At 67.7% G+C, this 57,528-nt stretch carries 49 protein-coding genes and 2 tRNA genes (1 of these 51 only partly in view); 29 read left to right on the top strand and 22 right to left on the bottom strand.

The genetic code is table 11. The features are described from left to right. The 6 genes from AHIS1636_RS14540 to AHIS1636_RS14515 form a co-directional block, all read left to right on the top strand. Positions 1–635 carry the 3' portion of a sensor histidine kinase gene (locus AHIS1636_RS14540; protein ID WP_264796560.1) on the top strand. Its footprint begins 574 nt before the window's first position, so only the last 635 of its 1,209 coding nucleotides appear in the window; its start codon lies off the left edge, out of view; it ends in the stop codon at positions 633–635. Position 636: 1 nt separating this feature from the next. Next, a complete protein-coding gene (locus tag AHIS1636_RS14535; RefSeq protein WP_264796558.1) occupies positions 637–1,377 on the top strand; it encodes a response regulator in 741 nt (246 codons plus the stop codon). A gap of 124 nt (positions 1,378–1,501) precedes the next feature. After that, positions 1,502–2,281: an ABC transporter ATP-binding protein gene (locus tag AHIS1636_RS14530; protein ID WP_264796557.1), complete on the top strand. Its 780-nt coding sequence runs from the start codon at positions 1,502–1,504 to the stop codon at positions 2,279–2,281. A gap of 4 nt (positions 2,282–2,285) precedes the next feature. Further along, the gene (locus tag AHIS1636_RS14525) at positions 2,286–4,799 is read left to right on the top strand and encodes an ABC transporter permease (protein WP_264796555.1); all 2,514 of its coding nucleotides are present in this window, start codon (positions 2,286–2,288) and stop codon (positions 4,797–4,799) included. Between the two features lie 221 nt (positions 4,800–5,020). Beyond that, positions 5,021–6,427 carry an APC family permease gene (locus tag AHIS1636_RS14520; RefSeq protein WP_264796554.1) on the top strand — a complete coding sequence of 469 codons (1,407 nt, stop codon included), beginning with the start codon at positions 5,021–5,023 and terminating at the stop codon, positions 6,425–6,427. A gap of 130 nt (positions 6,428–6,557) precedes the next feature. Further along, the gene (locus AHIS1636_RS14515; protein ID WP_264796553.1) at positions 6,558–7,070 is read left to right on the top strand and encodes a hypothetical protein; all 513 of its coding nucleotides are present in this window, start codon (positions 6,558–6,560) and stop codon (positions 7,068–7,070) included. Between the two features lie 121 nt (positions 7,071–7,191). Here AHIS1636_RS14515 and metG read toward each other — a convergent pair whose 3' ends face one another. The 8 genes from metG to ilvD form a co-directional block, all read right to left on the bottom strand. Then, positions 7,192–8,754 (bottom strand): methionine--tRNA ligase, encoded by a 1,563-nt coding sequence (metG, locus tag AHIS1636_RS14510; RefSeq protein ID WP_264796552.1) that lies wholly within the window; start codon positions 8,752–8,754, stop codon positions 7,192–7,194. A gap of 52 nt (positions 8,755–8,806) precedes the next feature. Then, complete coding sequence (locus AHIS1636_RS14505; RefSeq protein WP_264796551.1) at positions 8,807–9,511, bottom strand: ABC transporter ATP-binding protein; 705 nt, start codon at positions 9,509–9,511, stop codon at positions 8,807–8,809. Next, the gene (locus tag AHIS1636_RS14500) at positions 9,508–12,315 is read right to left on the bottom strand and encodes an ABC transporter permease (RefSeq protein ID WP_264796550.1); all 2,808 of its coding nucleotides are present in this window, start codon (positions 12,313–12,315) and stop codon (positions 9,508–9,510) included. The genes AHIS1636_RS14505 and AHIS1636_RS14500 overlap by 4 nt, the downstream gene beginning before the upstream one ends. 97 nt (positions 12,316–12,412) lie before the next feature. After that, the gene (serA, locus tag AHIS1636_RS14495; protein ID WP_264796549.1) at positions 12,413–14,002 is read right to left on the bottom strand and encodes a phosphoglycerate dehydrogenase; all 1,590 of its coding nucleotides are present in this window, start codon (positions 14,000–14,002) and stop codon (positions 12,413–12,415) included. Between the two features lie 225 nt (positions 14,003–14,227). Further along, positions 14,228–15,253 (bottom strand): ketol-acid reductoisomerase, encoded by a 1,026-nt coding sequence (gene ilvC, locus AHIS1636_RS14490; RefSeq protein WP_264796548.1) that lies wholly within the window; start codon positions 15,251–15,253, stop codon positions 14,228–14,230. 32 nt (positions 15,254–15,285) lie between these two features. After that, the gene (ilvN, locus tag AHIS1636_RS14485; protein WP_264796547.1) at positions 15,286–15,798 is read right to left on the bottom strand and encodes an acetolactate synthase small subunit; all 513 of its coding nucleotides are present in this window, start codon (positions 15,796–15,798) and stop codon (positions 15,286–15,288) included. Between the two features lie 3 nt (positions 15,799–15,801). Next, the gene (locus tag AHIS1636_RS14480) at positions 15,802–17,703 is read right to left on the bottom strand and encodes an acetolactate synthase large subunit (RefSeq protein ID WP_264796546.1); all 1,902 of its coding nucleotides are present in this window, start codon (positions 17,701–17,703) and stop codon (positions 15,802–15,804) included. Positions 17,704–18,046: 343 nt separating this feature from the next. Further along, a complete protein-coding gene (gene ilvD / locus AHIS1636_RS14475) occupies positions 18,047–19,750 on the bottom strand; it encodes a dihydroxy-acid dehydratase (protein ID WP_264796545.1) in 1,704 nt (567 codons plus the stop codon). A gap of 113 nt (positions 19,751–19,863) precedes the next feature. On the opposite strand from ilvD, the gene AHIS1636_RS14470 reads away from it, so the two are divergent. The 7 genes from AHIS1636_RS14470 (at position 19,864) to AHIS1636_RS14440 (ending at position 23,216) form a co-directional block, all read left to right on the top strand. After that, complete coding sequence (locus tag AHIS1636_RS14470) at positions 19,864–20,337, top strand: hypothetical protein (protein WP_264796544.1); 474 nt, start codon at positions 19,864–19,866, stop codon at positions 20,335–20,337. 147 nt (positions 20,338–20,484) lie between these two features. Beyond that, positions 20,485–20,916: a hypothetical protein gene (locus AHIS1636_RS14465; RefSeq protein ID WP_264796543.1), complete on the top strand. Its 432-nt coding sequence runs from the start codon at positions 20,485–20,487 to the stop codon at positions 20,914–20,916. Next, positions 20,897–21,973, top strand: a complete 1,077-nt coding sequence (locus AHIS1636_RS14460; RefSeq protein ID WP_264796542.1) for a PQQ-dependent sugar dehydrogenase — start codon at positions 20,897–20,899, stop codon at positions 21,971–21,973. Before AHIS1636_RS14465 ends, AHIS1636_RS14460 begins: the two co-directional genes overlap by 20 nt. Positions 21,974–22,083: 110 nt before the next feature. Further along, positions 22,084–22,156 (top strand) — tRNA-Lys (locus AHIS1636_RS14455). Positions 22,157–22,339: 183 nt separating this feature from the next. Continuing rightward, a complete protein-coding gene (locus AHIS1636_RS14450; protein WP_264796541.1) occupies positions 22,340–22,561 on the top strand; it encodes a hypothetical protein in 222 nt (73 codons plus the stop codon). Positions 22,562–22,593: 32 nt separating this feature from the next. Beyond that, complete coding sequence (locus tag AHIS1636_RS14445; protein WP_264796540.1) at positions 22,594–22,770, top strand: hypothetical protein; 177 nt, start codon at positions 22,594–22,596, stop codon at positions 22,768–22,770. Between the two features lie 296 nt (positions 22,771–23,066). Continuing rightward, positions 23,067–23,216 (top strand): hypothetical protein, encoded by a 150-nt coding sequence (locus AHIS1636_RS14440; RefSeq protein ID WP_264796539.1) that lies wholly within the window; start codon positions 23,067–23,069, stop codon positions 23,214–23,216. 144 nt (positions 23,217–23,360) lie between these two features. Here the strand turns inward: AHIS1636_RS14440 and AHIS1636_RS14435 are convergent, their stop codons facing one another. The 4 genes from AHIS1636_RS14435 to AHIS1636_RS14420 all read right to left on the bottom strand — a co-directional run bounded on the left by AHIS1636_RS14435 (position 23,361) and on the right by AHIS1636_RS14420 (position 27,141). Then, a complete protein-coding gene (locus tag AHIS1636_RS14435) occupies positions 23,361–24,149 on the bottom strand; it encodes a putative protein N(5)-glutamine methyltransferase (RefSeq protein WP_264796538.1) in 789 nt (262 codons plus the stop codon). Positions 24,150–24,235: 86 nt separating this feature from the next. Next, positions 24,236–25,159 carry a ketopantoate reductase family protein gene (locus tag AHIS1636_RS14430; RefSeq protein WP_264796537.1) on the bottom strand — a complete coding sequence of 308 codons (924 nt, stop codon included), beginning with the start codon at positions 25,157–25,159 and terminating at the stop codon, positions 24,236–24,238. A 381-nt stretch (positions 25,160–25,540) separates the two neighbouring features. After that, positions 25,541–26,413 (bottom strand): hypothetical protein, encoded by an 873-nt coding sequence (locus tag AHIS1636_RS14425; protein WP_264796536.1) that lies wholly within the window; start codon positions 26,411–26,413, stop codon positions 25,541–25,543. A gap of 245 nt (positions 26,414–26,658) precedes the next feature. Next, positions 26,659–27,141, bottom strand: a complete 483-nt coding sequence (locus AHIS1636_RS14420; RefSeq protein WP_264796535.1) for a MarR family winged helix-turn-helix transcriptional regulator — start codon at positions 27,139–27,141, stop codon at positions 26,659–26,661. 95 nt (positions 27,142–27,236) lie between these two features. Between AHIS1636_RS14420 and bcp the strand changes: the two genes are divergently transcribed. From bcp to AHIS1636_RS14395, 5 genes are all read left to right on the top strand, one after another. Next, a complete protein-coding gene (bcp, locus tag AHIS1636_RS14415; RefSeq protein ID WP_264796534.1) occupies positions 27,237–27,719 on the top strand; it encodes a thioredoxin-dependent thiol peroxidase in 483 nt (160 codons plus the stop codon). 63 nt (positions 27,720–27,782) lie between these two features. Then, positions 27,783–27,864: transfer RNA gene (locus AHIS1636_RS14410), tRNA-Leu, on the top strand. A gap of 417 nt (positions 27,865–28,281) precedes the next feature. Then, positions 28,282–29,970 (top strand): ABC transporter substrate-binding protein, encoded by a 1,689-nt coding sequence (locus tag AHIS1636_RS14405; RefSeq protein WP_264796533.1) that lies wholly within the window; start codon positions 28,282–28,284, stop codon positions 29,968–29,970. 87 nt (positions 29,971–30,057) lie between these two features. Then, complete coding sequence (locus tag AHIS1636_RS14400; protein ID WP_264796532.1) at positions 30,058–31,062, top strand: ABC transporter permease; 1,005 nt, start codon at positions 30,058–30,060, stop codon at positions 31,060–31,062. Then, a complete protein-coding gene (locus AHIS1636_RS14395; RefSeq protein ID WP_264796531.1) occupies positions 31,059–32,000 on the top strand; it encodes an ABC transporter permease in 942 nt (313 codons plus the stop codon). Before AHIS1636_RS14400 ends, AHIS1636_RS14395 begins: the two co-directional genes overlap by 4 nt. Positions 32,001–32,003: 3 nt before the next feature. On the opposite strand, the gene AHIS1636_RS14390 is transcribed toward AHIS1636_RS14395, so the two are convergent. Together AHIS1636_RS14390 and AHIS1636_RS14385 are read right to left on the bottom strand one after the other, a co-directional pair. Beyond that, positions 32,004–32,291 (bottom strand): hypothetical protein, encoded by a 288-nt coding sequence (locus AHIS1636_RS14390; RefSeq protein WP_264796530.1) that lies wholly within the window; start codon positions 32,289–32,291, stop codon positions 32,004–32,006. Beyond that, positions 32,266–34,041, bottom strand: coding sequence for an ABC transporter ATP-binding protein (locus AHIS1636_RS14385; RefSeq protein WP_264796529.1), 1,776 nt, complete (start codon positions 34,039–34,041; stop codon positions 32,266–32,268). Before AHIS1636_RS14385 ends, AHIS1636_RS14390 begins: the two co-directional genes overlap by 26 nt. A gap of 128 nt (positions 34,042–34,169) precedes the next feature. Here AHIS1636_RS14385 and AHIS1636_RS14380 point away from each other — a divergent pair, with 128 nt between their 5' ends. The 5 genes from AHIS1636_RS14380 to AHIS1636_RS14360 all read left to right on the top strand — a co-directional run bounded on the left by AHIS1636_RS14380 (position 34,170) and on the right by AHIS1636_RS14360 (position 42,516). Then, the gene (locus AHIS1636_RS14380; RefSeq protein ID WP_264796528.1) at positions 34,170–35,843 is read left to right on the top strand and encodes an ABC transporter substrate-binding protein; all 1,674 of its coding nucleotides are present in this window, start codon (positions 34,170–34,172) and stop codon (positions 35,841–35,843) included. Positions 35,844–35,981: 138 nt separating this feature from the next. Continuing rightward, complete coding sequence (locus AHIS1636_RS14375; RefSeq protein WP_264796527.1) at positions 35,982–37,475, top strand: malate:quinone oxidoreductase; 1,494 nt, start codon at positions 35,982–35,984, stop codon at positions 37,473–37,475. 9 nt (positions 37,476–37,484) lie between these two features. Further along, positions 37,485–40,832, top strand: a complete 3,348-nt coding sequence (locus tag AHIS1636_RS14370; RefSeq protein WP_264796526.1) for an efflux RND transporter permease subunit — start codon at positions 37,485–37,487, stop codon at positions 40,830–40,832. A 129-nt stretch (positions 40,833–40,961) separates the two neighbouring features. Then, positions 40,962–42,071 (top strand): LLM class flavin-dependent oxidoreductase, encoded by a 1,110-nt coding sequence (locus AHIS1636_RS14365; RefSeq protein ID WP_264796525.1) that lies wholly within the window; start codon positions 40,962–40,964, stop codon positions 42,069–42,071. Then, on the top strand, positions 42,064–42,516 hold the full coding sequence (locus AHIS1636_RS14360) for a MarR family winged helix-turn-helix transcriptional regulator (RefSeq protein ID WP_264796524.1): 453 nt from the start codon (positions 42,064–42,066) through the stop codon (positions 42,514–42,516). Before AHIS1636_RS14365 ends, AHIS1636_RS14360 begins: the two co-directional genes overlap by 8 nt. A gap of 27 nt (positions 42,517–42,543) precedes the next feature. On the opposite strand, the gene AHIS1636_RS14355 is transcribed toward AHIS1636_RS14360, so the two are convergent. From AHIS1636_RS14355 to AHIS1636_RS14320, 8 genes are all read right to left on the bottom strand, one after another. Beyond that, complete coding sequence (locus tag AHIS1636_RS14355; RefSeq protein WP_264796523.1) at positions 42,544–43,308, bottom strand: hypothetical protein; 765 nt, start codon at positions 43,306–43,308, stop codon at positions 42,544–42,546. 175 nt (positions 43,309–43,483) lie between these two features. Further along, positions 43,484–44,290 (bottom strand): transglutaminase-like domain-containing protein, encoded by an 807-nt coding sequence (locus tag AHIS1636_RS14350; RefSeq protein WP_264796522.1) that lies wholly within the window; start codon positions 44,288–44,290, stop codon positions 43,484–43,486. Positions 44,291–44,395: 105 nt separating this feature from the next. Next, positions 44,396–45,538, bottom strand: coding sequence for a cysteine desulfurase family protein (locus AHIS1636_RS14345; RefSeq protein ID WP_264796521.1), 1,143 nt, complete (start codon positions 45,536–45,538; stop codon positions 44,396–44,398). Then, a complete protein-coding gene (nadC, locus tag AHIS1636_RS14340) occupies positions 45,535–46,404 on the bottom strand; it encodes a carboxylating nicotinate-nucleotide diphosphorylase (protein ID WP_264796520.1) in 870 nt (289 codons plus the stop codon). Before nadC ends, AHIS1636_RS14345 begins: the two co-directional genes overlap by 4 nt. Beyond that, positions 46,401–48,227 carry an L-aspartate oxidase gene (gene nadB / locus AHIS1636_RS14335; protein WP_264796519.1) on the bottom strand — a complete coding sequence of 609 codons (1,827 nt, stop codon included), beginning with the start codon at positions 48,225–48,227 and terminating at the stop codon, positions 46,401–46,403. Before nadB ends, nadC begins: the two co-directional genes overlap by 4 nt. Next, positions 48,224–49,531, bottom strand: a complete 1,308-nt coding sequence (gene nadA / locus AHIS1636_RS14330) for a quinolinate synthase NadA (protein WP_264796518.1) — start codon at positions 49,529–49,531, stop codon at positions 48,224–48,226. The genes nadB and nadA overlap by 4 nt, the downstream gene beginning before the upstream one ends. 48 nt (positions 49,532–49,579) lie before the next feature. Next, positions 49,580–50,281, bottom strand: a complete 702-nt coding sequence (locus tag AHIS1636_RS14325; protein WP_264796517.1) for an NUDIX hydrolase — start codon at positions 50,279–50,281, stop codon at positions 49,580–49,582. 429 nt (positions 50,282–50,710) lie between these two features. Next, a complete protein-coding gene (locus AHIS1636_RS14320; protein WP_264796516.1) occupies positions 50,711–51,202 on the bottom strand; it encodes an Lrp/AsnC family transcriptional regulator in 492 nt (163 codons plus the stop codon). A 146-nt stretch (positions 51,203–51,348) separates the two neighbouring features. Here AHIS1636_RS14320 and AHIS1636_RS14315 point away from each other — a divergent pair, with 146 nt between their 5' ends. The 6 genes from AHIS1636_RS14315 to AHIS1636_RS14290 all read left to right on the top strand — a co-directional run bounded on the left by AHIS1636_RS14315 (position 51,349) and on the right by AHIS1636_RS14290 (position 57,435). Further along, a complete protein-coding gene (locus tag AHIS1636_RS14315) occupies positions 51,349–52,758 on the top strand; it encodes an amino acid permease (RefSeq protein WP_264796515.1) in 1,410 nt (469 codons plus the stop codon). Positions 52,759–52,939: 181 nt separating this feature from the next. Then, positions 52,940–53,968, top strand: a complete 1,029-nt coding sequence (locus tag AHIS1636_RS14310; RefSeq protein WP_264796514.1) for a thiamine pyrophosphate-dependent enzyme — start codon at positions 52,940–52,942, stop codon at positions 53,966–53,968. 178 nt (positions 53,969–54,146) lie between these two features. Beyond that, positions 54,147–55,115 carry an alpha-ketoacid dehydrogenase subunit beta gene (locus AHIS1636_RS14305; protein WP_264796664.1) on the top strand — a complete coding sequence of 323 codons (969 nt, stop codon included), beginning with the start codon at positions 54,147–54,149 and terminating at the stop codon, positions 55,113–55,115. Continuing rightward, positions 55,108–55,437: a biotin/lipoyl-containing protein gene (locus AHIS1636_RS14300; protein WP_264796513.1), complete on the top strand. Its 330-nt coding sequence runs from the start codon at positions 55,108–55,110 to the stop codon at positions 55,435–55,437. Before AHIS1636_RS14305 ends, AHIS1636_RS14300 begins: the two co-directional genes overlap by 8 nt. 5 nt (positions 55,438–55,442) lie before the next feature. Further along, a complete protein-coding gene (locus AHIS1636_RS14295) occupies positions 55,443–56,249 on the top strand; it encodes an alpha/beta fold hydrolase (protein WP_264796512.1) in 807 nt (268 codons plus the stop codon). Between the two features lie 202 nt (positions 56,250–56,451). Continuing rightward, complete coding sequence (locus tag AHIS1636_RS14290) at positions 56,452–57,435, top strand: serine/threonine-protein kinase (protein ID WP_264796511.1); 984 nt, start codon at positions 56,452–56,454, stop codon at positions 57,433–57,435. Positions 57,436–57,528 lie beyond the last annotated feature (93 nt).

The raw sequence follows: 57,528 nt of genomic DNA, 5'->3' as shown, positions 1-57,528 counted from the left end.
ACCTCGCGGCCGCGGACGAACGCAGCCACATTGCCCGCGAAATGCATGACATCGTGGCGCATTCACTCTCCGTCATCATTACCCAGGCCGACGGCGCCCGCTACGCCAGTGCCCACACCCCGGACATCGCCGGGCAGACCCTGGAGACCATTGCGGAAACGGGCCGCTCGTCCCTGCGGGAGATGCGCCGGTTGCTCGGCGTGCTGCGCGGCGACGAAGTAGCCTCGACCCGGCCGCTGCCATCCTTGGCGGATGTCGAAACTCTGGTCGAAGCGGTTCGCCGGTCCGGCCTGGAGGTCGGACTGGGGTGGGTCGGCCGCCCGCGCCGCACCCTGCCCGCGGGAGCCGAGCTCACCGCCTACCGGGTAGTCCAGGAGTCGCTGACGAACGTCCTCAAGCACGCCGGCCCCGATGCCCGTGCCGCGGTCCGCCTGGAGTGGACCGGCCGGGGGCTGGAAATGGAGGTTAACGACGACGGCCGCGGCGCGGGAGCCGATCCTGCGACCACCGGCAGCGGCCAAGGCATCACGGGCATGGCCGAGCGGCTGGCACTCTACGATGGGACGGTGGAAGCGGCCCCGAAGACCGGCGGCGGCTTCCGCGTCTACGCGTTCATCCCCTACACGGAGGCCTGAAGTGAGTACCCCGCTGCCACGGCACGACCAGCATGACGACCCCGGCACCAGGCCCATCCGGGTTGCCCTGGTCGACGACCAGCAGCTGGTCCGCGGCGGCTTCAAGATGCTCATCAATTCGCAGCCCGACCTCGAAGTCGTGGCCGAGGCCGGCAACGGCCACGAAGCGGTGCGCGCACTGGCCGCGGTGAGTGCCGACGTCGTACTCATGGATGTCCGCATGCCCGGCATGGATGGCATCGAAGCCACCGGGGCGCTGCTGGAACGGGCGGCCGGCGGGTCTGCGGGGCCAGGAGGCCGGGACCTGAAGGTGGTTGTCCTGACCACCTTCGACCTGGACGAGTACGCGCTCTCGGCGATCCAGGCCGGGGCCAGCGGTTTCCTGCTCAAGGACGCTCCGCCGGAGGAGCTGCTCGCGGCCATCCGCACCGTGCACCGGGGCGACGCGGTGATTGCGCCGTCGACGACGCGCCGGCTGCTCGACCACGTGGCGCCGCTGCTGCGCACGCCGTCCCCGGAGGTCAGCAGGCACACGGCCGCGGTGGAGTCGCTGACCGCCCGCGAGCGCGAGGTATTCTCGCTGATCGCGAGGGGACTGTCGAACCCGGAGATCGCAGCCGAGCTGTTCCTCTCCGAGGCGACCGTCAAAACCCACGTCGGGCACATCCTTGCCAAGCTGAACGCCCGGGACCGGGTGCAGGCCGTGCTCATCGCGTACGAGACCGGAGTCGTCGTCCCGTAGGCCGCGCCGCTCCTCAGCGGCCCGTCCCCGCGGCAGGTCTCCGCCCTGGGTATGAGTCCTGCGCGGCCGAAGACCAGCCCGGGGTCCGATCCGCCGGCCCCCATGCGCTCCATAGCGTAGGGGTATGACCACCAGAACCGAGCAATCATCCCCTCTCCCCGTCCCCTCCGAGGGGCATGCGGCCCCCGCGGCCGCCACCGACGCACTCTGCAAGACCTATGGCAGCGGCGATACCCGGGTCCAGGCCCTCAAAGAGGTGACGGTCGCCTTTGAGAGCGGCAAGTTCACTGCCATCATGGGTCCCTCCGGCTCGGGCAAGTCCACGCTCATGCACTGCCTGGCCGGGCTGGACTCGGCCGATTCCGGCAGCATCCGGGTCGGCGGAACCGACATCACCGCGCTGGGCGATGCCCAGCTGACCAGGCTGCGCCGCGAACGCGTCGGGTTCGTCTTCCAGGCGTTCAACCTCGTGCCGACCCTGACCGCCGAGCAGAACATCACGCTGCCCATCGCGTTGGGGGGCGGCAAGGTCGACACCGAGTGGCTGGATTACATCGTCGCCTCGCTGGGATTGGCGGAGCGGCTCAAGCATCGCCCGCATGAGCTTTCCGGCGGCCAGCAGCAGCGCGTGGCGGTGGCCCGGGCGCTGCTGACCCGGCCCGACGTGGTCTTCGGCGACGAGCCCACCGGCAACCTGGATTCCCGCTCGGGTGCTGAGGTCCTCGCGCTGCTGCGGCGTTCCTCGCAGGAGATGGGCCAGAGCATCATCATGGTGACCCACGACCCCGTAGCAGCGTCCTATGCGGACCGCGTCGTCCTCATGAACGACGGCCGCCTGGTCGGGGACCTGGCCAGCCCGGATACGGACAGCGTGCTCTCCGCGCTCGCCGGGTTGGGGGCCTGAACCGATGCTGACAGTCGCACTCGCAGAGGTGAAGGCGCACGCCCGCCGTTTCGTCGCCGTCGGAATCGCGGTCATGGTTGCCGTGGGCTTCCTCACCGCCACCCTCATGGTCAATGCATCGTCCGAAGCCTCGCTGGCCAACACCGTCGGCGCGGGATTCAGGAACGCCGACCTCGTCATCGCACCCGGCCCGGATGAGCCGTTGGAACCGGCGGCGGCCGAGTCTGCCGCCGCCGCGTCCGCTGCCACCGGCGGCGTGGCACAGACCTATCTCCAGCGCCAGGCCTACATCGCCTTCGGCGCGGCGGGAACGGCGGGATTCGGGGTGCTGCAGAACCTGTCGAAGGACACCGCGCTGAATCCCGCCGAGCTGCTGCGCGGATCCTGGCCCGCGGCAGGCGAAGTCGCCGTTGACGAGGCCACCGCCAAACGGCTGCAGCTGGCTGAAGGAGCCACGCTCCGGCTGGCCCCCGCCGGCGGAAGCGTGGCGGCCGAGAGCCTTGCCGCCGGCCGCGACCTGACGGTCTCCGGCATCATCGAACCCTCCAACGACCCTCTCACGATGGGCCAGCCGCAGTTCCTCGCGCCCGACGCCATCCTCGACGGGCTCTCCCCCGCGGAGTCGCCGGCTGCTGTGCTCAATATCCAGCTCGGGCTCGCCGACGGCGCCGACGCGGGGACGGTCCGGGACGCCGTCGGCGCCGCAGTCTCCGCGGCCGGGCTGCGGGGCGCGACGGTCAATACTGCGGCTGAGCACACCAAGGAGCGGGTCGCCGGCCTCACCGGAGGCTCGGACCCGATCACTCCCGTACTGCTGGCGTTCGCCCTTGTCGCGATCTTCGTCTGCGGCCTGGTCGTGGCGAACACCTTCTCGGTGCTGGTCGCCCAGCGCACCCGCGACCTCGCCCTGCTGCGCTGCATCGGGGCCGACCGGAAGCAGATCCGCCGTTCCGTCCTGGTCGAGGCGCTGCTGGTCGGCACGCTCTCGTCGGTGGCCGGCGTCGTCGTCGCCATGGCCCTGATGGCCGGCCTGGTCGGCTGGCTCCGGCAGCAGCCGGATACGGCCTTCGCCGCGCTCGCGATCCCGCCGTTTGCGGTTCCCCTCGGGGCTGGCGCCGGCATCCTGATGACCGTGCTGGCTGCCTTGGCGCCCGCCCGCGCTGCCACCGCCGTCGCACCGCTGGCCGCGCTCCGCCCCTTCGAAGAGGCCCGCGCCGGCAACCGCAAAGGCAGGGCCAGGCTGTGGATCGGTCTGGTGCTCACGGCTGCGGGCGCCGTCGTACTTGGCCTCGGCGCCGCCCGCGCCAGCCTGCTCGTGGCGCTCCCCGGAGGTCTGCTCTCCTTCATCGGGCTCCTGATGTGTGCGAGCGTCTTCGTGCCGCCGCTCGTGAGCGCGGCCGGCGCCCCGGCGCGGGCGTTCGGCGTGCCCGGCAGGCTGGCCGCGGTCAACGCCGTGCGCAACCCCGGCCGCACTTCCGCCACGGCGACCGCCCTGCTGATCGGCGTGACCCTCGTGGCGATGATGATGACCGGAGCACAGACGGCGCGCACCGCCTTCGACTCGGAGCTTGCCACGCAGTATCCGGTCGACGTCAGCATCGCCGGCCCGGCCATGGACGGGACCGCCCTGGATGCCCGGGACGCGGCTGCGGCTGCGGAGTACGACGGCGTTGCTGCCGCCGGCCTGGTCACGCCCGCCGGCTTCGCGGAGGTCGACGGCATGCGCACCGGGGTCTACCGGCTGCTGCCAGAGCAGAAGCGGCTGCTGCAGGACCAGACGCTGGTGCTGGATGACGAGTCGGTGCTGATGGCGGAAGGATCCGGGGTCGCGACCTTGACGGTTACGGGCAGCCGCGGAGAGAAGGAACTGACCGTGGTGGAAACGGGAAGCATGGCCTTCCCCCCGCTGGTCTCGGCGGCCGTGGCCGATGAGGTCGGAGCGCCGGCGGCCGGCTCGCCCGACGCCCTCCCGCAGCTCTGGCTCGCCGTGGACAGGGACCTGGACGCCGCCGCGCTGATGCAACTGCGCGCCGACCTGGCGGCCGGCCTGGGTGTCGAGGAGTACCAGCTCAGCGGCGCGGCGATCGAACGCGCGGCCTTCAACCAGGTCATCGACGTGCTGCTGCTCGTGGTGACCGGGCTGCTCGCCGTCGCCGTGCTGATTGCGCTAGTCGGCGTGGCCAATACCCTGTCCCTGTCCGTGCTCGAGCGCACCAGGGAGTCCGCGTTGCTGCGCGCGCTGGGGCTGACCCGCCGGCAGCTGCGCGGAATGCTGGCGCTGGAGGCCGTCCTCGTCGCCGGCGTCGCGGCCCTGATCGGCATCGCGCTCGGCGTGCTGTACGGCTGGCTCGGTGCGCAGTCCGCCCTGGGAGCCTTCGCGACGGTGGCCCCCGACGTTCCCTGGCTCCAGCTGGGTTCGGTGCTGGCCGTCGCGGTCATTGCGGGCCTGCTCGCCTCGGTCCTGCCGGCACGCCGCGCCGCCCGGCTGTCGCCGGTGGAAGGACTGGCCACCGCCTAGCCAGGGTGGTGTGGGCGCCGGTCGGCCCGCCTGCCCGCGGGGCCGACCGGCACGGCCGACCCCGCCTTCTTGTCGCCGTCTTGAGACAACGGCAGCGCCCGAATGCTAGGTTGGCCAAGACGGCGCGGGAGACGAAACCGCGCCGGTGTGCCTGCCATTCCTCATCCTGTTTGCTCCGCGGTATGGTGCGGCACCGGAGCCTGGCCGGACGGAGATCAGTGATGGCGGAATCTACAGTCACCAGGGACCAGCCCGAGCTGAAACGGGCGATAGGGCCCAAGCTCCTGCTCCTGTTCATTGTCGGCGACATCCTCGGTACCGGCGTCTACGCGCTCACCGGCCAGGTCGCCGGCGAAGTCGGCGGGGCCGCCTGGGCTCCGCTGCTGCTTGCCTTCGCCGTCGCGACGGTTACGGCCTTTTCGTACCTCGAGCTGGTGACAAAGTACCCGCAGGCGGCCGGCGCCGCCCTCTACACGCACAAGGCCTTCGGCATCCACTTCCTGACGTTCCTGGTGACGTTCGCCGTCCTGAGTTCCGGCATTACCTCAGCCTCGACCGCATCGAAGTTCCTGGCCGAGAACTTCATCGTGGGGTTCAACCTCGATTGGGACCAAAGCGGCGTTACATGGGTTGCGATCACCTTCATGGCGGTCCTGGCACTCATCAACCTCAGAGGCGTGAGCGAGAGCCTGAAGTTCAACGTGGTGCTGACCCTCGTCGAGCTCACCGGCCTGCTGATCGTCATCTTCATCGGCTTCTGGGCGATGGCCCAGGGCAACGTGGACTTCAGCCGCGTCATGATCTTCGAGACGGCCGAAGACAAGGGCGTCTTCCTCTCCCTGACCGCCGCCACGTCCCTGGCGTTCTTCTCCATGGTCGGGTTCGAGGACTCCGTCAATATGGCCGAGGAGACCAAAGACCCGGTCAGGGTCTTCCCCCGGGTGATGCTGACGGGCCTGTGCATCACCGCCGTTGTCTACGTGCTGGTCTCCGTCGCAGCCGTCGCGATTGTCCCGGTCGGCACCCTCGCGGACAGCCAGACCCCGCTGCTCGAGGTGGTTCGTGCCGGGGCGCCGGACCTGCCCATGGACGTCATCTATCCGTTCCTGTCCATGTTCGCCGTGGCCAACACTGCCCTCATCAACATGCTCATGGCGAGCCGGCTCCTGTATGGCATGGCGCACCAGGACGTGCTCCCCCGCTCGCTCGGAAAGGTCCTGCCGAACCGGCGCTCTCCCTGGAGCGCCATCATCTTCACCACGCTCATCGCGTTCGCGCTGATCATCACCGTCACGAACTTCATGGGCAAGGAAACCGTCGCCGCGCTCGGCGGTACCACGGCGCTCCTGCTCCTGTGCGTCTTCACCATCGTCAACGTTGCCGTCATCGTTCTCCGCCGCACGCCGGTGGACCGCGAACATTTCCGCGCCCCGCGGTTCCTTCCGTACCTGGGCGTTGCCACCTGCGCCTACTTGGTAGGCCCTTGGGCACAGGATCCCGTCGAATACCAGATCGCGGGCTTCCTCATCGGGTTGGGCATCCTGCTGTGGGCCCTCACGTGGATCTGGAACCGCGCCGTCCGGGCCAAGCAGACCCGCATCCGGCACCCGGAGGATCTGGGCGGCTGATCCTGCCCCGGCCGGTGCTTTCCTCGGCCGAATCCGGTCCGGCGGTTCCTATCTGCGGGGCGGCCAAGCATACTGAAAGCTGGACTTGGGGGCGGTTCCCTCGTGGTTGTTGGCGTGTGAAGGAGATGGCGTGACGTACTCGAGTTCCACCGGGGAAAAGCTCAACCAGCATGATCTGGCCGCCTACTTGGACGCGCACCTCCTCGGGGCCAAGGCGGGCATCCGCTTCTTCGATTCGGCCGTCGGTTCCCTGGAAGGTACGGGACAGGAGGACCGGCTCCGGCATATCAAGGACGAGGTGGTCTCGGCGCGCCGGGAGCTGAAGGTCCTGTTCAACCGCTGCGGCTATCGCAGAAGCGTCGCGAAAAGAGTCTCCGGCCTGCTGGGCGCACTGGCCGGCAAGCTTAATCCGCTCAACCCGCTGCGGACGCGCGGGCACGCCGGGGCGCAGCTGGAACTCGAGACGCTGCAGTCGATGCTGCGGGGCCAGGAGTGCCTGTGGCGGACGCTCCAGCTTCTCGCCGAGCACGAGCCGCGGCTGGACCGGGAGCGGTTCGCCCAGCTGGAGAAGCAGGTACAGCGGCAACTGAGCACCGTCGCCGAAATCATGGACGAGACGGCCGAGGCCCGGTTCCTGCAGTAGCCGGGCCTACAGCGATCGGGAGCCTACCGACGACGGCGTAGCGCCTTCCCGGGACCTGCTGCCTCCTGCGGGCCTGCACCACGCGTCCGTCACAGAGCGGCCCCGTTACTGCTTGGCTCCGCTACTGGGCGGCAGGTTCCTCGTACTTGGGGAAGATGGGCGTCGGCGCAGGCAGGGCGGTGCCGGGCACGATAGCCGTGCCGATGGCAGCAAAGCTGCGGGCACCGCCGTCGTCCTGTCCCAGGACGTCCAGCAGCTTGCCGGCGGAACCCGGCATCACCGGCTGGACCAGGATTGCGACGATCCGCAGCACCTCGAGCGTCACGTACAGCACGGTGTTCATGCGCTCCACGTCCGTCTTCCGCAGCACCCACGGCGCCTGCTCAGCGAAGTAGGCGTTGGTGTCGCCGAGGACGGTCCAGATGGCCTCGAGCGAGGCATGGAAGTCCTGCGCCTCGTAGGCAGTACGGGACTTCTCGAGCAGCCGCTCCGCCCGGGCCAGCAGTTCGTGGTCTTCCGGCGCCAGCGTGCCGGGCTGCGGGACCTTGCCCTCGCAGTTCTTGGCGACCATGGACAGGGAACGCTGGGCGAGATTGCCAAGGTTGTTCGCGAGGTCGGAGTTCATCCGGCCGACGATGGCGTCATGGCTGTACGAGCCGTCGGCGCCGAAGGGCACTTCGCGCAGCAGGAAGAAGCGCATCTGGTCCAGCCCGTACTGGGCCACCCAGTCGGAGGGGGCAATGACGTTGCCCAGCGACTTCGACATCTTGATGCCCTGGTTGTACAGGTGGCCGTGGATCATCACGCGGCGCGGCAGTTCCAGGCCGGCGGACATCAGGAAGGCCGGCCAGTAGATGGCGTGGAAGCGGGAGATGTCCTTACCGATCACGTGGACGTCGGCCGGCCACCACTTGCGGAAGGACTCGGCCTCGGTGTCCGGGAAGCCCACGCCGGTCAGGTAGTTGGTCAGGGCGTCGACCCAGACGTACATCACGTGCTTGGGATTGCCCGGAACGGGGACGCCCCAGTCGAACGTGGTCCGGGAAATCGACAGGTCGGTGAGGCCGTGCTTGACGAAGCTGATCACCTCGTTGAAGCGGGTGCGCGGCGCCGCGAACTCCGGCTGGTCCTCGTAGAGCTTGAGCAGCTTGTCCTGGTAGGCCGAGAGCCGGAAGAAGTAGGACTCCTCCTCGGTCCAGGTCACCTCGGTGTCCGTCTGAATGGAGTAGCGTTTGCCGTCCTCGCGGACCTCGGTCTCGTCCTCGCCGTAGTAGGCCTCGTCGCGGACCGAATACCAGCCCTCGTACTTGTCGAGGTAGATGTCCCCGGCCTCTTCCATCCGCGTCCAGATGGCCTGCGCTGCGGTGTAGTGGTCGGCGTCGGTGGTGCGGATGAACCGGTCGTAGCTGATCCCGAGCCCGTCCTGCGTGGACTGGAAGACGTCCGAGTTCCGCTTGGCCAGTTCGAGGGGCGTGATGCCCTCCTTCTGCGCGGTGTGCAGCATCTTCTGGCCGTGTTCGTCCGTGCCGGTCAGGAAGAAGACGTCGTAGCCGTCCAACCGCTTGAAACGGGCCATGGCATCCGTGGCGATGAACTCGTAGGCGTGGCCGATGTGGGGCACGCCGTTCGGGTAGGAAATCGCCGTGGTGATGTAATACGGGGGCTGGGAAACTTCAGACGTCACCCATAGAAGTTACCGCGTGCGCTCGGCGGATGTCGAAACGCACGCGGCCTTCCTAGTTCATCAGGGTGCGGCTGTCCGCGACGTTGATGAGCTCCTGGTCGTGGGTGGCGACGAGGACCGCGATGCCGTCCTTCGTGGTGTCTTTCAGGATGCCGATGATCTGGTTGGCGTGCTCGCGGTCCAGGCTGGCGGTCGGCTCGTCGACGACCAGCACCTTGGTGCCCAGGATCAGGGCCCGCGCGATGGCGACGCGCTGGCGCTCACCGCCCGAGAGCTGCGCCGGGCGGTGCCGCATCCGGCGGCCCAGACCGACCAGGTCCAGCAGGTCCTTGGCCATCTCGGTCCTGGCCTCGACCTGCTTGTCCGGCACGGCGGGCAGCAGCACGTTCTCCAGCGCGCTCATCCCGTCGATCAGCGCCCCGCCCTGGTCCACGTACCCGATCAGGGCTCGCCGGCGGTCCGAGATCTCGTCATCCGACATGGCATCGAGCGAATCTCCCTGCCAGAAGACCTCGCCCGACGTGGGCAGCGTCAGGCCCGCCGCGACGGTCAGGATACTGGTCTTGCCGGAACCGCTGCGGCCGGCAAGGCAGTGCATGGTGCCGGCTTCGAGGCCCAGGTCGAAGTCCTCCGCCACGACCAACGGTTCACCCCCGCCGCCGTCGTAGCGGATGGTGATGCCGCGAAGCTCCAGCGGCATCGCGTGGTCCGCCGTCCGGCCGATTTTCTCGGCACGTGTCTGGGGCTCTTCAATCATTTCCGTGTCCTTGTCATCAAGATAAACCAGAGAATCACTGCCAGCACGCCCGCGATCGCGGCCCGGAACGCGGCGTGCGGCGCCACGGCCAGGGAGACGCCGACCGCCCCGACGATGGCCAGCGGCAATGCCATGGCGGCCAGGATGCCGGCCTCGCTGCGGCGCAGGGCCAGCAGCAGTCCCGGCCCCCAGCCCATGGCTTCGAGGATGTCCCACTGCGCGCGCTTGCGGGCCAGGTCGAACCGGCTGGTGATCAGCGTCAGGACCAGGGCCGTGGCAACGCCAAGCACGGCGAGGGCCACGTTCACGCCGCCGACCTGGCTCAGCGCCAGCGAACCCAGCGCCGTGCTGCCGGCGGCGCGCGGCAGGTCCAGGATGACCGCGACCAGCGCACCGGCGGCCGCCCCGAGCACACCGACGCCGACGGCAACGGCTCCGGTGTTGAACCGGTTGGTGCGCAGCTGCCGCGCCGCGAATTTCAGCGGCGAATCCACCAGCGGAACGCCGGTGGCCCCCGGCTGCCCGTCTATGGCGGGCGGATGCGGTTTCAGCAGCGCGGCGGAGGTGAAGGACGCGGCCAGGTAGATCACCAGTACGACGGCGGATACCAGCAACGTGGTCAGCGACCGGCTGAAGGCGTTGACGATGATCGCAACGAGAAGCAGTCCGGCGGCTCCGACCAGCAGCTCCGAGAGGAACCAGGAGCGGATCCGCGTGCGGTTCCAGCCCATGGCCCGCAAGGTTACGGCTTCGGTGCGCCTCGCCCGGGTGAACGCGACAGTGCTCGCCGCGGTCAGCAAGGCAGCGCCGCCGAGGGTCAGCATCAGCAGGACGGAGCTCGCCTGGCTCAGCGAAGTCTGCACAGCCGAAGCGGCGCCCTGGCGGAACCAGGACTGGCTGACGGTACCGAGGTCGGACGCCGCACCGGAGGCGTCCTGCCGGTACTCGGGCACGTAGATGGAGGCGTCTTCGCGGGCCGAACCGGCCACGACCTGGACATCCAGGCCGAGCTTCTCGATGGCTGCCGCGGCGGCATCGATCTCGCCCGCTGCGTCGGCCCAGCTCCCGCCGGCGTCGACCTTGACCCGGACGGCGTCGATCACGGCATCCTCGGCCGAGGTCCCGCGCACGGCCGCGAGGCCGCTGTAATCGGTGATGGCGCCGGCGGACTGGACGGAGAGTCCCGCGCCGCTCAGGCCCGGCTGCAGTTCGACCGGCTCGACGGCATTGCCGTCCGCGTCCTGGGTGAGCTTGACGGGCGTGGGGTCGTAGCCGCCGAGCGGCAGGTAATTGACGTCGCCCGCGGCGTCGCGGACAGCGTTGGCGTCGAAGGTGCCATAGACAAACGGCAGCGGCGCGGCGGCATCCCCCGCCCCGTCGAGGTTGGTTCGGTAGGACTGCTCGTTGACGGGCTGCCGCTGGCTCTGGTCAGGCTCCAGCTGCCATTGGAGCGTCTTTTCCGGCAGCTTGTTCACCTGGACCCATCCCTGCGGAGTCACGGTCTGCTCGACGCTGCCGTCGGGATTGGCCGCGCCGGCTGCGTACTCCGGCGTGGAGACAAAGTCCGTGCTCCAGCTAGCCGGCTGGTGCAGGCCGGCAACGACCTGCACACCGCCGGAGCCGAGCAGGTTGTTGTAGTCCTCGCCGCCGGGCCAGCGCAGCTGGAAGGGCTTGGTCGACGCAAACGGCAGGTACTCCTCCCCCAGCGCCTTGCTGACGGTACCTATGTCCGCGACCTTGTTGCCGGCGTCGTCGATTTCCTCGATCTGCACCGAGTAGGTGAGGTCCAGTGCAGTGCCGGACCGGACCACGAGCGGAATGACCTGGGAGTCCTCGGTCAGCGAGCCGGCCTCCATGGCGGACTGGTACTGCATGACGAACGGGCTCCAGAACGCGAACGGATGCCCGTCGATCTCTGCGGACCCGGTGCCGCCGCTGAACAGCCCCGGGGTCATCTTGCCTGAGAATTCCTGGCCGACCTCCATGGCGTTGCGTCCGGCCGCGCCGGGCGCCTCGGCCAGCGGCGCCAGGAAACCGCCGGCATCGCCCAGCAGCGCCTGCTCCGCGGCGGGATCGACAGCGACGACGGTCTCGCTGATCTGCGGCAGCATGGGCAGCGCGATGGTGACGTCGAAGTCGCCGTGCGAGCTTCCGCCGGCGGGATCCGGGAATTTGATGCCGGTCTCGCCTTCGGGGGCCACGGTGCGCAGGCTCTTGCCGCCCGGCACGTCGAATTCCTTCAGCTTCGCCTGGCCGAGCGAGCCTTCCGCTGCCGTTTCGAAGAGCACCGTGTCGTTCACGCCGTCGGAGGTAACCGCCTTGGCAGTGATCCGGTAGTTCTTCGGCTCCTCGCTCAGGACGGAGTCCGGTTCCGGCCATTCCGACGCCGGCACGGCGTCCTTGATGTTCTGCTGTTCGAGGTAGGTGGCGATGTTTTCGTTGTAGCCGACGTAGTCCGTGGCCTTCAGCTGCGGGAACTCGATGTCCTGGACGACCTTGGACACCAGGCTGACCGGGGCTGCGACGCCGATCCCTGCCAGGTTGCGGATTTCTTCCAGCTGTTCGTTCGTGATGCCGCCGGCACCGGAGAGGTAGTCCGGCTGCTTCAGGGTCTGGCCTTCACCGCCCTTGCCGGCGGGGAGGACAAGGATGTCGTAGAGGCCACGCGAGTTGGTGTCCACGACCCGGCCCAGCGACGACTGGGCGCGGTCCTGGATGAACACCGACAGCAGCATGGCCGCGACGAGAACGACGACTGTGATGACAAGCGAGCGGCTGCGTAGAAAGCGTGCTGCTGCATTCAACGAAAAATCCCCTAAGCCAGGAACTGATAAGAAATACACGAATGAAGGCCCGTTGAGCCGAACTTCTGCGGCTCAACGGGCCTTGGCCTCATCCAGTCTAGTCCTGGAGGTCGACCTCTCTGGCCAGCGATGCTCCGACCGTATCCCGCAGCTTTTCCAGCACCTCCTGCGGAACCGAGCTGTCCACGGTCAGCAGGGCGAGGGCCTGCTTGCTGTCCTCATTGCGCGAGACCTGCATGCCGGCGATGTTGATATCGTGCGCACCCATCAGCTGGCCGAGGGTGCCGATGACGCCCGGACGGTCGTCGTAGATGAAGACGACCAGGTGCTCGCTGATCGGGATCTCGACTTCGTAGCCGTTGACACAGACGAGCTTCTCGATCTGCTTGGGGCCGGTCAGGGTGCCGGCGACCGAAATCTGGCTGCCGTCGGACAGGGCGCCCCGGATGGTCAGCACATTGCGGAACTCTTCCGATTCCGTCGTGGTGATCAGGCGGGTATTGATGCCGCGCTGCTCGGCAAGGACCGGGGCGTTCACGTACGAAACCTGCTCGGACACGATGTCCTTGAACACGCCCTTGAGCGCGGCCAGTTCGAGCGCCTTGACGTCCAGCTCGGCGATTTCGCCGGCAACCTCGACGTCGATCTGGGTGACCGAGTCGTGCGTGAGGGCGGTGAAGATGCGCCCCAGCTTTTCGATCAGCGGAATGCCCGGGCGGACCTCCGGGGCAATGACGCCGCCGGCGACGTTGACCGCGTCGGGCACCAGTTCGCCGGCCAGCGCGAGGCGGACGGACCTGGCGACCGAGATGCCGGCCTTCTCCTGCGCCTCATCGGTGGACGCGCCGAGGTGCGGGGTGACGACGACGTTGTCCAGGCCGAAGAACGGCAGATCCGTGCTCGGCTCCGTGACGAAGACGTCGATGGCGGCGCCGGCGATTTTGCCTTCCTTCAGCGCGGTGTACAGCGCATCCTCGTCGATCAGCCCGCCGCGGGCGACGTTGACGACGTAGGCGCTTTCCTTCATCTTGTCGAACGCCTCGTCGCCGATCATGCCGATCGTCTCCGGGGTCTTGGGCATGTGGATGGTGATGAAGTCGGACTGCTCGAGCAGCTCGTCCAGCCCCACCAGCTGCACGCCCAGCTGCGCGGCGCGCGCGCTCGTGACATAGGGATCATAGGCAAGGATCTGCGTCTCGAAAGCCTGCAGGCGCGCGGCGATCAGGGCGCCGATGCGGCCGAGGCCGATGATGCCGATCTTCTTTTCGTAGAGCTCGGTGCCGGTGTACTTGGAACGCTTCCATTCGCCGTTCTTCAGGGCGGCGTTGGCGGCCGGAATGTGGCGGGCCAGCGAGAGGATGTGCCCGACGGTCAGTTCCGCGGCGGAGACGATGTTCGACGTGGGGGCGTTGACGACCATGACACCGGCCTGGGTCGCGGCCTTGATGTCCACGTTGTCCAGGCCGACGCCGGCGCGGGCGATGACCTTCAGGTTCTTCGCCGCGGCAATCGCCTCGGCATCGACCTTGGTGGCCGAACGAACGAGGATGGCGTCGACGTCCGCGATCGCGGGCAACAGCTGGGAACGGTCAGCCCCGTCGGCCTGGCGGATTTCGAAGTCGGGACCGAGGGCCTCGACGGTGGCAGGAGAGAGTTCTTCGGCAAGGAGAACTACTGGTTTTTCCACGGAGCGTATTCCTTCGCAGCGTCGCAGTGGCGGGGTTGCATCAAGTGTAGGACGGAGCACCCGCGCACTCACACTGTTACCGATCGTCCCAGTGTGAATCCGGCCACGCTCCGTTCCGGCTCGGGCCCGGGACCGGGCCCCTAAAGAGTCCTGCTCGGGCCCTTACGCAGACCCGAAAAAGCGGGTTCCCGCGCCGCCATGCGGCGCGGAAACCCGCCTCGCATGCTAGCGGGCGACGGAGCCTTCGGTGTAGTCGTCGTCCGACTTGGCCCAGGAGAACAGCTTGCGCAGTTCGCGGCCGGTGCCCTCGATCGGATGTGCCTCGCCCTTGGCCCGCAGCGACTTGAACTCCGGAGCTCCGGCATCCTGGTCGTCGATGAAGCGCTTGGCGAAGGCGCCCGACTGGATGTCGGCGAGAACGGCCTTCATGTTCTCCTTGACCTCAGGGCTGATCACGCGCGGACCGGAGACGTAGTCGCCGTACTCTGCAGTGTCGGAGACGGACCAGCGCTGCTTGGCGATGCCGCCCTCCCACATCAGGTCGACGATGAGCTTGAGCTCGTGCAGCACCTCGAAGTAGGCGATCTCCGGCTTGTAGCCGGCCTCGGTCAGGACCTCGAAGCCGTACTGCACCAGCTGGGAGGTGCCGCCGCAGAGGACGGCCTGCTCACCGAACAGGTCGGTCTCAGTCTCTTCGGTGAAGGTGGTTTCGATGACCCCGGCGCGGGTGCCGCCGATAGCCTTGGCGTAGGACAGCGCCAGTTCCTTGGCCTTGCCGGAGGCGTCCTGCTCGACGGCGATCAGGTCCGGAATACCGCGGCCGGCCTCGAATTCGCGGCGCACGGTGTGCCCCGGAGCCTTCGGCGCGACCAAGGCGACGTCGACGTCTGCCGGCGGCTGGATGTAGCCGAAGCGGATGTTGAAGCCGTGGCCGAAGAACAGGGCGTCACCGCTCTTGAGGTTCGGTGCGATTTCGTCGGCGTAAACGAAGCGCTGGACCTGGTCCGGGGTAAGGATCATGATCAGGTCGGCTTCGGCAGTAGCCTCGGCAACGGGGAGGACGCGCAGGCCCTCGGCCTCGGCCTTGGCCTTGGACTTGGAGCCTTCGGCCAGTCCGACGCGGACGTCGACACCGGAGTCGCGCAGGTTCAGGGCGTGCGCGTGGCCCTGGCTGCCATAGCCGATAACGGCGACCTTGCGGCCCTGGATGATCGACAGGTCGGCGTCGTCGTCGTAGTAAAGCTTAGTCACGTGAATTTCTCCTGTTGTGGATTGGATTGCGGTTAGGCGGAACGCAGGGCGCGGTCGCTCATCGACCGGGAACCGCGGCCGATGGCCAGCGTTCCGGATTGGACAATTTCGCGGATGCCAAAGGGCTCCAGCACTGCGAGCAGTGCATTGAGCTTTTCGGCGGTGCCGGTGGCTTCGATGACCAGCGAGTCGGTAGAGACGTCGACCACTGAAGCACGGAACAGATCTGCTGCCTGGGTTACCTGCAGCCGTGTTGCGGCATCCGCGCGAACCTTGACCAAGATGTGGTCGCGTTGCACGGAAGACTCGGGAACGAGCTCGACGATCTTGATGACGTTGATGAGCTTGTTGAGTTGCTTGGTGACCTGCTCAAGCAGGTCGCCCTCGGCCTCGACCACGACGGTGATGCGGGAGAACCCGTCAACTTCCGTCGGGCCGACGGCCAAAGAGTGGATGTTGAAGGCCCGCCGGGCGAAGAGGCTGGCGACGCGCGTCAGGACGCCCGGCACATCTTCGACGAGCACAGAAAGGGTATGGCGTGCCATGGGCTAGTCCTCTTCTTCCCAGTCCGGGGTCATGTTGCGGGCGATCTGGATCAGGTCATTGCTGACTCCGGCGGGCACCATGGGCCAGACCATCGAATTCGGGCTGACCACGAAGTCGATGATGACCGGCCGGTCGTTGATCTCCAGGGCCTGCTGGATGGTGGCGTCGATATCCTCGGCACGCTCGCAGCGCAGCCCGACGCAGCCGTACGCGTCGGCCATCTTGACGAAGTCCGGGATCCGGACCGTCTCATGGCCGGTGTGCAGGTCGGTGTTGGAGTAGCGGCCGTCGTAGAACAGCGTCTGCCACTGCCGCACCATGCCCAGCGAGGAGTTGTTGATGACTGCGACCTTGATCGGGATGTTGTTCAGCGCGCACGTGGCCAGTTCCTGGTTCGTCATCTGGAAGCAGCCGTCGCCGTCGATGGACCAGACCACGCGGTCCGGGTTGCCCACCTTCGCGCCCATGGCCGCGGGCACTGAATAGCCCATGGTCCCCAGGCCGCCCGAATTCAGCCAGGCGTGCGGGCGCTCGTACTTGATGAACTGGGCGCTCCACATCTGGTGCTGGCCGACGCCTGCCACGTAGACCCCCTCGGGACCCGTGAGCTCGCCGATCCGCTCGATGACCCGCTGAGGAGCCATCAGGCCGTCGTCCGGTTCGGTGAAGCCGAGCGGGTAGGTCTCCTTGAGCCGGTTCAGCTGCGTCCACCAGTCGGCCAGGTCGGGCGCACCCTCCTCGGCGAAGCGTTCGCGGCAGGCCTGGAGCAGTTCGGGCAGGATCTCCTTGACCGAGCCCACGATCGGCACGTCCGCCGTGCGGTTCTTGGAGATCTCCGCCGGATCGATGTCCGCGTGGATTACCTTGGCGCCCGGCGCGAAGCTGCTCAGCACACCGGTCACGCGGTCATCGAAGCGCGCGCCGAGGGTGACCAGCAGATCCGCCTGCTGGAGGGCGGTTACCGCGCTCACCGAGCCGTGCATGCCCGGCATGCCCACATGCTGCGGATGCGAATCCGGGAAGACGCCCCGGGCCATCAGCGTGGTCGTGACCGGAGCACCGACGAACTCGGCCAGCTCCCGCAGCTCGGCGGCTGCATGTGCCTTGACCACGCCGCCGCCCACGTAGAACACGGGACGTTCGGCAGCCGCGATCAGCTTTGCCGCCTCGCGCACCTGCTTGGAATGGCCGCGCACCACCGTTCGGTAGCCCGGAAGATCGATCTTCGGCGGCCAGGAAAAGGTCATCGTGCTTTGCTGGGCATCCTTGGTGATGTCGACCAGCACGGGGCCGGGGCGGCCCGTGGTCGCAATGTGGAAGGCCTCGGCCAGCACGCGCGGAATGTCGGCGGCCTTGGTCACCAGGTAGGAATGCTTGGTGATCGGCATCGTGATGCCGACGATGTCCGCCTCTTGGAAGGCGTCGGACCCGATCACGGCGCTGGAAACCTGGCCCGTGATGGCGACCATCGGCACCGAGTCCATGTGGGCATCGGCGATGGCGGTGACCAGGTTGGTGGCGCCCGGACCCGAGGTGGCAATGCAGACGCCGGCCCGGCCGGTCACCATCGCATAGCCTTGGGCGGCGTGGCCTGCTCCCTGTTCATGGCGCACCAGGACGTGGTTGATCTTGGCGGAATCCATGAGCGGGTCGTAGGTGGGGAGGATGGCCCCGCCCGGCAACCCGAAGACGTCGTCGACGCCCAGTTCTTCCAGTGAACGGACAACGGCTTGTGAGCCGGTCATTTCCGTGGGCGGCACGATGTTGTTGGGCCCCTGGACAGGGCTGACCGCGTCCACGATGGAAGAGACAGAAGCAGCGACATCTTTGTTCTTGGTGGCGTCGGCCTGGGCCGGCGCCTTGTTGGCCATCAGCGAGGGGCTGATCGGCGATCCCTTACTCATCGAAATTCCTTCGCGGATCTGTGGTTATTCGGATGTGCCTGCCGCGCGCCGCGAGGCGCCCGGCTCTGTGCTCTTCTGCAATAAAAAAACCCCGCCGAGCCGGTTGGCTCCGATGGGGTTCCGCGCGTGACGTGGTCTGGACCTGACGGGCTTACGCCACGCGCTCAATAAGGACGACCACGACTACGATTTGCATGGCTTCAGTCTGCTGGCCGACGGATATTGGTGTCAACCGAGGAACCCCTCGTCTCATTATACGGACGAAAATGTCCGTCTTTTGAGACGACGCTGAAGCGGGAGGCCCGGGGAGGCCGCCGGTGTGCGGCGGCCTCCCCGAGGCTCGTCAGCCGCAGTAGGCGCCGGTGGACGCCGAGTTGACGAGCTTGGCGTACTTCGCCAGCACGCCGGAGGTGAATTTCGCCGGCAGCGGCGCCCAGCCGACCTTGCGGGCTTCGAGTTCCGCCTCGTCGACCAGCAGGTCGAAGGAACGGGCCGCAATATCCACGCGGATACGGTCGCCGTCCTTAACGAAGGCGATGGGACCGCCGTCGACCGCTTCCGGCGCGACGTGCCCGATGCACAGGCCGGTAGTGCCGCCCGAGAAGCGCCCGTCGGTGAGCAGCAGGACGTCCTTGCCGAGCCCGGCGCCCTTGATCGCGCCGGTAATGGCGAGCATTTCGCGCATGCCGGGTCCGCCCTTGGGGCCTTCGTAGCGGATAACGACGACGTCGCCCGCCTTGATCTGTCCGTTGTCCAGCGCTTCCAGCGCACCCTGCTCGCGTTCGAACACGCGGGCGGTGCCCTCGAAGACATCGGCGTCGAAGCCGGCGCTCTTGACGACCGCACCCTCGGGAGCCATGGAACCATGCAGGATGGTGATGCCGCCGGTCTTGTGGATCGGGTTGTCCATGGCGCGCAGGATCTTGCCGTCGACATCCGGCGGGTTGATGGCAGCGAGGTTCTCGGCAACCGTCTTGCCCGTAACAGTGAGGCAGTCGCCGTGCAGCAGGCCGGCGTCGAGCAGGGCCTTCATGATCACCGGCACGCCGCCGATCTTGTCGACGTCGGTCATGACGTAGCGGCCGAATGGCTTCAGGTCGCCCAGGTGCGGAATCTTGTCGCCGATGCGGTTGAAATCGGCCAGGGTCAGTTCGACCTCTGCTTCGCGGGCGATCGCCAGCAGGTGCAGGACGGCGTTCGTGGATCCGCCGAAGGCCATGGTGACGGCAATGGCGTTCTCGAAGGCCTCCTTGGTCATGATGTCGCGCGCGGTGATGCCCAGGCGCAGCAGGTTGACCACGGCTTCGCCGGACTTGCGGGCGAATTCGTCGCGACGGCGGTCTGCCGAGGGCGGAGCCGCGGAGCCGGGCAGGGACATGCCCAAAGCCTCGCCGATGCAGGCCATGGTGTTGGCGGTGTACATACCGCCGCAGGCGCCCTCGCCAGGACAAATCGCCTTCTCGATGCGGTCCAGGTCCTCGCGGCTCATCCGGCCGGCGGCGCATGCACCTACTGCCTCGAACGCGTCGATCAGCGTGACTTCCTTTTCGGAGCCGTCCTCCAGCTTGACCCAGCCGGGCATGATCGAGCCGGCGTACAGGAACACACTGGCGAGATCCAGCCGTGCGGCGGCCATCAGCATGCCTGGCAGCGACTTGTCGCAGCCGGCGAGCAGGACGGACCCGTCGATCCGCTCGGCCTGCATGACCGTCTCCACGGAGTCCGCGATGACCTCGCGGGAGACGAGGGAGAAGTGCATGCCCTCGTGGCCCATGGAAATGCCGTCCGATACGGAGATGGTCCCGAACTGCATCGGGAAACCGCCGCCGGCGTGCACGCCTTCCTTGGCGCCCTGGGCCAGGCGGTTCAGGGACAGGTTGCACGGGGTGATTTCATTCCAGGAACTGGCGACGCCGATCTGCGGCTTCGCGAAATCGTCGTCCCCCATTCCAACTGCTCGGAACATTCCGCGGGCCGGGGCTGCGTGAATGCCGTCGGTGACTACCCGGCTGCGGGGCTTGATATCTGGAGTTGCGTCGGCGCTCATGGCTTCGATTCTATGACCAGCCCGCGGCGACCCATGACCATGTGACATGGGAACGACGGCGGGGCGGGGCAACCTGCCGTAATCTGTCGGACCGGTTTCCTAGACTGGACCATATGCCTGCGACCCAGCCCAGCCCCCAACCCGACAGCCAGCCCGGCAGCAGACCCAGCAGCGACAAGCTCAAGGAGATCCTCAGCCGGATCTTCGATTCGCAAATCCCGAACCACGGCGACTACAACCTGGTCTTCGGCAGCACCGGCCATCACGGCTGGCGGACCCCGGCTCCCGGGAAGGGCAGGACCTTCGTCATCGGGTACCGGTGGCGGCCCCTGGAGCTGGTCATCGCCCCGTTCGACGGCACCCGGCTGACCGCGGGAGGCACCCCGTCGGCCATCAACATGACCAACCTGTCGCACGCCGTCGAGCTCAACGGCGGCGGCTACGAGGTCGGCACCAACACCGGGACCACGTTCCGGTTCGGCGTGCAGCCCCGCGGACAGCTTCCCGCGGCAGGCTGCGTCGTCGAGCAGGACGAGGACAGTGCCGATTTCAGCCGGTTCATGGACGGCTTGATCGCGGCCGCCTAGGACGGCCGGCTCCAACCGGAAGCCCCGCCGGCGGAACGGGACCGGCCGCACGGGCGTGGAAGGGCTCCGGCAGCACGGGGCCCGGGGTTCAGGCAGAGGCGGGGCCCGCTATGGACAGACCATCCGGCGGAAACTAACGTACGCATCATGAGCAACCGCCGCCAGGGGAAGGGGCCGGCCGTGGAGTGGCTGATCTGGATTGGCATCATTGCCGGGATCGCGGCCCTCCTGGTGTGGCTCTTCACGAAGGGTTCCTCGTCCACCACAGCGACGCTGCCGGCCGAGCGGGACGGCCGGTCCCCCGACGTCGGGCATCCCCGTCCCTCGGCGCCCCCGGACAAGTTGCCGGCCCCGCCCGAAGAGCCCGAACCTATCGACGGCTGGACCGAGAGCGCCGCCGAAACCGCTCACTACGATCCCGCCACCGAAGACACCTACATCGAAGACCTGCCGGCGGAAGACCGGGGCAAGCCGCCGCTGTATGACGGCACGGAATGGGGTCCGCACACCGGGGAGACCGTTATGGAGCCCAAGGTGGACCCCGTCGACGGCGAGGAACATGGCCGGCGGGCGGGCTGAAACTCCGCGGACAGCGCTTCGCCAGCTGCGCGCCGCCGTCGTTCTCTTCCTTGCCGCCGGAACCGCCGCCTGCACCGCACCGCCCGCCGCACCCGGACCGGGCAGCACTGGCAGCGGCTCCGGAGCAGCGACCATCGCCGAAGGGCTGGATGACCCGTGGTCCATCGCTTTCCTGCCGGACGGAAGCGCCCTGGTCTCCGAGAACAACACGGGGCTGATCAAGCAGCTGAAGGACGGCCGGACCAATGCCGCGGTCCCCGTGCCCGCGGAACTGGAGACCACCGGCGAGGGCGGACTGCTGGGCCTCGCCGTGAGCCAGGACTTCGCGAAGGACAACCGGCTCTTCGTTTACTTCACGACACCGCAGGACAACCGCGTCCTCAGCTACCGCTGGGAGGACGGGGAGCTGACGGACGGCCGCGAGGTCGTGACAGGCATTCCCAAATCCCGCATCCACAACGGGGGGCGGCTGGAGTTCGGCCCGGACGGTTACCTCTACATCTCCACCGGGGAGGCCGGGCAGCGCGAACTTTCACAGGACCTGGCCTCGCTGGGCGGAAAGATCCTCCGCGTCACGCGGGACGGCGACCCGGCTCCCGGAAACCCGTTCCCGGACAGCCCCGTCTTCAGCTATGGACATCGGAATGTGCAGGGAATGGCCTGGGACTCCGAGGGCCGGATGTGGGCCTCGGAATTCGGGCCTGACCGGGATGATGAGCTCAACCTCATCGAAGCGGGCAAGAACTACGGTTGGCCGGAGGTCACTGGAGCGCCCGGCGACGATCGCTTCGTCGACGCCGTAGTGGTGTGGCCCTCCACCGCGGAGGCATCCCCCAGCGGCTTGGCCATTGTCGATGACGTCGCCTGGCTGGCCGCGCTGCGGGGGGAACGGCTGTGGCGGGTACAGCTGTCCGGCGACAAGGCGGGCAAGCCCGCCGCCGTGCTGCAGGGCGAGTACGGCCGGCTTCGCGATGTCGAGGCGGCAGCGGACGGGCGGCTCTGGGTGCTCACGAACGGCGGAAATCCGGACCGGATTCTTGCGGTTTCTGTGAAGTAGGCGACATTGGCCCTTTCGATTTCACTTTCCCGGAAAGAGCCTGTAGAGTTACATGTCGTTGCGGGGGACAAACACGAAGCGAAAAGCTTCCGGGAGTCCTCGAAAACACTGCACCTCTAGCTCAACTGGCAGAGCAATTGACTCTTAATCAATGGGTTCCGGGTTCGAGTCCCGGGGGGTGCACAAGGGAAACCCCGTCTGGCTAGCGAAACGCTTGGCCAGGCGGGGTTTTTTGTTCTCCAGGACAAGTACTCAGGCGGGCTATCTACCCGTCCGGCCGATGGGCGGGCGCTGTTTGCGGCAGGCAGCCCTCGCAGGGGCCAACGGCTCTGGCCGATCCGCTGCAGTGGGAGCAAAATAGCCGCCATGATCGACATGCCGCCGCCTCCGGAGCCGCCCGCCCTTCCTGCAGAGAAGGTCAGGGACCTGATCGACTACGCGGACCGGATGGCCGCCTTCATATCGGCAGAGACAGAGCTGATCGGCGAGCTGGGCAGGCCGACTGAGGAGAACAACCTGACCCCGCTGATCGAGGGGTGGCGGTTCGTGGCTCAGGCGATGCGCGACAGCTACGACGGGCAGCATTGACCGCAGACGCACGCTGCGGCGGCAAGGAACCGATGGCAGTCGCACTCATCGTGGCAGGGATCCTGGTGGTCCTGCCCACGGCCATGTACCGGCATTCACGGCCGCGGCGGGCCGGTGAACCTTTCGGTCCTATCCGCACCGTCATGCTCTCCTGCAGCGTGATCGGCCTCCTGCTGGTCCTCAGCGGTATGGCCCTGTTCGTCAATTAGCGTCCGTTCGGCTACTGGCTAGGATGGCGCCATGCCGACCCGTTTACCCGCAACAGGCCCTTGCCGCCGGGCTCGCCGCGCTGCCGCCGGACGAGCTGGTGGCGCGGCCTGCTCGCTGGCCCGCTCCCCCGCCACCCTTTGGTTCGGACGCCGTCGTTCTCCCGGGCCGTCCGCAGCAATCCCGCGCCTGGGTGCTGCGGGCTGGCTGGTGGAGCACCGGACCACAGCAAATATCCAACACATCCTGCCTACCGTGGCCACGGATTCCCGTCGCCATCGAACGCTAGGAGACCGGTATGGAGAGTATGAAGTTCGGCCTGATGGCTGTGCTCTGGCTGCTGGTCGTCTCTATGGCCGGTCGCCTCTTCCAAAGCCTGGGGATTCCCGACGACAGTAGTTTCAACCGGCTGCTCGACGCCGTTTTCCAGTCCCTCGGCACGGCGTAACAGGCATGACCAACGAGGCCCGGTCAACGGCCAGCGCCGGTTCACGGAGGAGCCGGATCGTGCTGGTCGCGACGGTGGCGGCCACCCACACCAGCAACGCCGCGGCCACCGGTAGTCCGTCCTCCTGTCCGATGTGTTCGACGGCTACGGGCGCGTTCCGACGATGACCGTGGCTTCCAGTTCGTGCGAGGTGATGACCGCCGGCCGCAGCCCGTGCCCGGCAAAAAGGCCCGCCGCCACCGGAGCCTGCGCCTCGCTGGCTTCCACCAGGAGATGGCCGCCCGGAGCGAGCCAGTGGCTGGCCTCTGCGACCACCCGGCGCTGGATATCGAGGCCGTCCGCTCCCCCATCGAGGGCGACCAGAGGTTCGTGCAGCCGTGCCTCCGGTGGCATCATCGGGATCCTGCCTGTCGGCACGTATGGCGCGTTGCTGACCAGGACTTCGACGCGACCGCGCAGGGCCGGGGGCAGGGGATCGAACAGGTTGCCGCGGAACACCTTGCCGCCCCGCGGTGCAAGGTTCCGGGACGCACAGGCCACCGCTGCCGATTCGATATCGCAGGCGTATAGCTCGACGCCCGGTACGGACGAGGCAACCGCAGCCCCGAGGGCACCACAGCCGCAGCACAGGTCAAGCACCGTGCCACCGGGACGGGTCCGGCTGATCGCTTCCCTGGCCAACAACTCCGTGCGGCGCCGGGGAACAAAGACCCCGGCGTCAACCTCCAGCTGCAGCCCGCAAAATTCCACGTATCCGAGAATGTGCTCGAGCGGCAGGCCCTCCGCCCGGCGATGCACCATGGCCGCCAGCTCACGCGCGTCGTCCGCGGCAGCAACGAGCAGCCTCGCTTCCTCCTCGGCGAAGACGCAGCCGGCGGCGCGGAGAAGGGTGACGATGGAGCTCTCAGTCAGCGGAACGGGCCGTGGTTGCATCTGGCTTCCTCCGTGGGGGCAGCTGGCGCCTCAACCGTAGCGCGCTCCGGCTCCGGATGGCTCCTGCCCGGTCGGCACCGCCGTTCTCAGGGCACCGAGGCGCGCGTCCTGTCATGGACGCGCAGCTGCGTCAGCGCGATCCGGGTCAGCGGTACGTCGACGCCCAGGGACTCGGCCGCGGCGACGTATTGGCCGATCAGGTGTTCCCCCTCGTGGGGCGCGCCGGCGATCACGTCGCGGTACAGCGACGAGGTGAAGACCGAGCCCTCTTCGGTGAACATGTCGAGGCTCGCCGCGTGCGCACCGACCGACACCGCATAGCCCGCCGCTTCCGCCACCCGTTCGGTCTCCTCGATGACGTCCTGGATGAACTCCTTGCCGCCCGGAACCGCGATGATGTTTCCAATGGCACCGCGCATCGTCAGCGTGATGACACCCCCGGCGGTGATGAACGCCCACTTGTGCCACATGGAGGCCAGCACGTTGTCCGAGATGACCCTGCTGAAGCCGGGGACCGCCATGGCCTCGGCAATCTGCTCCAGGCGGCGGGTTGGCCGCCGGTCCTGGGCACCGAACGTCATCGAGGCGTGCGGCTTGATCTGCAGGACAGAGCCGTCCGGCGCAACCGTGCAGACCACGCGGACAATGCCGCCCAGCACGGCCGCGCTGCCGAACCGTTCGTTCAGCGTCTGGAGATGGGCCATGCCGTTGAGCAGCGGCAGAATGGTGGTTCCCGGGCCAACTGCGGGCGCCAGGTCGTGGAGCGCAGCCTCCAAGGACCAGGCCTTCACCATCAGGAGGACCAGATCGTACTGGCCGTCCAGTTCTTCCGCGGTGACGGCGCGAACGGGCACCGTCTCGTCGTAGCCCGGTCCATGGACCCGGAGCCCGCCGCGCAATTGCTCCGCTCGGTGCGGGTGGACCAGGAATGTGATGTCGCGGCCGGCTTGGGCCAACCGTGTGCCGAAGTATCCCCCGGTTGCTCCGGCGCCGACGATGAGGATCTTCATGGCTGTTCCCTTCGCGTGGTCACGTCCGGATCAGCCAAAACCATACTCGTCCCGATCGTCGCCGGTGAAGGCCAAATGGCAGTGGATATCCGGGCATTGGACACCCGCCAGGCGGCGCGAAGCGGCCCGGCGTACACCTTGACTGCACCGGCGGACCGGCACCACGGCCGGAGCTGGAGAAAAGTGCTTCGGGGAAGGTTTAAACGGGTGAGGACGGAAGCCCGTGGGAGCGGGCTTCCGTCCTGACTTGCGAACCGACTGCCTCCCTGCCGTCCACGGCAGGGCGCGACCAATTCGGCTGGCAATAGCCGGCCGCCCCAACGGTCGGCTCCGTCTTTTGGCCGGTTCCTTACCGGCCGGTTCCAGTGCCGGGCCGGTTCGTTACTGCCCGGTTCCAGTGCCGTCCGCGGGATCCTGGACTCCGCCGAGGTCCGACGGCGCATCCAGGCCCGAGGACTGATCCGTCCCGGTGCCATCTTCCGGAACCGTTTCCGTAGCAGGCGCCGTTTCGGTGCCGGTGCTGGTATCCGTCCCCGAATCGGCCGGCTGCGTGGCCTCCGGAACGTCGGTTCCCGGCACGGCAGGGTCGGTGCTGCCTTCATCCACCCTCGCAGGGGCGGTTTCTTCGGTGGTGCTTTCTTCGGTTACACCGCTTCCATCCCCCTCGGCCGGCGGCTGCTGGTTCTCGTCGGCGGGCGGTGCGGACTCATCCGCTACCGTCTGCTGGCCGGTCAGGGCCGCGCCCAGGGTTGTCCGGACGGCTCCGTCGTCGGACGAGGTGCTGCTGGCGGTCACCAGGCTCGAGATCGGCTTGCTGGTCCCGAATTCGAACGCAGTGATACCGATGATCGCCACTGCGAACGCCGCGGCGCTGACCGACGCGATCCTGATCCAGGCCTTCGGAGTGAGTTTCCGCGCCCGGCTCTTTTCGGAGGCGACGGCGTTGGCCAGCGACAGCGGAGTATCCTCCAGCGGATCCTCCGCGGGACGACGGCGCCCGAAGTTGCTGCGCGAGCGCTCAAGCTTCCGCTTCGCCACAACCGCGGCGGAATCCAGGGTGCGGGCGTAGAGCGCTCCGGCGATGGTGGCGACAATGGAGCCCAGGGCCGCCCCGATCAGGGTTCCGGCCACACCGAGGAAGGAACCAACGACGGCGGAGGTCACCGCTGCGAGTGCCGACCCCATCGTCTGGGTGCCGCTCAGCCCCAAGAACGGCTTGGCCTTTTCATCGACGGTACGAGAGTCTTCAGGCATACTGCTTCATTTCATCCGGGAAGAGATTACGGACAGGTAACGGCACCAGCTGCGGCCGGGTTCCCGCCAAAACCGGTTTTTAATGAGACGTTGATCACCCTCCGGGACTGCATGGGCTGGACCTGCGGCGATGCCGGGCAGCGTTATTTTCGCGCGCCCGCCGGAAGGACAGCAGGACCCGGACCGCATGGGTCCGGGTCCTGCTCGAAAGCCTGCCTCGGCAACGCTGGCTAACCGTGGTCGGGCTAACCGTGGTCGGAGAGTCCCTCGTTGCCGGCGAGTTCCATAGGCTCGGGCACGGCGCCGCCCCAGCGGCTCGTCCCCAGTCGCCGGATCACGGACGCGAGCCGGTCACGCAGGTCATCGGCCCCTGCATCGCCGCCCGGGGTGAGGTTACGCTCCAGCTCGCGGGAGGACTCGAGCGCCTGCTTTCCCAGGTCGGAGATGCTGACAAGTTGGGACCGGCGGTCCGACTGGCTCCTGACCCGTGTGATGTGCCCGTGGGCCTCGAGCCGCGACAACGTCTTCCCCATCGTCTGCGCCTGGACCCGCACCTTCGCCGCAAGTTGGGCCTGCGCCAAGGCACCCTCAGCATCGAGGACCTCCAGCGCAATAACACCCGCATGGGTCAACCCAAGCGAAGCGAGCTTCTCGTTCCAAGCATGTTCGACCAGCCGGGCCGCGGTTGAAAGCAACCGGGCGGTAGGCCAGTTCTGTAAATCCGGCATTATTCGATTATAGCCAGTAGGCTTGCGGGTCGAGGACGAAATGATGAATCCGGAAGCCCCCGCCTCGGCTTCCGGCACAACCCCAGGAGCATCAGATGGCCCAACGTTTGGCAACCGGCGACACCGCGCCGGCCTTCACGCTGCAGGATTCTACGGGTAAGGATGTGTCGCTGGCCGACTTCCGCGGACGCCACGTCGTTGTCTACTTCTACCCGGCCGCATCGACGCCGGGGTGCACGAAGGAGGCCTGCGACTTCCGGGACAGCCTTGCCTCCCTGGCCGGGTCCGGGTACGACGTCGTAGGCATCTCTCCCGACGCCGCACCCAAGCTCGTGAAGTTTGCGGAGGCGGAGCAGTTGAATTTCCCGCTGCTGTCCGACGCCGACCACGCCGTTGCCGAGGCCTACGGCGCCTGGGGCGAAAAGAAGAACTACGGCAAGACGTACGAAGGCCTGATCCGCTCGACCATAGTCGTCGACCCCGAGGGCAAGGTCGCACTGGCCCAGTACAACGTTCGCGCCACCGGCCATGTGGCCAAGCTGCGCCGCGATCTGGGTCTCGAAGCGGCCAGCAAGTAGCCACGGGCGATTCCCGAAACAGGTACAATTGACCTCGGCCTGCGGCGCGCCCGCCGGCCGACTGCGCGAGTGGCGAAATTGGCAGACGCGCTGGATTTAGGTTCCAGTGTCTTCGGACGTGCGGGTTCAAGTCCCGCCTTGCGCACTCAATCGACAGGGAGTTGCGGCATCGGCCGCGGCTCCCTTCGCAATTAACGGCTGCCGCCTCCCTGCCGTGGCCGAAGCTTCGCGGAAGCCCCGTCGGCGGCATTTACTCCCCCACACCCGCAGCCCGCCCCCGCCATCACATCGTGCCTGCCGTGGTCGGCAGTTTGCCACGACCCCCGCAGCCCACCGTCGCCCCAGAGTCCTCGTTCGCCGTCGCAGCAGCCCTCGCTATCGCACTCTCCTGCTGCCGGCGTGACCGTATTGTGATGGTTTTCCCCGACCGGCCCGGAGCGAGGCGATGATTTAACCGCTTTATGTGATTAGGCTCTCATCAGGCGGTGGCGCTAACCGCGCGACTGCCCGGGCGTGCCGCACCCCCACGGCCCGGCCATCACTCGTTGACGAGGAGCGATTCATGTCTTTCAGTGGTCCTACACCCGCGCGGCGCAGGCCTCGACGGTTTGCCGCCATCGCCGCGGGCCTCGCCGCCGGCGCACTCATCCTGAGCGGTTGTGCCCAAAGCCAGCGCGGTGATGCGGAAGGGACCGAGGACGCCTCGGTCAACTCGACCTTCATCTTCGCTGCCTCGTCGGACCCGAAGTCCCTGGATCCGGCGTTCGCCAGCGACGGCGAGTCCTTCCGCGTGAGCCGGCAGATCTTCGAGGGACTCGTCGGCGTGGAACCCGGAACGGCGGATCCCGCTCCGCTGCTCGCTGAATCATGGGAGACGTCCACAGACGGGCTGTCCTACACATTCAAGCTGAAGGACGGGGTGAAATTCCACGACGGTACCGACTTCAACGCCGAGGCCGTGTGCTTCAACTTCGACCGCTGGTACAACTTCGAGGGGCTCCAGCAGTCCGAGTCCGTGGCGTACTACTACGGCTCTTTGTTCCGGGGCTTTGCGGACACGCCCGATACTGCGGTGTACAAGTCCTGCGACGCAACCAGCGAAACCGAAGTGGCCGTGAACCTCGCGAAGCCCTTCGCCGGATTCATCGCGGCGTTGTCGCTGCCGGCCTTCGCCATGCAGAGCCCGTCCGCCCTGCAGGAGTTCAAGGCCGACGAGATCGGCGGCTCGGAGGAAGCACCGGTGCTCAGCGAGTACGCGCAGGGCCATCCGGTGGGCACCGGACCGTTCAAGTTCGACAAGTGGGACGTCGGCCAGCAGATCGAGGTATCGGCCTTCGGGGATTACTGGGGCGAACAGGGCCAGGTCCAGAAGGTCATCTTCCGGGTGATCGACGATCCGCAGGCCCGCCGGCAGTCGCTGGAATCCGGAGACATCGACGGCTACGACCTCGTGGCCCCGGCCGACACCAAGGCCCTCGCCGACGCGGGCTTCAACATCGTCAACCGCGACCCGTTCACGATCCTCTACCTGGGCATCAACCAGAAGAACGAGGCGCTGGCCAAGCCGGAGGTCCGCCAGGCGCTCGCCTATGCGATCGACAAGGAAGCCCTCGTGCGCCAGACACTGCCCGAGGGAACGGAAGTCGCCAGCCAGTTCATTCCGCCGATCGTCAACGGCTACAACAAGGACGTCACGACGTACGCCTACAACCCGGAGAAGGCCCGCGACCTGCTGAAGCAGGCCGGCCACGGGGACGGGCTGACCCTGGAGTTCAACTACCCCACCGGCGTCTCCCGGCCCTACATGCCGACGCCGGAGCAGGTCTTCACGAACCTCAGCGCACAGCTGGAGGATGTCGGCATCACCATCAAGGCTGCACCGGATAAGTGGTCCCCGGACTACCTGGACCGCGTGCAGGCGAGCGCGAACCACGACATCCACCTGCTGGGCTGGACCGGCGACTACAACGACACCGACAACTTCGTCGGAGTCTTCTTCGGCCACGAGAAGCCGGAGTTCGGTTTCAACAATCCGGAGCTGTTCAAGGCGCTGGACGAAGCCCGGCAGGAGAGCGTCCTCGAGGAACAGACCCCGCTGTACGAGCAGATCAACGAGGACATCGCCAAGTATGTTCCGGCCATTCCGCTGGCCCATCCGGCCCCGTCGCTGGCCTTCGCGCCACGGGTGACGTCCTACCCGGCGAGCCCGGTCAATGACGAGGTCTACAACATGGTCAAGCTCAGCGAATAGCGGCGGCAACGGCTGCGGCTGCGCCCCGCCCGGGCCAGCCGCAGCCCCCGCGTCCCCGCGCGGGACGGCGACACGCGAAAGGACGCTGTGTTAAGAGTCATCGGCAAGCGCATCGCGCTGCTCATTCCCACCTTGCTGGGGCTGTCGGTCCTGCTGTTCCTCTGGGTCCGCAGCCTGCCCGGCGGCCCGGCCACCGCGCTGCTGGGCGACCGCGCTACGCCGGAAGCCGTTGCCAGGATCAACGAGCTGTACGGTTTCAACCGCCCGCTGATCGAGCAGTACTTCATCTACATGGGCAAGCTCCTGCAGGGCGACTTCGGCACCTCGCTGCTGACCGGCCGTCCCGTCCTGGAGGAGTTCACTACCCGTTTTCCCGCCACGGTGGAGCTGGCCATCGTGGCCCTGGTGTTCGCGGTCGGGCTTGGAATTCCGCTGGGCTACTGGGCCGCCAGGCACTACGGCCGCTGGCCGGACCACAGTTCGGTCGTGCTGAGCCTGGTCGGCATCACCGTCCCGGTCTTTTTCCTGGCCTTCATCCTCAAATGGCTCTTCGCGATCCAGCTGCCGCTGCTCCCGACGGACGGCCGGCAGAATCCGCGGATCGATGCGACGCACGTGACAGACTTCTACGTGCTGGACGGCCTCCTCACCCGCGAATGGGACGCGGCCTGGGACGCCTTCCTGCATCTAATCCTGCCCGGCATCGCGCTGGGCACCATCCCGCTGGCCATCATCGTGCGCATCACGCGGGCCTCCGTGCTGGAAGTGCAGAACGCGGACTACGTACGCACTGCCCGGGCCAAGGGACTGCTGGAGCGGACCATCCGGAACCGCTTCATCCTGCGCAACGCCATGCTGCCGGTGACCACCACCATCGGCCTCCAGCTGGGCCTGCTGATCTCCGGAGCCGTCCTGACCGAAACCGTCTTCGCCTTCAGCGGCATCGGCCGCTTCCTGCGGGACGCCATCTTCAACCTCGACTACCCCGTGCTGCAGGGCTTCATCATCTTCATCGCAATCCTCTATTCGCTCATCAACCTCGTCGTCGACGTGACCTACAGCCTCATCGACCCCAGGGTGCGTGTCCAATGACCACAACGCTTCCCCCAGCCGGCGGCCCGACCGCCCCGAGCCCCAATCCCGAGGCGCCCGAAACGGCCGGGACCAGCCTCTTCCGCGATGCATTCCACCGGCTGCGGCGCAATCCGCAAGCCATCGCGGGTGCCGTCATCGTGGCGCTGTTCCTGCTGGTGGCCGTACTCGCACCCGTCCTGGCTCCCTACGGCGGCGAGGAGCTTCCCGGCCGCACGAGCATCACGCCAACGCATATCCCGGGCCCGGGAGAAGCCCCCGGGTTCGTGCTGGGGCTGGACCGGTTCGGCGGTGACCTGCTGAGCAAGCTCATCTGGGGCGCCCAGGCCTCGCTGCTGATCGGCATCATCTCGACGGCCATGGGCCTGGTCGGCGGGATGCTGCTGGGCATCCTGGCGGGTGGCTTCGGCGGCTGGGTGGACAACGTCATCATGCGCGTGGTGGACATCCTGCTGTCCGTGCCGAACCTGCTGCTGGCCGTCTCGATCGCCGCGGTCCTCGGCCAGGGCCCCTACGCGGTGATGATCGCCATCGGCGTCGCGCAGGTGCCCATCTTCGCGCGGCTGCTGCGCTCCTCAATGCTGTCCCAGCGCAGTGCCGACTACGTCCTGGCCGCCCGTACGCTGGGCCTCAGCAAGGGGACCATCACGATGAACCACGTGCTGCCCAACAGCGTGGGTCCGGTGATCGTGCAGGCAACGCTGACCCTGGCGACGGCGGTCATCGACGCCGCCGCCCTGTCCTTCCTGGGACTCGGCGGCGGGAGGCCGCAGACCGCGGAGTGGGGCCGCATGCTGACCTACGCGCAGAACGAGCTCGGCATCGCCCCGCAGCTGGCCTTCTTCCCGGGCATCTGCATCGCCATCACCGCGCTGGGCTTCACGCTGCTCGGCGAATCGCTGCGCGAAGCGCTGGATCCGAAGTCGCGGCAGAAGTAGCCATCAGGCCGGCGGAGGCGTAGTGCCGTGCGGGCGGTGCCGCTGCCGCGCCATGTGGACCATCGCCGCAAAGCCGGCGATGAACAGCAGCTCCAGCACCACCAGGGCCAGCACATAGCCCCAGCGGCCTGCGTCCGCGAGGATCAGCGCGCCGATCGCCAGCAGCGCTGTCCCTAGTGCCAGCACGAAGACGGCGAAACCAATCGCCACGGCTTCGCTGCGCACCCCGGTCCGGAAGCCGAATCCTTCCGGCCGGGGCGGTTCGTCAGGAGGCGATGTCGGGGTCGTCATCGTAGATCTCCAGTTCATTGCCCGGGATGGAGGCCAGCAGGCGGCGCGTGTAGGGGTGGCGCGGGTTGGTGAAGACTTCTTCCGACGACGCCGCCTCCACCAGTTCACCGTCTTTCATTACGCACACATAGTCGGAGATCAGGCGTACAACCGCAAGGTCGTGGGAGATGAAGAGATAGCTCAGGCCCAGCTCGGCCTGCAGGTCGCCGAGCAGCTTCAGGATCTGGGCCTGGACCAGGACATCGAGCGCGGAGACGGGTTCATCGCAAACAAGCAGTTCGGGCTTCAGCGCCAGGGCCCGGGCGATGGCCACGCGCTGGCGCTGTCCGCCGGAGAGCTCGGACGGGTAGCGGCGGAGCATGGAGTGCGGCAGCGCCACCTGGTCCATCAGCTCCCGCACCCGTGCGTCGCGCTCCCGGGCGTTCCCGCGCTTGTAGGTGCTGAGAGGCTCCTCGATGATCCGTCCGATCGTGAACATGGGGTTCAGCGAGGAGTACGGGTCCTGGAAGACGGGCTGGACCCGCTGCCGGAACTCGCGCAACTGCTCCTTGCCCAGGCTGGCGACGTCCATGCCGTCGAAGGTCATGCTCCCGCTCGTCGGCTCGATCAGCTTCAGAAGCATGCGGGCCGTAGTGGTCTTGCCGGAGCCGGATTCGCCGACGAGAGCGACAGTGCTCCCGCGCGGAACCTCGAGCGTGACATTCCTGGCCGCATAGAACTCCTCCGCCCGGCCGCGGATCTTGTAGGCCTTGGTCAGGTCCCGCAGCTCCACGATGTTGCCGAGGCCCTGCACCCTCGATGCCGCTTCAGTCGCCACTGCGTTCGGCCTCACCGCGTTCGGCCTCACTGCGTTCGGTCTCTGCCCGTCCGGAGTAACAGCAAAGCCTTCCTCCGCGTGCATGGTCCGTTCGCCGATGCTGGCCGCGTACGCCCCCGGTTGAAGCCGCACGGCAGCAACGCTCGGGGCCGCCTTCACCAGGGCCTGGGTATAGGGGTGCCCGGGGTCTTCGAGGAGCTGTTCGGCAGGTCCCGCCTCGACCACCCGGCCGCGGTGCATGACCACCAGCTGCTCGGCCCGCTCGGCCGCCAGGCCCAAGTCATGCGTGATCAGCAGTACCGCGGTGCCGAGTTCTTCGGTCATGCGATCGATCTGGTCCAAAATGGTCCGCTGGACCGTGACGTCCAGCGCGGACGTCGGCTCGTCGGCGATCAGCAGCCGCGGCCGGCAGGCCAGCCCGATGGCGATCAACGCGCGCTGCCGCATGCCCCCGGAGAATTCGTGCGGGTACTGCCTGGCCCGCTCCCGGGCGTCCGGCAGACCCGCCGCCTCGAGCGTCTCCACAACCCGCGCCTCCACATTGCGCGGCGTAGCCATGCCGTGCACCAGCAACGTTTCAGCGACCTGCGTTCCGATCCTCGTGACGGGATTCAGGTTGGACATCGGATCCTGGGGAACGAGCCCGATCTGCCGTCCGCGGATCCGCCGCATCCGCGCCTCGGGCATCCCCACAAGTTCCTCGCCGTCGAACAGGATGCTCCCGGAACTGACCCCGCCGTTCCGCGGCAGAAGCCCGATGGCCGCCATCGCCGTCGTCGATTTGCCGGAACCGGACTCCCCCACGATGGCCAGTGTCTGGCCCTCCGCAAGGCTAAGGCTGGCGTCCTTGACGGCGGAGACATTGCCATAGGTCGTGCGGAAGTCGACCGCGAGGTTGCGGATCTCAAGCAGCGGCTGGGCGGTATCGGTCATGGGACTATCGTGCCGCATGGAATCGTGATCCCGGCCACGTTTGCCGAATGGTTTGCAGCTTCTTTATTTTCCGGGCCGTCAATTAGACTGAACATTCCCGATTCTAAAGCCGTACCTGAGGAGCACGAGTGCAAGATTCGCCTGCGCGGCGCACGTTCCTCAAGGCCGGCGCGGCGGCTGCTGCATTGGTGCTCACCGGCTGCACGGGCCAGCCGGGTGCAGCGCGTTCGACGGCGACGACGTCGCGGGCCCCGCTGCCCGCGAACCTGAAATTCACCATGGGCACCGCCGCGGATCCGGCCGTCCTCGACCCGGTCCTGGCCGTCGACACCGACTCCTTCCGCGTCACCCGCCAGATCATGGAAACACTCGTGGGCGCCAATCGGGACACCGGGGTTCCGGCGCCCGGACTGGCCACCGAATTCACGGAGGAGGACGGCGGCCGCGCCTACGTGTTCAAGCTGCGTGAGGGCGTGACTTTCCATGACGGCACCGCCTTCGACGCCGAAGCCGTGCGCGCCAACTTCGAGCGCTGGTTCCGGTTGCCGCGGGCCCTCCGGCCAAACAACGGGAACTTGCCCTACAGCGCCGTCTTCGGGTCCTTCGCCGATGAGGAGACCGAGTCCGTCTACCGGGGCTGCGAAGTGCTGGGACCGCTCGAGATCAGGCTGGAACTCAACCGCCGCTACACCGGTTTGGTGGCCGCGCTCTCGATGCCGTCCTTCGCCATCGCCTCGCCGGCGGCACTGGAGGCGAAGACGGCGGACAAGCTGACCGAGGAGCGCGCCGGAAGGAAGCTGTCCGCCTTCGCGCTGCACCCCGTGGGGACCGGCCCCTACCGGCTGAAAGAGTTCTCGACCGGCAAGGTGCTGCTGGAAGAGTTCGACCAGTATTGGGGTCCGGCCGCCCAGGTCGGCAGGGTGGAGTTCACCACGCTCTCGCATCCGGCCGCCCGGCTCCGCGAGCTCAAGGCCGGGGACATCGACGGCTACGACCTGGCAACGCCGGAAACCTACGCCGGGCTGGTCCGGAGCGGCATGCAGATCCTCCAGCGCGACCCGTTCGCCGTGACCTACCTGGGCATCAACAAGGCGTACGGTCCCTTGGACGACGTCCGTATCCGCCAGGCCATCGCCCACGCCATCGACCGGGACAGGTTGCTGAAGTCCTTCTTCCTGCAGGGCTCGGTGGAGGCCAAGCAGTTCGTGCCGCCGAGCCTGGGCGTCAACAGCGAGGACATCCCTTACTACGAGTACGCACCGGACCGCGCCCGGGAACTGCTCGCGGAGGCGGAGTACGACGGCGCCGAACTGCCGTTCTACTATCCGCTGGACGTCACCAGGGCCTACCTGCCGGCCCCGGAGAAGATCTACGCGGAACTGAGCCGCCAGCTGACGGCCGCCGGCTTCAACATCCGGCCCATGCCGGTGGCCTGGTCGGACGGTTACCTGGAGCGGGTGCGTGCAAGCAAGGACCAGGCCCTCCATCTCGGCGGCATGAACGGCAGCTACCGCGACCCGGACAACTTCCTGGGCACGCTCTTCGGGACGGAGTCGAGCGAGTTCGGCCTGGAGAGCGCGCAGCTGACCAGCAGGCTGGCGCGCGCACGGACGCTGGAGCCCGGCGAGGAACGGACCGCCGCCTACCTGCAGATCAACGAGCAGCTGGCGCGTCTGCTGCCGGCGGTCCCGCTGGCCTTCCCGGTGTCGGCCCTGGCCATGGGGCCGCGGGTCGAGAGCTACCCGGCCAGCCCCATGCTGGACGAGCCCTGCAACCTGATCCGCATCCGCTCCGAAGCCTAGGATTCCGGCACCGCATCCTAGCCGGAAGCCGCTTTCGCGTCTGTCTTTCGGGTCACATCCCGACGGCGGAATTTTAGAGTCGATGCCGGGGCGGGGTAATCTTCTAAGCGCTGGCGAAGCTGCTACGGGAGATGGAAGTTGACTGCTATTAACCCTTCGGGATCATCCAAAAACATTGACGTTGCGCTGATCGGCGGCGGCATCATGAGCACCACGCTCGGCTCCCTGCTCAAGCAGCTGCAGCCCACGTGGAGCATCTCCCTCTACGAGAACCTCGCCCAGGCCGGGCTTGAGAGCTCCGATCCTTGGAACAATGCCGGCACGGGCCACGCGGCGCTGTGCGAACTGAACTACACCCCGGCCGCGGCGGACGGCTCCGTCCCGACGGCGAAGGCCGTGGGGATCAACGAACAGTTCCACGTTTCCCGCCAGTTCTGGGCCCACATGGTGTCCGAGGGACACATCGGCTCGCCGAAGGACTTCATCAACCCGCTGCCGCACATGAGCTTTGTCTGGGGCGACGCGCATTCGGATTACCTCAAGCGCCGTTACGAAGCCCTGCGCGCCGAGCCGCTGTTCGAAAAGATCGAATACAGCGAGGACCATGCCGAACTCGCCGACTGGGTCCCGCTGGTCATGGAAGGCCGCGACCCCGGCCAGCGCGTCGCCGGCTCCCGCGTGGTCGGCGGAACCGACGTCGACTTCGGCACCCTGAGCCGCAAGCTGGCCGGCTACATGGGCGCCAACGGCGCCGACCTGAACTACGGTCACAAGGTCCTGAATGTCAGCCGCGCCAGCAACGGCCGCTGGGACCTGAAGGTCAAGAACAACTCCACCGGCGAGACCAGCACGGTCTCGGCCCGCTTCGTCTTCGTCGGTGCCGGCGGCGGCGCCCTGCACCTGCTGCAGCGCGCCGGCATTCCCGAGGCCAAGGGCTTCGGCGGTTTCCCGGTTTCCGGCCAGTTCCTGCGCTCGACCGACGAATCCGTCATCGCGCGCCACAACGCCAAGGTCTACGGCCAGGCCTCGGTCGGCGCCCCGCCCATGTCCGTCCCGCACCTGGACACCCGCTTCGTCGACGGCAAGCGCTCCCTGCTCTTCGGCCCGTACGGCGGATTCTCCCCGAACTTCCTGAAGTCCGGTTCCTTCCTGGACCTGCCGCTCTCGGTCCGCACGCACAACCTGATTCCGATGCTGGCGGTCGCCAAGGACAACATGAGCCTGGTCAAGTACCTGGTCACCGAGGTCCTCAAGAGCCGGCCGAAGAAGATCGCCGCGCTGCGCGACTTCTACCCCGACGTCGTCGGAGACGCCTGGGAGCTGATCACCGCCGGCCAGCGCGTCCAGGTCATCAAGAAGGATCCGAAGAGCGGCGGCGTGCTGCAGTTCGGCACCGAGGTCATCACCTCGGCCGACGGCAGCATCAGCGGCCTGCTCGGCGCCTCGCCGGGAGCCTCCACCGCGGCACCGATCATGATCCAGGTGCTGCAGCGCTGCTTCCCCACCGAGTTCAAGAACTGGGAGCCGAAGCTCAAGGGCATGATCCCCGGCTTCGGCGCGAAGCTCAACGAGAACCCCTCGCTGCTCTCCGACATCACCGCGGACACCGACCGGGTGCTGGAACTCGGCTGACGCCCGCCCGTGCACAAGCTGGCTTCGCTGTCGCTGGGCAACCGGGCCCTGATCGCCCTGATTACCGTTTTTGCCGCGGTCTTCGGGGTGATCACCATGGGCTCGCTCAAGCAGGAGCTGATTCCGTCGCTGGAGTTCCCCCGCATCACCGTCGTCTCGGCGATGCCGGGGGCTTCTCCCGAAGTAGTGGACAAACAGGTCAGCGAACCGCTGGAATCCGCGCTCAATGCCGTCGAGGGACTCGAATCCACGGCGGCAACGTCGCGTACCGGGCTGTCCACGGTCAACCTGACGTTCGCCTACGGGACCAACCTGGACCGCGCGCGCAGCCAGGTCGACCGGGCCATCTCGAATGCCCGCCAGCTGCTGCCGGAGGACGTTGCGCCGCAATCACTGGCCGGAAGCATCAGCGACTTCCCGGTCGTCTTCCTGGCGGTGTCCTCCAACCTTGAGCTCAGCGAGCTCAACACCGAGCTGAACCGGCTGACCGTCCCGCGGCTGCAGAAGCTTGAGGGCGTCCGCAGTGCCGACGTTTCCGGCGGCGCGCGGCGCCACATCTCGATCCTCCCCGACGAGGCCGCCCTGGCAGAGCGCGGCCTGACCGCCGGGTCCATCGTCGACAGCCTGCAGAACAGCGGCGGCCTCGTCCCGGCAGGCACTGTCGAGCCGGAGGGCCGAAGCATCTCGGTGCAGATCGGCAGCCCCTTGGACAGCCTTAAGGCCATCGAAGCCTTGCCGCTGGCCGCTGCGGAGACTCCGACAGCCCAGTCCCCGGCCTCAGGGGGCGGGGCGCAGGCCGCGGAATCCACGACGCCGGCACCGGGTGCCGCGGCTCCCCCGGCGGGAAGTACGACGGCGGAACCACCGGCCGCGGGCGCGTCACCGGAGGCATCCGGGCAGGTTCCGGGCCGGATTCCCGGGGAATCGCAGACCGCTCCCCCGGCAGGGACTGCAGCTCCCGCCGGGACACAGGCCGGTTCCGCGGCCCCGGCAACCATCGGCGAGGTTGCCAAAGTCAGCATCGCCGACGATGCCCGCACCTCCATCACCCGCACCAACGGCGTCGAAACCCTTGCACTGTCGATCACCAAGACGCCGGACGGCGACACCGTCGGCCTCTCCCACGCGGTCGCCGACCTGCTGCCCGACCTCGAAGCCGAAATCGGGCACGGCGCCAAGTTCACCACGGTATTCGACCAGGCCCCCTTCATCGAGAAATCCATCAAGGACCTCACCACCGAGGGCCTGCTGGGCCTCGGCTTTGCGGTCCTGGTCATCCTGGTCTTCCTGCTCTCGGTCCGCTCGACCCTGATCACGGCCATCTCCATTCCGCTGTCGCTGCTGGTCACCTTCATCGGCCTCTCGGCGTTCGGCTACTCGCTCAACATCCTCACCCTCGGTGCCCTGACCATCGCCATCGGCCGCGTGGTGGACGACTCGATCGTCGTCGTCGAAAACATCAAACGCCACTTGGGCTACGGGGAGGACAAACGCACCGCGATCCTGACCGCAGTCCGCGAAGTGGCCGGAGCGATCACAGCCTCCACGCTGACCACGGTCGCGGTCTTCCTCCCCATCGCGTTCGTCCAGGACCTGGCCGGCGAGCTGTTCCGGCCCTTCGCCATCACCACCGCCCTGGCGCTCCTGGCCTCGCTGCTGGTGTCCCTGACCATCGTTCCGGTGCTCGCCTACTGGTTCGTGAAATCCCCGCCGCAGCTGGAGGATCCCGAGGCGGTACGCGCCCGCGCCACCGAGTCGGAGAAGCGCTCGCGACTGCAGCGGGGCTACCTGCCGCTGCTGGCCGGTACGCAGCGGCACCCCGTTATCACGTGCGTGGCGGCCGTCATCATCCTCGCCGGAACTGTGGCCATGGTCCCCCTTATGCAGACCAACCTGCTGGGCGACTCGGGACAGAACAGCTTCAGCCTCCGCCAGGAGCTTCCGCCGGGAACCAGCCTCGAGGCCACGGACCGGGCCGCGCGGGACGTCGAAGACCGTCTGTCCGGGACCGAAGGCGTGCGGGATGTCCAGGTCACCATCGGCAACAGCGTCGACGGCGTGGGGGCGTTCCGCTCCGCCGGCGCTTCGGTGGCCCAGTACACCGTCATTACCGAGGAAGGCGCGGACCAGGAGTCCCTGCGGGCGAACGTCCGCAGCCTGGTCGCGGACCTGCCGGATGCAGGCACCATCACGCTGAGTACCCAAGGCGGCGGCTTCGGCACCTCCGGAACCGTCGACGTCGATCTCTCCGCCGCCGACCCGAATCAGCTCCAGGCCGCCTCCGATACCGTGGCCGCGGTGCTGCGCGACGTCCCCGGCGCGGCGGAAGTATCGAGCAACCTGGCGGCATCGGAACCGGTGATCGAGGTCTCCGTGGACCGGGCCAAGGCGGTCGAGGCCGGGCTCAACGAGGAGCAAATCGCCGGGCTGGTCGCCTCCACCATCAGCCCGCTGCCGGGCGGCACGGTGCGGATCGGCACCACCGATTTCCCGGTGCAGGTCGGCGAGGGAACGGAGTTGACCAGCACCGAACAGCTGGCCGCCGTCGAGATTCCCACGGCGAGCGGCCCGGTGCCGCTGACCGACGTCGCCACTGTCGAGGAAGTCGCGGTTCCGACCTCGATCACCGCGTCCGGAGGGGAACGCACCGCGGTCATTTCCGTCACCGCCGCCGGCGACGACCTTGGCGCCCTGAGCCGCGAGGTGCAGACCGCCCTTGACGGACTGGACCTGCCTGCGGGTGTCGACGCGACGCTCGGCGGCGCGGCGACCCAGCAGGCCGAATCCTTCGAACAGCTAGGCCTGGCCCTCCTCGCCGCGGTGGCGATCGTGTACGTCATCATGGTCGCGGCCTTCAAGAGCCTGCTCCAGCCGCTGATCCTGCTCGTCTCCGTACCGTTCGCGGCCACCGGTGCCATCGGGATGCTCGTCATCACGCAGATTCCGCTCGGCCTGCCGTCGCTCATCGGCATGCTGATGCTCGTCGGCATCGTGGTGACGAACGCCATCGTGCTGATCGACCTGATCAACCAGTACCGCAACCCGCACGACGGCCGGCCCGGCCTGCCCGTGGCAGAGGCCATCGAGCATGGTGCGCGCCAGCGCCTCCGACCGATCCTCATGACCGCCTTGGCCACCGTCTTCGCGCTGACGCCGATGGCGTTGGGATTGACCGGCGGAGGAGGGTTCATCGCCCAGCCGCTCGCCGTCGTCGTTATTGGCGGACTGGTCTCCTCCACTGCCCTGACGCTGATCCTGGTCCCGGTCCTGTACCGCCTGGTGGAAGGCCGGCGCGAGCGCCGGGCCGCTGCCCGGCAGCAGCCTGCGGAAAAAGTGCCCGAGCCCGCCGCTGTCTGACCGGACATGTGCCGGGGACTTCCCGGCCGGGAATGAATGCGGCCGGTCCACGGTTGAGTCCATAGATGCAATTGCATGTAATATGGGTAGCAGCCGCGCACCGGCCTCATCATGAAAGGACCTGCCACCATGGAAATCGGCGTCTTCAGCGTTTCGGACATCACCCGGGACCCGACCAACGGCAGCATGCCCACCGAGGCGGAACGGATCAAGGCATCCATCGCCATCGCCAAGAAGGTGGAAGAGATCGGGATGGACGTCTACGCCATCGGCGAGCACCACAATGAACCCTTCTTCTCCAGCTCCCCCACCACGCTGCTGGGCTACATTGCGGCGCAGACCGAGCGGATCACGCTGTCCACGGCGACGACGCTGATCACCACGAACGATCCGGTGAAGATCGCCGAGGACTTCGCGATGCTGCAGCACGTCTCCGACGGCCGCGTCGACCTGGTCCTGGGCCGCGGCAACACCGCCCCCGTATACCCCTGGTTCGGCAAGAACATCCAGGACTCACTGGAGCTGACGGTGGAGAACTACGCGCTGCTGCGCAAGCTCTGGGACCAGGACGTGGTCAACTGGCAGGGCAAGCACCGCACCCCGCTGCAGAACTTCACCTCCACCCCGCGCCCGCTCGACGGCGTCGCCCCCTTTGTCTGGCACGGCTCCATCCGCACGCCGCAGATTGCCGAACTCGCCGCCTACTACGGCGACGGCTTCTTCGCGAACAACATCTTCTGGCCGAAGGAGCACTACATGCAGCTCATCGGCCTCTACCGGGAGCGCTACGAGCACTACGGCCACGGCAAGGCGGACCAGGCGATCGTCGGGCTCGGCGGACAGTTCTTCATGCGGAAGAACTCGCAGGACGCGGTCAACGAGTTCCGCCCGTACTTCGACAACGCCCCGGTCTACGGCCACGGCCCCTCGATGGAGGACTTCACCGCGCAGACCCCGTTGACCGTCGGCAGCCCCCAGCAGGTCATCGAGAAGACGCTCAGCTTCGCCGATTCCTTCGGCGACTACCAGCGCCAGCTCTTCCTGATCGACCACGCCGGCCTGCCGCTGAAGACGGTGCTCGAGCAGCTCGACCTCTTCGGCGAGGAAGTCCTGCCGGTACTCAAGCGCGAGTTCGCGGCCCGCCGGCCCCCCCATGTGCCGGATGCGCCGACCCACGCCAGCCGCAAGGCTGCCCGCAACGAAACCGACAAGGAAGCCGAGGCTGTGGCGCATGGGTAACCAGCCGCAAATCCGCACCACGACGGAAGCCTGGGAGTCCCTTTTCCGGACCCAGGTGGCCGTGATGCGGCGGCTCCAGCAGCTGCCGGAATTCAAGAAGCTGGCGATGCGCGAATACGACGTCCTGTTCAATCTCAGCAACTGCCCCACCGGGTGGACACGGCTGAACGAGCTCAACGAAGCCCTGCTGATCAGCCAGCCGAGCCTGAGCCGGATGGTGGAGCGCCTCGAGGCCAAGGGACTGGTCAGGCGGCGCACCGCCGAGTCGGACCAGCGCGGCATCGAGATCTCGCTGACCGAGGCCGGTGCGAAGCTGCAGCAGGAGATCGGGCGGGAGCATGTCCGGCATCTGCACGAGATGCTGGCGCCGCGGCTGAGCGAGGCCGAGTTCCGTCAGCTGCACGAGCTGACGGACAAGCTCCGGACCGGACTCAAGAACAGCTAGGCCGGCCGGGGCTGCCGCAGGCCGCGGTCAGGCCTTACCCTCCTCGTGGATCTTCAGGGACTTAATAACCTGCTTGATCGTCTTGAAGCGCTCCGTCTGCGTAAACGCCTTGGCCTCGGCGATCAGGCCGAACATCTCCAGCGCCCCGGTGTCCTGGCCCGGCGCCGGCGCCCCGTGCACGGCGGCATTGGCGAAGGAATACACGCCGACCGGTTTCGGTCCCGCCACCGTGTTCTGCAGGCGGCAGGCGGAAATCCCGTCTCCGCCGGGCTGGTCGGTAAGACCGTAGGAGCCGAAGTACTGGTAGCCCAGCAGCGTCCGGAACACGAACAGCGGCTTGATCGAATCCTTGCCGCCGGCCGAGGCCACCTTGGCGGGTTCCGTGAGTACTACCGAGTATTCCTTGGCCTCTCCCGGACCGCACTTCTCCTTCGGCACCTTCAGCCGGGTGTGCAGCTCTGCGACTACCTTCCCTGCGGCATCCCGTACGTTGAGGTGGACGCCGCCGTCCGAGGGCATCGTCGGCTTGGCCTGCCGCTGCACGATCCAGTCGGCCGGCAGCTCGAAGCTGACGGTCCGGTCCGGATCGGAATACACCTTCCAACCCTTGACGGAGGCCTTCGGCAGCGGTGCCGCCCCGGAGGCCTGGCCTGCCGCCGACGAAGCCGACGCCGTCGCCGCGGCGCTGCCGGACGGATTGCCGTCGGGTTCTCCCGCGGCGCAGCCCGAGAGCAGCGCAAGGCACAGCACAGCCGCCGCAACGCGCCGGTGCCGGCTCCCCGTGATCCGCATGGCGCTCCCCTTTCCCCAAAAGCCGAACCTGGCCCACCGCCGCCCGGCAACCGCCCGGGCAGTGTTGGACCGGCGGCGACCTCCGCGCGTCGATGCGCTTGGAGTCAACGGTACCGAGGGAGGGGATCAGTCCGGTATAGGCGCCGGCGCCGTGTCCAAAGTGTTGCGGAACCGGTCAGCCCAGCCGGACCGGCAGCGAGGGATCCTCCTCGCCCGGGAAGCCCTCGGCTTCCGCCGTGATCCGCATTTCCTGTAGCCTCAGGCTGCCGCCAACGGTCGACAGGAACGCCGTGTCCGATGTGTCCCTTCCGGTGGCAATCCGCAGCATCGAGCCGCGCGGCGCCATGCCGGTTGCATCCACCATGTGCCACGCGCCGTCGACATAGGCCTCGGCCACGGCGTGGAAATCCATCGGCTGCAGCCCGGGGGCGTAGACGGCGGCGAGGCGGGCGGGAACGTCCTTGGCGCGCAGCAGCGAAATCACCAGGTGCGCGTAGTCACGGCAGACCCCGCGGCGTGCCAGCAGGGTCTCGACGGCGCCGTCGGTGAACCGCGACGACCCGCTGACATAGCTCAGCTCCTTCGCGACCCACTCGCGCACGCTCCGGATCAGCTCCGTTCCCCGCCGGGACCCGAACTCGGCGTAGGACGTCGGCAGCAGCTTGTCCGACTCGCAGTAGCGGCTCGGCCGCACGTACTTGATCAGCTCCGTGGGCCGGGCCGTCTCGGGAGCGGCCTCGCCGAGCACGGTGGCCCGGTAATCCAGTTGAACGACGGCGGGATCCGCCACCTGCAGCGTGTGCAGGCGTCCGCCGTGGTCATCGGCGTGCTCCTGCAGTTCGGCCGGTTCGCCATCGACGGTGAGGACAAACTCCTCGTCGCAGGACGCGAAACCCTGCGGCCGGGCAACTGCTACGGCGAATACCAGCGACGTGTTGGCGGCGGTTTTGGCTACAAGGCGGGCCGAGACCGCTCGTTTCATGGTGCTCCTCCGGGATGGCTGTGCGGCGATCCGCAGCGGTTCGCCCGCTGCCCACACTATCGGCTCAGCCACGGCGGGCTGAATCCGGACGGGCCCCGCCCGGTGTCAGCGGGCGAGGGACCGGACCGACTGCACCGCACTCACAACCGACCTGGCCGCCAGCGCAATCTCGGCCTCCTTGACGGCGGACGTGAAGGTCAGCCGCACGGCCGTCCGGGCCACGTCGGGGGCTATCCCCATGGCGAGCAGGACGGCGGAGGGCTCGTCCGAACCGGCCGCGCAGGCCGAGCCGCTGGAACACACCACGCCCCGCCGCTCCAGCTCCAGCAGCACGGCCTCCCCGGAGGTTCCCGGAAAGCAGAAGGAGGCGCTGGCGGGCAGACGTTCGGTCCGGTGGCCAGTGACGAACGCATCAGGCACGGCCTTGAGCACCGCATCGATCAGGTAGTCGCGGTAGCCGCGGAGGCGGTCGGCTGATTCCGGGCGCTCGGCCTCCGCGAGCTTCAGCGCGGTGGCGACGCCGACGGCTCCGGCGACGTTCTCCGTGCCGGAGCGGCGCCCGCGTTCCTGGCCGCCGCCGTGCAGCACCGGCTCAAGCGGCAGCCGCCCGGCGACGTACAACAGGCCGCAGCCCTTGGGCGCGCCCAGCTTGTGGCCGGAAATGCTGATGGCGTCGGCGCCGAGCGCGGCCGCGTCCAGCGGCAGCCAGCCGGCGGCCTGGACCGCATCCGTGTGGAACGGAACACCGGCCTCCCGGCACAGCTCGGCGATGCGGGCCACCGGCTGGATGGTCCCAACCTCGTTATTCGCGTACATCACCGTGCACAGCGTCGTCCCCGCAGTCAGCGCCCCGGCCAACCGGGCGAGGTCCACGACGCCGTCCGCATCCACGCCCACACGCGTCACGCGGAAGCCGTGGAACCGCTCCAGGTAATCCGTGGCCTCCAGCACGGAGGGATGTTCGACGGCGGAGGTCACCACGTGCCGGTCCCGCGGCATCGCGAGGCTGATCCCCTTGATCGCCAGGTTGTTCGATTCCGTCCCGCCGGAGGTGAAAACGATCTCGCCGGCCCGGCACCCCAGCACGGATGCCGCCGTCGTCCGCGCATAGCCCAGGGCACGCGCCGCCGCCTCCCCGACCGTGTGGTGGCTCGAGGGATTGCCGAAGTCCTGGGTCAGGGCCGGCCACATCGCTTCGAGGACCTCCCGGCGGACCGGAGCGGTGGCGGCGGCATCGAGGTAGATCATGGGATGTTGATGTCCAGTCCGAGGTCGACCGAGCGGACGCTGTGGGTCAGCGCCCCGGAGGAGATGATGTCCACGCCGGTGGCGGCGATGTCCGCGACGGTGTCGAGCCGGACGTTGCCGCTGGCCTCCACCAGCGCGCGGCCAGCCACCTGTGCGACGCCGGCACGCAGCTGGTCGACGGTGAAGTTGTCCAGCATGATGGTATCCACTCCGGCCGCCAGCACCGGCTCGATCTGCTCCGCACGGTCCACCTCGACCTCGAAATGGACCGTATGCGGCAGGCTGGCCTTCGCCTCCAGGAGTGCCTCCGTGAGGTCCCGCCGCCCGCCCTCGGTGATGACGGCCAGATGGTTGTCCTTCGCCAGCACGGCGTCCGAAAGCGAGTAGCGGTGATTGTGCCCGCCGCCGCAGCGCACGGCGTACCGCTCCAGCGCACGCAGGCCCGGGGTGGTCTTGCGGGTGTCGGCGATCCGGGCCTTGGTGCCCTCGGTCCGCGCCACGAACGCGGCGGTCTGCGTGGCGATGCCGCACAACCGCTGCAGCAGGTTCAGGCCCACCCGCTCGGCGAGCAGGATGGAGCGCGCGCTGCCGCTCGCGACAGCCAGCACCTGGCCGGCCTCGAACCGTTCCCCGTCCTGCACCTTGAGCTCCACCGCGACGGCGGAGTCCACCTGGCGGAACACGGTCTGCAGCACCGGGGAACCGGCGAACACGCCGGGCTCGCGGGCGGTGAGTTCCGCCGTCGCACTGGCCGTCGCGGGAATCAGCGCGTTGGAGGTGACGTCGCCCCACGGCGCGTCCTCGGCGAGCGCTGCGGCGACGATGCGTTCCACGGCGGGCTGGTCGGGCGGAAGGATGGGACTCATGCAGGCTCCTTGGCGAGGCGGCGCGCGGCCGCATTGGCGTTGATGGCTTGGGTGCCGGTCAGATCGACGCTGTCCGAGCCGATCGCCCCGGAGTTGCTTCCCGAGGCGGTACTGACTGAGACGCTGTCATCGTTGTCCGAACTGATCGCCCCGGCATGGCCGGCCGAGGCGCAGGCCGCGCCGGCATTGCTAATCGAGCTGGCCGCGCCGGCGTTGATGAAATGCAGGCTGTCCGTGCCCGCCGGCGGCTGGCTGAAATCGGTGCGGAAGTGGGCGCCGACCGAATCGCGCCGCGCGGCGGCGGCGGCGACCACCAGCCGGGCGTTGATGAGCAGGTTGCGGTGCTCCGCCGCGGCCGGGCCGGCTTCGGCCGCCTCCGTGCCGACCGAGCAGGGACCGGGCGCGCGCCACTGCCGGAGCTGCTTCGCCGCCAGCTCGAGCCCGGCAGCATCGCGCGTGACGCCCGCGGACTCCGACATCAGGGCTCGCACCTGGGCCGGCGTGCACTCGACGGTCCCGTTCTGCAGCTCCAGCGGCACGGCCGCGAAGACCGGTGTGCTGCCGTTCCCCGCCTGTAGCGCATTGACGGCGCGGCGGGCGAAGACCAGCCCCTCCAGGAGGGAATTCGAAGCCAGCCGGTTGGCACCATGCACCCCGGTGCACGCCGTTTCCCCGACTGCAAACAGGCCCGGCAGGGACGTCCGCCCCGACGTGTCCGTGCGGATCCCGCCCATCCAGTAGTGCGACGCCGGCACAACGGGCAGCGGCACGGTGTTCCAGTCGAACCCGAGGGACTTCACGGTCCGGTCGATGGTCGGGAACCGTCGGGCCAGGAAGTCCTGACCGCGCCGCGCAGCGATCCCCGTGGCGTCCAGGTAGACCTGAGGTTCGTCGCCCCGGCCTTCGAGCAGCCGCAGCTGCTGGAAGATGGCGCGCGACACCACGTCCCGGGGCGCCAGTTCGGACCGCTCGTCGTAATCCGCCATGAACCGCCGCCCGGAGGAGTCCACCAGCAGGGCGCCCTCGCCGCGCACCGCCTCGGAGATCATGAAGGCGACTCCGCCGGTTGCCGCTGGATCCAGCAGCGTCGGGTGGAACTGGATGAACTCGAGGTCCGCGAGCACCGCGCCGGCTTCCCACGCCAGCGCCACTCCGTCCCCCGTGGCCGAGGCCGGATTGGTGGTCGCCTCGAAGAGCTGCCCGGCTCCCCCCGTCGCGAGGATTACGACGTCGGCCGCCGCCTCGGTGGGCCGCGTGGTCTGCGGCCCTTCGAGCACTTCGACCCCCGTGACGCGGTTGCCGTCCAGCAGCAGCCGCTGCACGTAGGCGTGCTCGCGGATCCGCAGCCGGCCGGCGTCGGCGAGCGCGCGCACCCGGTCGACCAGGACCCGGGCGATGCGGGCTCCGGTTCTGTCGCCGCCCGCGTGCAGGATGCGCGCGGCCGAGTGCGCTCCCTCCAGCCCGAGGGCCAGCCGGCCGCCATCCAGGTCGAAGGCCACGCCCCAGTCCTGCAGTACCGCGACCTCGCCGGCAGCGGCGGAGCACAGCAGCTGCACCGCGCCGTCGTCGTTCATGCCCGCGCCCGCACGGAAGGTATCCGCGGCATGCGCCTGCACCGAATCGCCCGCCGCCGCGCCCTGGGCCGTGACGGCGGTAATGCCGCCCTGGGCGAACCAGGTGTTGCTTGTCTCCAGCGCGCCCTTGGCCAGGAGGGTTACCTCGATCCCCGGGCACTCCGCGGCCAGTGCGGCGGCGTACAGTCCGGCAATGCCGGAACCAACGACGACGACGCGCAGCGGACCTGCGCTAGCGGCCGCGGTCATGGCCGTGCGGCCAGCATCCGCTCCAGCGCCACGCGGGCCGGAACGGCAACGGTCTCGGGCACGGTGATGCGGTTGAGGATCTCGCCGCCGGGCAACGAGCCCGTGCCGGCATAGGCCTCAAGCACCCACGCCAGGTAGCCCGGGTGGATCCGGTACATCGTGGAGCAGGGGCAGACCACCGGATCCAGGCAGAAGATGGTGTGCTGCGGGTACTCGGCCGCGAGCCGGTTGACCATGTTGATCTCGGTGCCGACGGCGAATACCGTCGGTTCCTCAGCCGCAGCGATGGCCTTGCGGATGTAGTCGGTGGACCCCGACTCGTCCGCGGCATCCACCACAGGCATGGGGCACTCCGGGTGCACGATGACGCGCACGCCCGGGTAGTCGGCCCGGGCCTTCTCGATCTGGTCCACGGTGAAGCGCTTGTGCACGGAGCAGAACCCGTGCCAGAGGATGACGCGGGAATCGATCAGGGTCTGTTCGTCATTGCCGCCGAGGGCCTGGCGCGGGTTCCACATCGGCATCTGCTCCAGCGGGACGCCCATGGCCTTGGCGGTATTCCGGCCGAGGTGCTGGTCCGGGAAGAACAGCACCCGCTGTGCGCGTTGGAAGGCCCATTCCAGCACTGTCGCGGCATTGGAGGAGGTGCAGACGATGCCGCCGTGCTCCCCCACGAAGGCCTTCAGCGCGGCGGAGCAGTTCATGTACGTCACCGGCATGACCGGGATCTTGCCGTCCGCGCCGGGTTCGGTGCCGAAGATGCCGCTCAGCTGGTCCCAGCAGGCCTGCACCGAATCGGAGTCCGCCATGTCCGCCATGGAGCAGCCTGCGGCCAGGTTCGGCAGGATCACGGCCTGGTCCTCGCCGGAGAGCATGTCGGCGGTCTCGGCCATAAAGTGCACACCGCAGAAGACGATGACCTCGGCCTCAGGCTTCTCCTTGGCCGCCTGCGCGAGCTGGAAGGAGTCGCCCACGAAGTCCGCGTACTTGACGACCTCGTCGCGCTGGTAGAAGTGGCCGAGTATGACCAGCTTGTCCCCCAGCTTCTCCTTCGCCGCGATGATCCGGGCATCGAGTTCTTCATCCGAGGCCAGCCGGTACTCCTCGGGAATCTGCCCCTGCCGCGGCGTGGCCGCCGGCGCCCTGTCCGCCATCGACGCACCCGGACCGTACGCCGGCATCGCGCCGCCGTCGAAATTCCACGGCGCCTTCACCAGGTCCGGGCTGCAGGTGCCGCCGGACGCCGCGGCCGCCTCGGCCTCGGGCCGGGTCATGAGGTCGATGGTGCTGCTGATCGATGCCATGGGTTTCTCCGATTGTCTGGCTGTCGCTGGCTGTGGAAGGAGGCCGGCTCAGGCGAGCGGGCCGTTTTTGGGACCGGCCGAACCGGTGTAGCGGAAGAGCCGTGGCGGACGATGCCGGCCGCCCTGCAGGTATTCGTCGGTCGCCTGGATATCCGGCGCCGCCCGCAGCTGCCGCCGGAAATTGGCCGGGTCGAGGGTCTTGCCGAGTACTGCCTCGTAGACCTCCCGGACCTGCGCCAGGGTGAACTTCTCGCCGAGGAACGCGTAGGCGATGGAACTGTAGGCAACCTTGTTCCGCAGCCTCCAGAGCGCGTAGTCGACGATCTGGTTGTGGTCGAAGGCGAGCTGGCCCACCCCGTCCGCCCGGAACCACCGGACGTTGTCCGTCTCCCGCGCGAGAGCGGCCTCATCCGGCTTGACGAGCGCCCAGTAGACGATGGAGACAACGCGCTGGGCCGGGGAACGGTCCAGCCCGCCGAAGGCGTAGAGCTGTTCCAAATAGTCCGGCTGCAGGCCGGTGGTCTCCTGCAGGTTCCTGGCCGCTGCGTCCTGCAAGGATTCGGCCGCGCTCAGCGGGCCCCCGGGCAATGCCCACAAGTCCTGGTACGGCTGGCGTGTGCGCCGGACCAGCGGCATCCAGAGCGTCGGCCTCGATTCCTCGCCATCGCCCCGCAGCGCGAAGATCACGGTTGAAATCGCGAGCTCCGGGGGCTGCCGGCGGCGCTCGGACACGTTGGCTGCATAGACCATAGCGCTGCTCCCTTCTGGCTTCGCACCGCCGTCGTAAGTAAAGGTCAGGATGACCAGAACTCATTGTAGCGGGTTAAAGTCTTTCTGACCCAATCTCTTGCTGGACCTCGGCGTTCTGTGACGCCAGTGTTCTGACGCTTCAGGGCGCAGGAAAATCGTGACCCTTCCGGGCGCCGAGATCGTGTCGCTTCAGACCGAAAAGGTCGTGACACTACCGGACGCCGAGATCGTTGTGCTTCAGCCGGCAGATGACGTGACGCCTCCGGCTCCGGACGGCGCGTCGCCAACAGCCTTGAGCCTTTACTGCCCGGCGTCCGCTTCCGCCACGGCACGCCACCAAGGACCTCGGCACTCAAGCCGTGCCATCCTTGCGGCGCGCAGCCCGCACCCCATCGGCCCCGGTCACGAACCTCGGCGTCCGAGCCGGTGCTATCCCTGCGGCCCGGCGTCCGGATTCCCGGCCACAGCCTGCACCAAAGGCAGCGTCCGGCTGTCGAAGTGGCTATTCAAGACAATCACCGAGGAGGACCGAAGCACGGTATTGGTGCCGGTGATTTCGTCCAGCACCCGCTGCAAGTCGGCGTTGGACCTGGCGACCACGCAGGCGAGTAGGTCGCTCTCTCCGGACACAGTGTGCAGCTCCAAGACCTCGGGAATGCGTGCGAGCGCCGCAGCCACGGCGTCGTGGCCGATCTCCTGCCGGATGACAAGCGAGCAGTAGGCCTTCACGACGTAGCCGAGTTCGGCCGGCTCCAGGCGCGGACCCCACCCAGCGATCACCCCGGCACGTTGCATCTTGTCGAGCCGGGCCTGTACCGTGGCACGGGCCACTTTGAGGACCCGGGAGGCTTCCAGGACGGACATTCTCGGGTCCTGACTGAACAGCGTGACGATATCCGAATCCAGCGAATCGATATTCATCCGTTGAAACCTCTTTCGGTTTGACCAGCCATTCGGCTGCGGGACATACAAATTGTCATCCGGGCCGCTGGCTGGACCAAATGCAGCGGCGAGGGCCCGCCCGCTGCCTGCCGCCACCGCGGCAGGGTGATGACAGGAAATTCACAATGACGAGATTCCCCCGTGCGTCCGGGCAGTCTACCGGCGCCCATCCCACCGGCCTCGGCCAATCCATGAAGCCGCGGCAGCTGATCATGATGGGACTCGGCAGCGCCATCGGAGCGGGCCTCTTCCTCGGCTCCGGAGCAGGGGTCCAGGCGGCCGGACCCGCAGTGCTGGTGTCCTACCTGATCGCCGGAACCCTGGTGATCATCGTGATGGGAGCCCTGGGCGAGATGGCCGCCGCCCATCCCAGCAGCGGAGCCTTCTCCACGTACGCGGAGAAGGCGCTGGGCCCCACGGCGGGAGCCACTATCGGCTGGCTCTGGTGGGGCCAACTGGTCATTGTCATCGCGGCGGAGGCGGTGGGTGCCGCCGGGCTGATCGCATCCGTCTGGCCGGGGCTGCCTGTGTGGCTGCTGGCCCTGGCGTTCATGATTTTCTTCACGGCCGTCAACCTGCTCGGCGTGAACAACTACGGCGAGTTCGAATTCTGGTTCGCCATCATCAAGGTCGCGGCCATCTTGGCCTTCCTGGCGGTCGGCGTAGCCCTGATGGCCGGCTGGCTGCCGCAGTCGCCATCGCCCGGCCTGGCGAACATCCTGGGAACGGACGGGTTCGCCCCGGCAGGTCTCGGCGGCATCGCCACCGGGCTGCTGGTGGTCATCTTCGCCTTCGGAGGCACCGAGATCGTCGCCGTGGCCGCGGCCGAGACCCGGAACCCGCAGCGCAGCGTGGCCCGGGCAGTCAAAACGGTGGTCTGGCGCATCCTGGTCTTCTATGTCGGCTCCGTCCTGGTCATCACCCTGGTGGTCCCGTGGGATTCGCCGGCCCTGGCCTCGCCCTTCGCGGCCGTCCTCGCCGAGGCCCGCATCCCCGGCGCCGACGTTGCCATGACGATGATCGCCGCCGTCGCCCTGCTGTCCGCCCTCAACGCGAACCTCTACGGCGCGTCCCGCATGATTTTCTCGCTCTCCCGTCGCCGGGACGCCCCGGCCAGGCTGCAGGAAATCACCTCCCGCGGCGTCCCCGTCCCTGCCGTGCTCGCCTCGGTGGCCTTCGGCTTCGCCGCCACCGTACTGGAGCTCGTGTTCCCGGAAAAGGTGCTCCCGGTGCTGCTGAACTTTGTCGGCTCCACCTGCCTGGCAGTGTGGGGAATGGTGTTGCTGTCACAGCTCATCCTCCGCAGACGTGCTGTGCGCGACGGGGAAACGCTGCCGATGAAACTCCCCGGCTACCCCTGGACAAGCGGCATCGGCCTCGCGCTGCTGGCCGGGATTATCGTCATCGGCCTCTTCTCGCCGGCCACAGCGGTCCAGCTCGGCAGCACCGCCGCCCTGATTGGCGTGATTGCCCTGCTGAGCAGAGTAGCCGTCCACCGGAAGCAGCGGACCGCCGATCCTGCCCGCATGAGCTGACAAAATGTAATGCAAATAGTGACCCGCTGGTCACTGATTGCACACTCTGCAAGGTGTCTGATGTTCTTGTTGCGCACTCCTCCGACCGGTGACTAGGGTCACTGGCAGAAACCGCAAGGGCTGTCCGGCCGCGCTGGTTCCGGCGCCGCCTGACAGCCTTGACGACCTAGGAGGAACCAGCATGGCCGATGAATTGCCTGGCCTTGACCACGCTGTCCTGAACGACGACGACCAGCGCCAGCTGTACCGGCTCATGGTGGCCGTGCGCCACCTGGACGAGTCGGCCATCCGCTGGCAGCGGCAGGGCCTGATTCCCGGCTACGCCCCCGAACTGGGGCAGGAGGCGGCACAGGTCGGCAGCGCCTACGTGCTGGACATGTCCCGCGACTTCGTGTTCCCCACCTACCGCGAGATGGGCGTGGCCCGCACTGTCGGCGTCGACATGGTGGAGTACATGGCCACGCACAAAGCGACCTGGCACGGCGGGCTCTATGACCCGGTAGCTTCGCGCTTCGCGCCCATCCAGGCTGTCGTGGCCGGCTCCGTGCTGCACGCCGTCGGGTGGGCCCATGCCCAGACCATGGACGGAACCGGCGGCGCCGCCATCACGTACTTCGGCGACGGTGCCAGCTCCCAGGGCGACGTCCACGAGGCGATGAACTTCGCCGCCGTCATGAAGGCCCCGGTGGTCTTCTTCATCCAGAACAACGGCTGGGCCATTTCCGTCCCGACGGAACGCCAGGTGGCGGGCGGGTCCGTTGCGGCCCGGGCGGCCGGGTACGGCATTCCTTCCCTGCAGGTTGACGGGAACGACGTCGTTGCCGTCGCCAAGGCTACAGCGGCCGCACTCGCGCACGCCCGCTCGGGCAAGGGACCGTCCGTCGTCGAGGCCATGACCTACCGCCGCGGACCGCACTCCACCAGTGACGACCCCGGGCGGTACCGCACCCTCGAGGCCGAGCGCGCCGACGCAGGCGAGGACCCGATCCAGCGCATGCGCGCACACCTTACGGCAGAGGGCCTTGCCGACGAGGCCTTCTTCGGCGAAGCGCTCGCCGATGCCAAAGCGGAGGAGGAACGCATCCGCGAAGGCATCATCAACCTGGGGTCACGCCCGGGAACGGAGATGTTCGACTTCGTCTACCAGGAACCGACAACAGCTTTGAAGGCCCAGGCCCGCGCCTGGCGGGAGGAGTCCGAACATGTCTGAGCACACCACCCTCAGCGACCTTGAAGCAGCGCGCAACAACACCCGGGATGCCGCTGCGCAGCTGGAATCCGTCGAGACCATCGAGTCCGCCTCGGACGGCCAACGCCAGATCCCCGCCGCCGACGCCCCCGCTACTGAAGAGCCGGCGGACGCAGGACCGGCCATCGAGACCCTGTCCATGCAGCAGGCCCTCAACCGCGCCCTCTCCGAGACCCTAGAGGCCGACCCCAAGGCCATGGTCCTGGGCGAGGACGTCGGCCAGCTCGGCGGCGTCTTCCGCATCACCGACGGCCTGCAACGCAAGTACGGCGAAAACCGGGTCTTCGACACCCCGCTCGCCGAATCCGGCATCCTCGGCATGTCCGTCGGCCTGGCCATGGCCGGCTACCACCCGATTCCCGAAGTGCAGTTCGATGGCTTCGCCTACCCTGCGGTCAACCAGATCATCTGCCAGGTCGGCCGCATGAACTACCGCAGCCGCGGCAAGCTGCCCATGCCGATCACCCTGCGCGTGCCGAGCTTCGGCGGCATCCGCGCCCCGGAGCACCACGGGGAGTCGCTCGAGGCGCTCTTTGCGCACGTGCCAGGGCTCAAGGTGGTCTCACCGTCGAGCCCCCACGAGGCGTACCACCTGCTCAAGTTCGCCGCCGGCAGGCCTGACCCGGTGGTCTTCATGGAGCCCAAGTCCCGCTACTGGCAGAAGGGTCCGGTGGACACCGCCGGCACCGGTTATTCCCCCGAAGGCGCCCGCGTTGTGCGCGAGGGCCGGCATCTGACGCTGGTGGCTTGGGGCGCCATGGTCGCCCGTTGCGTTCAGGTTGCCGAACTCGCAGCCGAAGACGGGATCGACATCGAAGTTCTGGACCTGCGCTGGCTCAAGCCGATCGACGCCGAAGCACTGGCGGCCTCCGTCACCAAGACGCGCCGCGCCGTCGTCGTCCACGAAGCACCCCTGACCTCCGGCCTCGGGGCGGAAGTAGCCGCGCTGATCACGCAGCACTGCTTTGCCACACTGAAAGCACCCGTTGAGCGGGTTACAGGTTTCGACGTACCGTATCCCTCAGGAGACCTCGAGGACGAGTACATTCCCAACATTGACCGCATCCTGTTCGGGATCCAGCGAGTATTGGAGTATCGCCGTGGCTGAAATTTCCTTTCCCCTCCCGGACCTTGGCGAGGGCCTGATCGAGGCAACCGTGCTGGAGTGGCTCGTCGCCGAGGGCGAACAGGTCGAGCGGAACCACCCGCTGGTCGAGGTCGAGACCACTAAGTCCGCCGTGGAGCTTCCCTCCCCGCAGGCCGGCAAGGTCGTGCGGGTCTACGGCGAACCCGGTGACATCATCAAGGTTGGTGAACCGCTGATCGTCTTCCAAGTCCCCGATGACACCGCCGGCATCGTCGGGACCGTACCCCAAGAGCAGGCGCCCAAGCGCCGCGTCCGCCTGACCGCCAACCTGGACGAGGACTGAGCGGCATGGGCAGGCACCGCGACCAGACCGTGGAGGGCGTGGACCCGCACCTGAACGTGCGGGTCCACGAGGCCGCGCCGGGAACCACCGGCCCGCACCGCCCGGTCATCCTGCTCCACGGCTTCGCTTCTTCCGCCAAGCTCAACTGGGAGGACGCCGGCTGGATCACCGCGCTGACCCAGGCCGGGCGGCGCGTCGTGACCGTGGACCTGCCCGGCCACGGCGGCAGCCCGGCACCGGAGGAAATGGACGCCTATTCGCCTAGCCGGATCCGCGCGGACCTGCTGCAGCTGATCCTCAACGCGCACGTGCGGCCGTTGAAGGACGATGACGATTCCACCGGCGTGGACCTGATCGGCTATTCGCTGGGCGCACGTCTGGCGTGGGAGTTCGGTGCTACCCAGCCCGAACTCGTCCGCAGGATCGTGTTGGGCGGGCCCGGCGCCCACGATCCCTTGGCCGACTTCGATCTGCCGGCCGCCCAGCGTTATCTGGCGGACGGCTCGGAAATCGCCGATCCTTCCACGGCGGAGTTGCTGCGCATGGCACAGCTGGTGCCCGGCAATGACGTTTTTGCCCTGTTGACGATGATCGAAGCCATCAAGACGGAGCCGTTCATCCCCTCCGAGGCCGTCCCGCGGATGCCCGTGCTGCTAGTGGCAGGTGAACGCGACGAGCTGGCACAGACGGCACCGGAGCTGGCCAAGCTGGCTCCCCGCGCCGAGCTGCAATGGCTCCCGGCCCGGACCCACGCCAACGCGGTCACCAGCCGGGCCTTCAAGACAGCCGCCATCGACTTCCTCGCCGGCTAGGTCTACGACTTCCTCGCCGGCCAGGTCTACCGACACGGCAGGCTGTCGACACCCCCTGATGGATTGGCACCGTGCAGCAACGCATCTCGCCTCGCAGACAATGCGTCGCTGCTCACGATGGCGGGAAATGGTCCCGGGCGCCTCGGCCGTACCGTAGAATTAAGAAAAATCAGCAGACTTACATCCTGGGCGTGGAGGCTTGGTGGACATTCTCCTTGGGGGTCGCTACAGGACTGGCGAACTCATCGGCACGGGCGGCGCGGCCACCGTGTTCCGCGCACTCGACGAAACGTTGCACAGGGACGTGGCGGTCAAAATGTTCACGCCCACAACTCCCGACGACGACGCATACCGGCGCCAGCATACCGAGACCCTGCTGCTGGCCACCTTGAGCCACCCGGTACTGGTCACCCTGCTCGACGCCGGCTTGTACGAGGATTCCAGCGGCACCATGAGCAACTATCTGGTGATGGAACTCATCGAGGGCCAGGACCTGCGCAAGATGCTGGCAGGCGGACCGCTTGCGCCGGCAGCCGTCGCCAACATCGGGGCGGACCTGGCCGATGCCCTCAACTACATCCATGAAAACGGCGTCGTGCACCGGGACATCAAGCCCGCCAATATCCTGATGGCCAACACCGGCAGCCTGGACACCCGGCTGCACCCGAAGCTGTCGGACTTCGGCATCGCCCGCGTCGTCGATGCCTCGGTAGCCACCGTTCATGGAGCGACCATCGGCACGGCCAACTACCTCAGCCCGGAACAGGCCCTCAGCCAGCCCGTCACGCCGGCGTCGGACATTTACTCCCTCGGCTTGGTGCTCTTGGAATGCATTACCGGGGAGAAGGCCTTTCCCGGGCCCATCGTGGAATCAGCCGTCGCCAGGCTGCTGAAGGATCCGCCGATCCCCGAAACCCTCGGCTCCGACTGGCAGGAACTCCTGGGCCGGATGACCGCGCGCGAACCCGACAACCGCCCGACGGCCCATGAAGTCGCACTACAACTGCGGTCCTGGACCGAAACCGTCGTCCTCCCGCCGAACGCTGGAACCCGGGAGTCCATTCCTCCCTTCCCCGTTGAGGCACAGCCGCACCGCATCAGCGCCGCCAGTGCCGACACCGGCAATGTCACCACTGGCAACGTTGTGATCCCCACCCCGCCGAACCGGGCGCCCAGCGTCGGCTGAACCAGGTCGGCTGCGGCACAAACCTTGCCCGCAGCTTGAGAGGCCGGTCCAGCCTCAACGGACCCGGCCTTTCGCCCCTCCGCCTTTCATCGC

The sequence above is a fragment of the Arthrobacter mangrovi genome (assembly GCF_026011795.1).
GTDB classification, from domain to species: domain Bacteria; phylum Actinomycetota; class Actinomycetes; order Actinomycetales; family Micrococcaceae; genus Crystallibacter; species Crystallibacter mangrovi.
This window is presented reverse-complemented; position numbering and strand designations above follow the sequence as displayed.

What these genes read in the sequence shown, in the direction of transcription:
- AHIS1636_RS14530 (WP_264796557.1), top strand. Translation starts at nt 1,502, where the DNA reads ATGACCACCAGAACCGAGCAATCATCCCCTCTCCCCGTCCCCTCCGAG.
- AHIS1636_RS14525 (WP_264796555.1), top strand. Translation starts at nt 2,286, where the DNA reads ATGCTGACAGTCGCACTCGCAGAGGTGAAGGCGCACGCCCGCCGTTTC.
- AHIS1636_RS14520 (WP_264796554.1), top strand. Translation starts at nt 5,021, where the DNA reads ATGGCGGAATCTACAGTCACCAGGGACCAGCCCGAGCTGAAACGGGCG.
- AHIS1636_RS14505 (WP_264796551.1), bottom strand. Translation starts at nt 9,511, where the DNA reads ATGATTGAAGAGCCCCAGACACGTGCCGAGAAAATCGGCCGGACGGCG.
- ilvN (WP_264796547.1), bottom strand. Translation starts at nt 15,798, where the DNA reads ATGGCACGCCATACCCTTTCTGTGCTCGTCGAAGATGTGCCGGGCGTC.
- AHIS1636_RS14480 (WP_264796546.1), bottom strand. Translation starts at nt 17,703, where the DNA reads ATGAGTAAGGGATCGCCGATCAGCCCCTCGCTGATGGCCAACAAGGCG.
- ilvD (WP_264796545.1), bottom strand. Translation starts at nt 19,750, where the DNA reads ATGAGCGCCGACGCAACTCCAGATATCAAGCCCCGCAGCCGGGTAGTC.
- AHIS1636_RS14470 (WP_264796544.1), top strand. Translation starts at nt 19,864, where the DNA reads ATGCCTGCGACCCAGCCCAGCCCCCAACCCGACAGCCAGCCCGGCAGC.
- AHIS1636_RS14465 (WP_264796543.1), top strand. Translation starts at nt 20,485, where the DNA reads ATGAGCAACCGCCGCCAGGGGAAGGGGCCGGCCGTGGAGTGGCTGATC.
- AHIS1636_RS14460 (WP_264796542.1), top strand. Translation starts at nt 20,897, where the DNA reads ATGGCCGGCGGGCGGGCTGAAACTCCGCGGACAGCGCTTCGCCAGCTG.
- AHIS1636_RS14450 (WP_264796541.1), top strand. Translation starts at nt 22,340, where the DNA reads ATGATCGACATGCCGCCGCCTCCGGAGCCGCCCGCCCTTCCTGCAGAG.
- AHIS1636_RS14445 (WP_264796540.1), top strand. Translation starts at nt 22,594, where the DNA reads ATGGCAGTCGCACTCATCGTGGCAGGGATCCTGGTGGTCCTGCCCACG.
- AHIS1636_RS14440 (WP_264796539.1), top strand. Translation starts at nt 23,067, where the DNA reads ATGGAGAGTATGAAGTTCGGCCTGATGGCTGTGCTCTGGCTGCTGGTC.
- AHIS1636_RS14435 (WP_264796538.1), bottom strand. Translation starts at nt 24,149, where the DNA reads ATGCAACCACGGCCCGTTCCGCTGACTGAGAGCTCCATCGTCACCCTT.
- AHIS1636_RS14430 (WP_264796537.1), bottom strand. Translation starts at nt 25,159, where the DNA reads ATGAAGATCCTCATCGTCGGCGCCGGAGCAACCGGGGGATACTTCGGC.
- AHIS1636_RS14425 (WP_264796536.1), bottom strand. Translation starts at nt 26,413, where the DNA reads ATGCCTGAAGACTCTCGTACCGTCGATGAAAAGGCCAAGCCGTTCTTG.
- AHIS1636_RS14420 (WP_264796535.1), bottom strand. Translation starts at nt 27,141, where the DNA reads ATGCCGGATTTACAGAACTGGCCTACCGCCCGGTTGCTTTCAACCGCG.
- bcp (WP_264796534.1), top strand. Translation starts at nt 27,237, where the DNA reads ATGGCCCAACGTTTGGCAACCGGCGACACCGCGCCGGCCTTCACGCTG.
- AHIS1636_RS14405 (WP_264796533.1), top strand. Translation starts at nt 28,282, where the DNA reads ATGTCTTTCAGTGGTCCTACACCCGCGCGGCGCAGGCCTCGACGGTTT.
- AHIS1636_RS14395 (WP_264796531.1), top strand. Translation starts at nt 31,059, where the DNA reads ATGACCACAACGCTTCCCCCAGCCGGCGGCCCGACCGCCCCGAGCCCC.
- AHIS1636_RS14390 (WP_264796530.1), bottom strand. Translation starts at nt 32,291, where the DNA reads ATGACGACCCCGACATCGCCTCCTGACGAACCGCCCCGGCCGGAAGGA.
- AHIS1636_RS14385 (WP_264796529.1), bottom strand. Translation starts at nt 34,041, where the DNA reads ATGACCGATACCGCCCAGCCGCTGCTTGAGATCCGCAACCTCGCGGTC.
- AHIS1636_RS14365 (WP_264796525.1), top strand. Translation starts at nt 40,962, where the DNA reads ATGGAAATCGGCGTCTTCAGCGTTTCGGACATCACCCGGGACCCGACC.
- AHIS1636_RS14360 (WP_264796524.1), top strand. Translation starts at nt 42,064, where the DNA reads ATGGGTAACCAGCCGCAAATCCGCACCACGACGGAAGCCTGGGAGTCC.
- AHIS1636_RS14355 (WP_264796523.1), bottom strand. Translation starts at nt 43,308, where the DNA reads ATGCGGATCACGGGGAGCCGGCACCGGCGCGTTGCGGCGGCTGTGCTG.
- AHIS1636_RS14350 (WP_264796522.1), bottom strand. Translation starts at nt 44,290, where the DNA reads ATGAAACGAGCGGTCTCGGCCCGCCTTGTAGCCAAAACCGCCGCCAAC.
- AHIS1636_RS14345 (WP_264796521.1), bottom strand. Translation starts at nt 45,538, where the DNA reads ATGATCTACCTCGATGCCGCCGCCACCGCTCCGGTCCGCCGGGAGGTC.
- nadC (WP_264796520.1), bottom strand. Translation starts at nt 46,404, where the DNA reads ATGAGTCCCATCCTTCCGCCCGACCAGCCCGCCGTGGAACGCATCGTC.
- nadB (WP_264796519.1), bottom strand. Translation starts at nt 48,227, where the DNA reads ATGACCGCGGCCGCTAGCGCAGGTCCGCTGCGCGTCGTCGTCGTTGGT.
- nadA (WP_264796518.1), bottom strand. Translation starts at nt 49,531, where the DNA reads ATGGCATCGATCAGCAGCACCATCGACCTCATGACCCGGCCCGAGGCC.
- AHIS1636_RS14325 (WP_264796517.1), bottom strand. Translation starts at nt 50,281, where the DNA reads ATGGTCTATGCAGCCAACGTGTCCGAGCGCCGCCGGCAGCCCCCGGAG.
- AHIS1636_RS14320 (WP_264796516.1), bottom strand. Translation starts at nt 51,202, where the DNA reads ATGAATATCGATTCGCTGGATTCGGATATCGTCACGCTGTTCAGTCAG.
- AHIS1636_RS14315 (WP_264796515.1), top strand. Translation starts at nt 51,349, where the DNA reads ATGACGAGATTCCCCCGTGCGTCCGGGCAGTCTACCGGCGCCCATCCC.
- AHIS1636_RS14310 (WP_264796514.1), top strand. Translation starts at nt 52,940, where the DNA reads ATGGCCGATGAATTGCCTGGCCTTGACCACGCTGTCCTGAACGACGAC.
- AHIS1636_RS14305 (WP_264796664.1), top strand. Translation starts at nt 54,147, where the DNA reads ATGCAGCAGGCCCTCAACCGCGCCCTCTCCGAGACCCTAGAGGCCGAC.
- AHIS1636_RS14295 (WP_264796512.1), top strand. Translation starts at nt 55,443, where the DNA reads ATGGGCAGGCACCGCGACCAGACCGTGGAGGGCGTGGACCCGCACCTG.